Here is a 57,167-nt window from a genome sequence, read left to right on the forward strand (position 1 = left end):
CCGCACTCACAGCACGGGTTCCCCCGGCTACTCAGAGTGGAATCTCCTCGAGCAGGTCGGTAACCACCTCGGCGATGGGCGACCGCTCGGAACGGGTCAGCGTCACGTGGGCGAAGATCGGGTGCCCCTTGAGGGCCTCGATCACCGCCGTGACGCCGTCGTGCCGGCCGACGCGCAGGTTGTCGCGCTGGGCGACGTCGTGAGTGAGAACGACCCGCGACCCCTGCCCGATGCGGGACAGCACAGTCAGCAGCACGTTGCGCTCGAGCGACTGGGCCTCGTCGACGATCACGAACGCGTCGTGCAGGCTGCGCCCGCGGATGTGGGTCAGCGGGAGGACCTCGAGCATCCCGCGGGCCATGACCTCCTCCACCACATTGGCGTGCACGACCGCGCCGAGCGTGTCGAAGACGGCCTGCGCCCAGGGCGACATCTTCTCGTTCTCGGTGCCGGGCAGATAGCCCAGCTCCTGGCCGCCCACGGCGTACAGCGGACGGAAGACGATGACCTTCTTGTGGCGGTTGCGTTCCATGGTCGCCTCGAGGCCGGCGCTCAGCGCGAGCGCCGACTTGCCCGTGCCGGCCCGGCCGCCCAGCGACACGATGCCGATCGACTCGTCCAGCAGCAGGTCGAGCGCCACCCGCTGCTCGGCGGAGCGGCCCCGCAGGCCGAACGCGTCCCGGTCACCGCGCACCAGCCGGACGGTCTTGTCGGGGCTGACCCGGCCGAGCGCGGACCCGCGGGACGAGTGGATCACCAGGCCGGTGTGGCAGGGCAGGTGCGCGACCTCCTCGAGCTCCAGCTCCTCCCCGCCGTACAGCGCGTTCACCTGCTCCTCGCCGAGCGTCAGGTCGGCCATGCCCGTCCAGGTGGGGTCGCTGGCCTGCCCGTGGCGGTACTCGTCGGCGCTCAGGCCCACCGACGCGGCCTTGACCCGCAGCGGCATGTCCTTGCTGACCAGCGTGACGTCGCGCCCCTCCGCGGCGAGCCCGAGGGCCACCGACAGGATGCGGGTGTCGTTCGAGTCGTTCCGGAACCCCAGCGGCAGCACGCTCTGGTCGGCGTGGTTGAGCTCGACCCGCAGGGTGCCGCCCTCGTCGTTGCAGAGCACCGGCTGGTCGAGCCGGCCGTACTTGATCCGCAGCTCGTCGAGGATGCGCAGCGACTGCCGCGCGAACCAGCCCAGCTCGGGGTGGTGGCGTTTGCCCTCCAACTCGGAGATGACCACGAGCGGGATGACCACCTCGTGATCGGAGAACCGGCGGAACGCCGCCGGGTCGGACAGCAGGACCGAAGTGTCCAGAACGAAAACACGGCCCTCGGGGGCCGGTTCAGCGTCAGCGTGCCTGTCTCGGGACTTGCGTCCCGTTCCGGCTCGGCTCGTGGAGACTTCGGCGGCCGCGTCGGCGGAAGCGACGTCGGCGTCAGAACGGCGAGATGTCACAGGCCTGCTCCAGCGGGCGTGCAACCCGGTACGCCCGCGGTCCGCCACCTCCGGAGCCCGGTCTCGATGCACGGGGTCGGGATGCTGGGCCCCGTGGCGCACTTGTCGCAGGTCCGGGCCGGCCGGTTGGCTCGGGATGACCCCGTGCCATGACCCAAACGCTAGCGGTCAACTGCGCTACGCGGTAGTACGCAAAAACGGGTGACGAGCGACTCCCAGCTGAATTCTGTGGCATGCATCCCGACGTCCGGCGGGTAATCTGACCTCGTGGCACAGACTCCGCGTCCGACCCATCCGCTGAGCATCGACCAGGCGTGGGCGTTCACCGTCGACAACGCCTCGGCGACCACTTTCTTCTTCGACTTCGACGGCGTGCTCTCGCCCGTCACCGACGACCCCGACGCCTCCCAGCCGGCACCGGCCGTCCTCGGCGTCCTCGAGCGTCTCGCCAAGGTCGTCCAGCGGGTCGCGATCGTCTCGGCCCGCCCGGTCAGCTTCCTGCGCTCGCGGTTCTCGTCGCTGGGCGGCGTCGACCTCTACGGGCTCTACGGCCTCGAGGTCTGGCACGAGGGCGAGGTCGTCACCGAGCCGGCCGCGCTGCCCTGGGTGCCGGCCATGGCCGACCTCGCCGAGCAGGCCAAGGCCGAGCTGCCGCAGGCCGTGCTGGTGGAGTACAAGCGCCTGTCCGTGGCCCTGCACTACCGCACGGCGCCCGACCAGGCCGCCGCGGTCGAGCGCTGGGGTCACGAGCAGGCCGAGCGCCTCGGGCTGCGGGTGCAGGCGGGCCGCATGGTCGTCGAGCTCAAGCCGCCGGTCGACCAGGACAAGGGCATGGTCATCACCGAGGGCGTCCGCGACGCGGGCTGCGCGTGGTATTTCGGCGACGACATGTCCGACATCAAGGCGTTCGACGCGCTGCGCGCCCGCGAGGCGGTCGACCCGTCGTTCTTCGGCGTCGCGGTGGCGGTCGCCAACCCCGAGACCGGCGCCGAGGTGTCCAGCGCCGCCGACCTCACCCTCGACTCCCCCGACGCCGTGGCGGCCTTCCTGGCCGAGGGCCTCGAGCGCTTCTAGGCCCCGTAACGGCGCTGCCGGTTGCCGTACGACCGCAGCGCCCGCAGGAAGTCGATGCGGCGGAAATCGGGCCAGTTCGCGTCGTGGAAGTAGAACTCCGAGTGCGCCGACTGCCACAGCAGGAAGCCGGACAGCCGCTGCTCGCCGCTGGTGCGGATGACGAGGTCGGGATCGGGCTGCCCGCGGGTGTAGAGGTGCTCGGCGATGTGCTCGACGTCGAGGATCTCGGCCATCTCCTCGATCGTGCGCCCGGCCGCGGCCTGCTCGTGCAGCAGGGAACGCACCGCGTCGGCGATCTCCCGGCGCCCGCCGTAGCCGACCGCCATGTTGACCTCGACCCCGACCGTACGGTTGCGGGTCTTCTCCTGGGCCGCCTTGAGCGCGGTCGCCGTCGAGGCGGGCAGCACGTCGAGCGCGCCGACCATGCGCAGCCGCCACGGGTTGCCGTCCTCGGCCAGCTCGGTGGCGAGGTCCTCGATGATCTGGAGCAGCGGGTCGAGCTCTGCCGCCGGGCGGCGCAGGTTGTCGGTGGCCAGCAGATAGAGCGTGACGTGCTTGATGCCGGCCTGGTCGCACCAGGTGAGCAGCTCCTTGACCCGGGCCGCGCCGACGCGGTGGCCGTCGTTGGGGTCGACGAAGCCCATCTCGCGGGCCCAGCGGCGGTTGCCGTCACACATGACACCGACGTGCCGGGGCACGGGCTTGCCGGCCAGCTTGCCGGCCAGCCGCCGCTCGTACACGCGGTAGAACGGAGTAATGATCAACGACCGCAGACTCATCGCCTCAAACCCTAGTCCTCGCGGGTAGCGACTCAAGGGGTGGCCGGGTGACGGTGACCCAACCGGGAGGCGATGCGCCCGATCGTGCGAACGTCGAAAACTCCGTCACCGAGGCCGAGTTCCACCATCCGGTCGAAGACCGCGCCGTTCCGGGCAGCCGCGTCGACCGCGGCGTCGACCACGCGCGGCTGTTTGGAGAGCCAGGCCGCGAACCCCGAGTGCCGCAGGTGCCGGCCGAGCCGCCGGCGCAGCGCGGTGCGGTAGCGGCCGGCGACGTCGTGCGCCCCGGTCGCGGCGGCCGCACCCGCGAGCGCACCGGAGAGGACGGCGTAGAAGATGCCCTCGCCGGTGAACGGGTTGATCAGCGAGAGCGCGTCGCCGGCCAGCAGCACGCGTCCGGCGGCGGGCGACGGCCGGTGGGTGGACAGCGGCAGGTGGTGCCCGCGCACGCCGGTCGGCTCCCCCGTCGGCAACAGCTGCTGCAGGCGATCAAGCAGGTACGCGCGGGAGAGCGGCTCGCCGCGCAGCACCTCGCCGTACCCGACGTTGGCCGTGCCGTCGCCGAGCGGGAACTCCCAGGCGTACGCCGGCCAGCGCTGCCGCGTCGTGACGATGACCTGCTCGGTGGTGTTGGCGGTCGGCGCGTACCCCCGGATCGCGATCGCCAGGTGGCCGGGCGGGTTGGCGTCGTTGCCGAGCGCCCGCCGCACCACCGACCCGGCCCCGTCCGCGCCGATCACCACGGCCGCGCGGTACTGGTCGTCGATCGTGACGCCGTCCCGGTCCGGGCGCACCGACCGTACGGTGTGCCGCCGCAGCTCCGCTCCCGCGCCGACGGCCGCCCGCACCAGCCGTTCGTCGAAGACCCGCCGCGGCACGGTGTGCGCCGGCCTCGGCAGCGGGCGGGCCACCGCCGTACCGCCCGGGGCGACCAGCCGCAGCCGCTCGATCGCCGGATGGCCGTCGGTGACCCCGCGCACGCCGAGTCCATGCAGGACGGTCACCGCCTCGGCCGCGATGCCGTCGCCGCACGGCTTGTCGCGCGGGAAGTCGGCGCGGTCGAGCAGCAGCACCGTGGCCCCCGCACGACGCGCCGCCAGCGCCGCCGCCGACCCGGCCGGCCCGGCGCCGACGATCGCGACATCGAACAGGTGCATGCCGCGAATCTACGGTGATCAGCAGCGAGACGGCATCCCGACCGTCCGGGGCACTCAGAAGGCGATCTCGCCGTGGCGCTCGACGAACCGGCCGGATCCGTGGCCGGGGCCCTCGGTGGCGAGCGCGACGATCGCGTCGGTGCCCTCGGTGACGGTCTGCGGGCCGGAGTTGCCGTTGAAGTCCGTCGCGGTGTAGCCGGGGTCGGCGGCGTTGATGCGGATGTCCGGCAGAGCCTTGGCGTACTGGGTCGTCAGCATGGTCAGCGCCGCCTTCGACGAGGTGTACGCCGGGAAGACGGCCTTCGACTCGGGCCGCGACGGGTCGTGCGTGGCCGCCAGCGACCCCATCCCGCTGCTCACGTTGACGACCACGGGGTCGGCCGAGCGCCGCAGCAGCGGCAGGAACGCCTCGGTGGTGCGCACCACGCCGACCACGTTGACCTCGAGCACCTCGCGCATGTCGGCGACGCTCGTGGAGCCGTACGTGCCCGGGATGCCGGCGTTGTTGATCAATACGTCGATGTGGCCCTCGTGCTGCTCCACGTCGGCGACCGCGGCGGCGACCGAGGCGTCGTCGGTGACGTCGATCCGGACGAACCGGGCGCCGAGCTGCTCGGCTGCCGCGGCTCCCCGGACGGCGTCGCGGGCGCCCAGCAGCACGGTGTGACCGCTCTCGAGGAGGCGGCGGGCGGTCTCGTAGCCGAGGCCCTTGTTGGCCCCGGTGATGAAGGTGATCGTCATGCGTCCCATCGTCGGTCGGCCCGCCGCGGCCGGCCAGGGAAGACTGTTACCACCCTCGCCCGCCGCCCGCGCGCAACAATCGGACCATGACTTCGGAACTCGGAGCGACCCTGCGGGCCTGGCGCGACCGGCTCTCCCCCGCCGAGGTGGGCCTGCCCGACGGCCACGGGCGGCGGGCGGCCGGGCTGCGCCGCGAGGAGCTCGCCGGGCTGGCGGGCATCTCGGTCGACTACGTCGTACGGCTCGAGCAGGGCCGCTTCGTCACCCCGTCGGCCCAGGTCGTCGCCGCCCTCGCACGGGCGCTGCAGCTCAGTGCCGCCGAGCGGGACCACCTGTACCGGCTGGCCGGCATCGCGCCGCCGGCCGACATCTCCGACCACATCCCGCCCGGTCTGCAGCGCATGCTGGGGCGGCTCGGCGACACCGCCGCCGTCGCCGTGTTCGCGGCGGACTGGCAACTGATCCGGTGGAACCGCGGCTGGGCGGCGCTGCTCGGCGACCCGTCCGTGGTGCCGTCCGCGCTGCGCAACTTCGCCCGCGACAGCTTCCCGGCCGACGGCGCCGCCCCGCACCTGTCGCAGTGGCCGGTGACGTCGTTGTCGCGGGACACGACCGAGGCCGCCATCGTCTCGGACCTGCGCCGCGCGACCGGCCGTTTCCCCAACGACCGCCGCCTGACCGCCCTGGTCCGCGAGCTGACCCGGACCAACCGCCGGTTCGCCGAGCTCTGGTCCACCGGCGCCGTGGGCGCCCACCGCGAGGACCACAAGATCATCCAGCACCCGTCGGTCGGCCCGATCGCCGTCGACTGCGACGTGCTGAGCGACGGCGACGCCGAGCTCAAGCTCGTGGTCCTCACCGCCGCCGTCGGCAGCGAGGACGAGACCAAGCTGCGCCTGGCCCTGGTCTCCGGCGTCCCGCAGGCGACGGCCGGCTAGCCGGTTTCTGCCGCACCGGCGGCGCGGTGCAGGGCGTACCAGGTGAGCAGGGCGGCGGCCAGCAGTGGGGCGCCGTCGCGGATCAGGCCGTCGACGCCGAGCAGGAAGTAGCAGAGCGGCAGGTCCCAGGCGAGCACGAAGACGGTGAGCCAGCCCAGGTAGCGCCGGGCGCCCGCCCTGCCGCGCAGCAGGAAGAAGGTGCCGAGCAGCACCGCGTAGCTGACGCCGATGCCCAGCGCCAGCCAGAGCAGCACGGCCGGCAGCCACTCCGGACGGTCGCGCAGCTCACCGAACGAGATGAGGCACGGCACGAGCATGAGCGGGCTGTAGGTGAACGCGGCGAGACGCGCGGTCAGCAGCCAGCCGGTGACGGGGGCACGGCGGGGTGCGGCCTCCTGCAGGGCGACGCCCGAGCGGGTCAGCACCAGGCGGTTCGGGTGGCGGACGAGATGCTCGCGCACCACCGGGTGGCGATAGAGCAGCGCCACCACGGCGACGCACAGCAGCACCAGCACCGCGAAGCCCGCCACGCCCGGCAGCGGCGGCAGGCCCGAGCGCGGCACGACGAGCCGGCCCACCGCGAAGACCGTCGTGACGGCCAGGATCAGCCCCAGCGGACGGGCGGCGGCGCGGTTGCGGCGTACCTGGCGGATCAGCAGCAGCCAGCCCAGCGTGCGCAGCAGCGCCCAGCCGGTGCGCACCGCGAGACCGAAGCCGTGCTCGGGGGCGTACGAGTAATTCATCACCTCGACCACGACGGTCGCCGCGGCCGTCGCGATCAGCAGGGCGGTCAGCGCGCGCAAGGCCCGTGGCCGCCCCGCTTCGATCGTCACCTACGCGAGATACCCGATCGGCGCGCGCGTCATTCCGCGAGGCGGGCGCGCAACGCGTCCAGCTCGGCCCACAACACGGTGGGCAGCTTGTCGCCGAACTTCGTGAACCACTCGGTGACCTGCGGGATCTCCGCCAGCCACTCCTCACGGTCGACCCGCAGCACGGCCTCGAGGTCGGCGTCGGACAGCTCGAGGCCGGTACGGTCGATCGCCGCCGGGGTGGGCACGTGGCCGATCGGGGTCTCGACCGCCTCGCCGGTGCCGTCGAGCCGCTCGGCGATCCACTTGAGAACGCGGCTGTTCTCGCCGAAGCCCGGCCACAGGAACCGGCCGTCGTCGCCGCGGCGGAACCAGTTGACGTAGAAGACCCTGGGTAGCGACAGCGCGTCGCCGGGCGCGCCCTTGGCCATGTCGATCCAGTGCTGGAAGTAGTCGCCCGCGTGGTAGCCGATGAACGGCAGCATCGCCATCGGGTCGCGGCGCACGACGCCGACCTGGCCGACCGCCGCGGCGGTGGTCTCGCTCGACAGCGTGGCGCCCAGATAGACGCCGTGCACCCAGTCGCGGGCCTCGGTGACCAGCGGGATCGTGGTCTTGCGGCGGCCGCCGAACAGGATCGCGTCGATCGGCACGCCGCGCGGGTCGTGGTATTCGTCGGCGAGGATCGGGCACTGCTCGATGGGCGTGCAGAACCGGCTGTTGGGGTGGCTCGACGGAGTCGGCGAGCCGGGGGTCCAGTCCTCGCCGCGCCAGGAGGTCAGGTGGGCCGGCGGCGTGCCCATGCCCTCCCACCACACGTCGCCGTCGTCGGTCAGCGCCACGTTGGTGAAGACCGAGTTGCCGCGGGCCAGCGTGCGCATGGCGTTCGGGTTGGTGTGGAAGTCGGTGCCGGGCGCCACGCCGAACAGGCCGAACTCGGGGTTGGTGGCCCACAGCCTGCCGTCGGGGCCGAACCGCATCCACGCGATGTCGTCGCCGACCGTCTCGACCTTCCAGCCGGGCAGCGTCGGCTCGAGCATCGCGAGGTTGGTCTTGCCGCACGCCGACGGGAACGCGCCGGCGATGTAGCGGACCCGGCCCTCGGGCGAGGTCAGCTTCATGATGAGCATGTGCTCGGCGAGCCAGCCCTCGTCGCGGGCGGCCACGCTGGCGATCCGCAGCGCGTAGCACTTCTTGCCCAGCAGCGAGTTGCCGCCGTACCCGGAGCCGTACGACCAGATCTCGCGGGTCTCGGGGAAGTGCGAGATGTACTTGGTCTCGTTGCACGGCCAGGCGACGTCCTGCTGTCCGGGCTCGAGCGGCGCGCCGACCGAGTGCAGCGCGGGCACGAAGTCGGCGTCGTCGCCCATCGCCTCGAGCACCGCGGTTCCCATCCGCGTCATGATCCGCATGCTGGCCACGACGTACGGGCTGTCGGTCAGCTCCACGCCGAACATCGGTCGCTCGGCGTCGAGCGGGCCCATGCAGAACGGCACCACGTACATCGTGCGGCCGCGCATGCAGCCCCGGTAGAGCGCGGTCATCGTCGCCTTCATCCGCGCCGGATCCATCCAGTTGTTGGTGGGACCGGCGTCGGCCTCGTCGGCGGAGCAGATGAACGTGCGCTCCTCGACCCGGGCGACGTCGCCGGGGTCGGTGCGGGCCCAGAAGGAGTTGGGCTTCCTGACGGGGTCGAGGCGCACGAGCGAGCCGGACTCGACCAGCGCGTCGGTGAGCGTGGTCCACTCGTCCTGCGATCCGTCGCACCAGACGATGCGCTCGGGGGTGGTCAGGGCGGCGATCTCGTCGATCCAGGCCAGCAGGCGGCCGTGCGACGTGGGGGCGTGGGTGGGGACGGTTGCGGTCAAAGCGATCTCCTTCGGTCGGCGCTGACCAATGACCACGGGGAGCCGTGGCCGGCGCCGGGGTCTTGGGGAGTGCGCTCAGACTAAGCCGCAGACACGTTCAGTTCATCGGCCGTTGCTGTGGATAACCGCACAATCTTTGGCACTCCTGCGCATCCACGATCGATTCTTCGCCGTACGGCGCAGTTCCGCGCAAATGCCGGGGCGCGCCCGAGCCCATGCCGACTTGGGCAAAGCGGACTTAACAGCCTAAGCTTGCTGGTAACGGGCTTTCCTCTTACTCCCGCCGTAGGAGGCAGGAATGACGATCCCGGGCAGCGAGCCGGACGGCAGCCCCGAGCCACCGGACACCGACCTGCTGGCCGCCGTCCGGGCGGGCGACACCGCGGCGTACGGCACGCTCTTCCAACGGCATCGGGCGGCTGCGCGCCAGTTGGCGTACGGGCTGGCCAGCGACCCGGCCGACGTGGACGACCTGGTCGCCGAGACGTTCGCCAAGGTGTTCGCCTCGCTGCGCGCCGGCCGGGGCCCGCTGGTCGCCTTCCGCGCCTACCTGCACACGACCATGCGGCACGTCTGCTACCACCGGGCGCGGCGGGACCGGCGGCTCGAGTTCACCGACGACCTGACCCGGTACGACGAGGGCCAGCCCTACACCGACCCGGCGCTCGACCGGCTGGAGCGCGCATATGCGGCCGCCGCCTTCCGCCAGCTGCCCGAGCGCTGGCGCGACGTGCTGTGGCAGACCGCCGTGGAGGGCAACAGCCCCGCCGAGGTGGCCGGGATGCTCGGCATGACGCCGAACGCCGTCGCGGTGCTGGCCCACCGCGCCCGCGAGGGCCTGCGCAGCCTCTATCTGCAGCAGCACGTGACCACCGCCGAGCATCCGGAGTGCCGCTGGGCCGGCGACCGGCTCGGCGTCCACCTGCGCGGACGGCTCGCGTCGCGGGACCGCAGCCGGATGCGCGGCCACCTGGGGTGGTGCGCCGAGTGCCGCAAGCGGGTGGCGGAGATCGCCGAGATCAGCCGGATCCACCCTCCGTACCGGCAGCGTCACCATGCGGGGTCCAGCGGTTAAGACTCGCCAACGAAAACGGCGGCCCGTGACTACCCCCGGTACTCTCGCAAGCGTGCCCGAAACCTCGACGACGCAGCGCTCCGGCCTGCGCTCCCGGTTCCGGGCCCTGATCCGCGAGCTCGGCAAGTTCGGCACCGTCGGCGGCATCTCGTTCGCCATCGACACGGTGATCTTCAACGTGCTGCTCCAGTCGGGCTTCGAGACGCTCATCGCCAAGACCATCTCGACCGTCATCGCGACCACCGTCGCCTTCACGGGCAACCGGTTCTGGACCTGGCGCGACCGCGCCCACACCAACATGGCCCGGCAATACACGGTGTTCTTCGTGCTCAACGCCATAGGGCTGGGCATCGGGCTCACCTGCCTGGCGATCAGCCACTACGGTCTCGGACAGCTCTCCCCCGTCTTCCAGACCCAGCTCGCGGACAACATCTCGGGGCAGCTGGTCGGCACCGCGGCCGGCTCGCTGTTCCGTTTCTGGTCTTACCGCCGGTTCGTCTTCCCGGCCGCGGCCCCGCCGGGCACGCCGTCACGACAGGAGCACCGCGCGGCGAATGTGACGTCGCCCCCGTCCCCCGTCCGTGACACGGCGTAACAGCCCCCTCTCCCGTAAGGTTGCCCAATGCCCTCAGCTCGTGCGCTGACGGAACACGTACGCCGTCTCGCTCCCGAAGTTCTGGCGTTCGGCGTCATCGGCGCTGGTAACACGCTGCTCTACATGGCGATCACGTGGGTCGCGCTGCCGATCGGCGCGGTCAAGGCCAGCGTCATCGCCACCGTCGTGACGACCACGCTGGCGTACATCGCCAACCGGTACTGGACCTACCGCAACCACAGCCGCACCGCGCTGCGGCGGGAGTACACGCTGTTCTTCGGCTTCAACCTCGTCGGCATGGTCATCCAGTCCGGCGCCATCGCCATCGGCAAGTACGGCTTCGGCCTGACCGAGGAGCACGACGAGGTCGCGTTCATGGCCGTCACCCTGGCCGGCATCGTGGTGGCGACGGTGTTCCGCTTCTGGGCCTACCGCACGTTCGTCTTCCTCAAGCCGCCCGTCGACGGCCACGAGGCCGACCTGGCCGAGCTCGACGCGGTGGCCGGCCTGGCCGAGCTCAGCACCGAGGACGAGCCCGACGGCATCGCGCAGCTCGACGCCCGCCGCTGATCAGCCCGCGGCCCGCCGCCGGAAAAAGCCCTTCCGCTGTACGGGGATTGCGGGCTCGTCGCCGGCGTCGTCCTCGTCGTCCTCGGGGTGCCGCAGGCGGTCCTGCTCGATCAGCTCGTAGAGCAGCGTCTGCACCTGCTGGGCGCGCGGCACCGAGTTCAGGATCGCGGCCTGCTCGCCGATCGAGTCGACCCGCAGCGTGCCCGAGCCGAACAGCCGGTCCAGCGGCGACTGGCTGACCACGTGGTCGTTGACGCGGTTGAGCGGCAGGTCGCGCCGCTCGCGGGCGATGACACCGTCCTGCAGCAGGATCCGCTCGTCGGTCAGCACGTAGTGGGTGCACCGCCAGACCACGAGCGGCGCCACGCCGTACCGGACGCCCTGGTAGAGCATGATGGCGGCGACCACCGCGAACGCGATGTGCCCGCCGTCGTCGCCGGGCAGCATCACCCACGCCACGGCGGTCACGACCACCGCGAGCAGCACGAGAAACCCGGGCCGTACGGCCGCCTTCCAATGCGGATGCAGGTGAAGGACCAGCTTCTCCTCGCCCGCCAGCACTTCCTCCGGGAACGCCACGCGGTCAGCGTACGTGCAGCACGTCACCCGCCGAGACGCGATGCTGCTCGCCGTCCGCCGTCCGGACGACCAACCGGCCGTCGCCGTCCACGTCGGTCGCCTCGCCGGTCAGCGTCTCGCCCGCGGGCAGCAGCACCCGCACCTGCCGGCCGATCGTCGCGCACCCCCGCCGGTACGCCGCGAGCAGCCCCGACATCTCCGCGTCGCCGCCGGCCTCACGCCAGCCCGCGTACCACGACGCCAGCCCGCGCAGCAGCGCCCGCAGCAGCGGGTCACGGTCGGTGACGGCGGCCCCGGCCACGCGCAGCGACGTGGCGGGCAGCCCGGTCGTCTCCGGAAGCTCCTCGGCGCGGGTGCTCACGTTGAGGCCGATCCCGATCACCACCGCGTCGCCGATCGCCTCGGCCAGGATGCCGGCGCACTTGCCGCCGTCCACCAGCAGGTCGTTGGGCCACTTCAGGGACGCGTCGACCTCGGCCACCCGCTCGACGGCCTCCCGCAGCGCCACGCCAGCCAGCAGCGGCAGCCACGCGAACGCGCCCGTCTGCAGCGTCGGCCAGTTCCGCTCCGCGTCGGCGCGGCCCGGCCGCAGCAGGACACTGAGCGTGAGACCGGCGCGGGCCGGCGAGGTCCACTGACGGTCCCGGCGCCCCCGCCCGGCGGTCTGCTGCTCGGCGACGACCACCAGCCCCTCCGGGTCACCCTTGACCGCCGCGGCTGCCACGTCGGCGTTGGTGGAGGCCGTCTCGGCGCGGACGTCGATGCGCGACCACAGCGCGCCGGGCGTCACCAGCGCCCGTTCGAGCGAGCGCGGCGACAGCGGCGGGCGGTCGAGGTCGGTGAACGGCGAGGCCATCTGCCGAGCCTAGCCGCTAGCGGGGCGGCGGCTCCGCGGCGTGACGGCTGACATAGACGGTGGTGCTGCGGTCCGCCGGCTCCGCCGACGGGCGGGGCCGCGGCCGGGGCCGCCGCCTCGGGGCGGCCGGCGGTTCCTCGGTCACGCCCGCGAAGACCTGCGTGCCGTCCGCCCGCCGCCGCCCCGGGACGATCTCGTTCTCCGTGCGCCACTCACGAGCCTGGGGCCGGTCGCGGCGCCTGCGGTCCTCCCGGAAGCGCCGGTCCTCCCGGGCCCGCTTGTCGTCCCGGGCGCGCCACTCGTCGAGCGCCCGCTTGTCGTCGCGGACCTTCCACTCGTCGCGGACCCGGTGATCGTTGACGAGCCTCTCGCCGCGCGTCCCCTCGCCGTGGGCGACCTCGTTGTCGGCGTTCCTGCCCGGGGGCCTCTCGCCGTAGGCCCTTTCGTCGCGGAGACTCTCGTCCCGGGCGTTCTGGTCGCAGGCTTTCTCGTCCCGGGTCCTCCAGTCGTCGAGCGGCCTCTCGCCGCGCGCTTTTCCTTCGCGGGCTCGCTTCTCGTCGCGGGCCGTCCAGTCGTTCCGCGCCCTGTCCGCCCCGAGCCGCCAGTCCTCGCGCGCCCTCTGCTCGCGGCCCTGCCTCTCGCCGCGCGCTGTCCCCTCGCGCGCTGTCCCCTCGCGCGCTGTCCCCTCGCGCGCTGTCCCCTCGCGCGCTGTCGCTTCGCGTGCTCGCTTTTCGTCGCGAGCCGCCCAGTCGCCACGCATCCCCTGCTCACGAGCCCGCTTCTCATCGCGCGCCGGCCAATCACCACGCGCGCCGCCCTCGCGGACCCGCTTGTCGTCACGCGCCGGCCAGTCGACCGAGGCGCTGTCCTCCCGCGCCTGCTTGTCGTCGCGCGCCGTCCAGTCGTTGCGGGGGCTCTGCTCGCGCCCTGGCTTTTCGCCGGAATCCGACCAGTCGTCGCGCCGCCTGGCGCCGCGGGCCCGCTTCTCGTCGCGGGCCGGCCAGCTGCCGGTCGGGTGGGCGCGGTTGGCGCGTTGGGCCCGCAGGTCGGCGGCCGACATGACGACCTCGGTGGGCTCGTGCTCGACCGGCGCCAGGTCGACGCCGGTGCCCGGCTCGTAGTCCCCGGCGGCCGGGAGCCGTTCGACCGGAGCGGGCCAGCCGTATCCCTTGGCCGACGGCTCGGGGTCGGGCTCCAGATCGACCGGGATCGGCATCCAGTACTCGCCCGCCGGCGGCTCCACGGGCACGTGCCGGTATTCGGGCCGCACCCAGCCGGCGATCCGGTGACCGTGGCGGTCGGCCGGATAGGACGGCTCGATGCTGTCCTGGGCCTGCCCTTCGACGTCGTCGCCGCCGAGCGAAGGCTCGAACGCCGCTGCGAAGTCCCGCTCGACGGCCGGCTCCGAGCCCGGCGCGAGTTCCGACGCGAGGTCCAGCTCGAGTGCAGGCTCGAGCTCCGGCGCGAAGTCTCGCTCCACCCCAGGCTCGAGCTCCGGCGCGAAGTCACGCTCCACCCCAGGCTCGAGCTCCGGCGCGAAGTCCGGCTCGAGTTGGGGCGCAAAGTCCGGCGCCGGCTCGGATCCCGGCGCGGGCTCCGGCTCGAACGCAGCCGCGAAGTCGCTGTTGAAGGGCGGCGCGGCCTCTCCCTCCGGCGCCGCCGCCGACCGCCTCCTATATGCCTGCCCGGCGTCCTCCTCATAGGCAAGCGCGGGCTCGGACTCGAACGCCGACCTCGGCTTGAACGCGGCCCCGGCTTCGAACGCCGACCTTGGCTTCCGGCCCATAGCCGGTGCAGGCTCGGAATCGAAGTCGAGCGCCGGTGCGGGCTCGAACGCCGAGTCGCGACCGCCGCCCGGCGAGGGCTCAAACTCGGGGTCGTGGTCGCCGCCCAGCGGGGGCTCGAACTCCGGGTCGTGGGCGAACGCCGGCTCGGGCTCCGGCTCAAGGTCGCCCGGCTCCGCCCCGTACGGGAAAGGATCCAGCGGGCGGTCGTCCTGCTCGGCCAGGCCCAGGAAATCCAGGGCGCTCGGCGCCTCCTCCTCGGCCGGCGGCTCCGTGCCGGTCGGCGCGACGCCACCGGGATCGACAGAGGCGCCCGCCCGGCTCCGTCGACGGGTCCTCCGCCCACGGCGCGCGGACTGGACGGGCGAAGTCTGGACGGCGACGGGCTGGACGATGACGGACTGGACGGCGGCCACCTGGACGACACGGGTGCGGCGCCCCGCCCGCCGGCTGCCGCGGTCGAACAGCACCGAACGGAAACAGATCAGCGTGGCGAGCCCCCCGGCGATGAGGGCGATGCCGGCCGCGGTCATCCAGTTGGTCACGCCACGGGTAACGAATGGGGCATTGCGTGCGAAACGCGCACGCCCCGCCGTGACCCCTGGTAGGGCACTACGATCATTACCGACGAGTACAGCCCGCGGAGAGCGTGAGGGAACGAGCGTGACCACCTTCGAGGCCGACATCCACACCACGGCCGGCAAGCTCGCCGACCTCGCCCGGCGCACCGACGAGGCCGTGCACGCCGGCTCGGCCCGCGCGGTCGAGAAACAGCACGCCCGCGGCAAGAAAACGGCTCGCGAGCGCATCGAGATGCTGCTCGACGAGGGCTCGTTCGTGGAGCTCGACGAGCTGGCGCGGCACCGATCCACCAACTTCGGTCTGGAGAAGAACCGCCCGTACGGCGACGGGGTGGTCACCGGCTACGGCACCATCGACGGCCGTCAGGTCTGCGTGTTCTCGCAAGATTTCACCGTGTTCGGCGGTTCGCTCGGTGAGGTGTTCGGCGAGAAGATCGTCAAGGTGCTCGACCTCGCCATGAAGATCGGCTGCCCGATCATCGGGATCAACGACTCCGGCGGCGCCCGCATCCAGGAGGGCGTGGTGGCGCTCGGCCTCTACGCCGACATCTTCTTCCGCAACGTGCGGGCCAGCGGCGTCATCCCGCAGATCTCGCTGATCATGGGTCCGTGCGCGGGCGGCGCCGTCTACTCCCCCGCGATCACCGACTTCACCGTGATGGTCGACCAGACGTCGCACATGTTCATCACCGGCCCCGACGTGATCAAGACGGTGACCGGCGAAGAGGTGGGCTTCGAGGAGCTGGGCGGCGCCCGCACGCACAACTCGCGCAGCGGAAACGCGCATTACCTCGCCTCCGATGAGGACGACGCGATCGACTACGTGCGCGCGCTGCTGTCCTACCTGCCGTCCAACAACCTGGACGACCCGGCCGTGTTCGAGATGCCTGCCGACCTGTCGCCGTCGGACGACGATCTCGCGCTCGACACGCTTATCCCGGACTCGGCCAACCAGCCGTACGACATCAAGGCAGTCGTCGAGACGGTGGTGGACGACTTCCTCGAGGTGCAGCCGCTCTACGCGCAGAACATCGTGGTCGGTTTCGGGCGGGTCGAGGGACGCCCGGTCGGGGTGGTCGCCAACCAGCCGATGCACCTGGCGGGCACGCTCGACATCGCGGCGTCGGAGAAGGCGGCACGCTTCGTGCGCACGTGCGACGCGTTCAACATCCCCGTTGTGACGTTCGTCGACGTGCCCGGGTTCCTGCCCGGCACCTCGCAGGAGTGGGACGGCATCATCCGGCGCGGGGCCAAACTGATCTACGCGTACGCCGAGGCGACCGTCCCGAAGGTCACGGTGATCACGCGGAAGGCGTACGGCGGGGCGTACGACGTGATGGGCTCCAAGCACCTCGGCGCCGACCTCAACTTCGCCTGGCCCACCGCGCAGATCGCCGTGATGGGCGCGCAGGGTGCGGTCAACATCCTGTACCGCGGTGAGCTGGCCACGGCCGAGGACCCGGCCGCGCGGCGCTCCGAGCTGATCCAGGAGTACGAGGACACGCTCGCCAACCCGTACGTCGCGGCCGAGCGGGGCTACGTGGACGCGGTGATCATGCCGTCGCAGACGCGCGCGCAGGTCACCCGGGCGCTGCGCACGCTGCGGACGAAGCGCGAGACCCTGCCGCCCAAGAAGCACGGCAACATTCCGCTCTAGAGCGGGTTGCGCAGCAGCAGGACGCCGCCGTAGACGAGCGCGGCCATCGAACCGGCCCAGAACAGGGCCACGAAGAACGCACTCGAGAGACCGGTCGCCTTCGACAGGTGGCCGGTGTCGGCCTCCCCGCCCGCCTTCCAGTTCGAATACAGCTCGGGAATCTGCCGGGTGCCGCCCATCAGCAGGAACCAGACCCAGATGTACGTGAAGACGAGCTGCACGTTCTCGTCGGCCCGCATCGCCACCGTCCACACCAGCAACCCGGTCAACGGCACCGCGATGAACCCGAAGAAGTTGCGGACCATGACCAGCAGCATCGCCATCAGCACGAGCGTCATCAGCAGGATCGACCGCGGGCTGATGTCGTGCACCAGCATCCAGGCGCCGGCGAGGCCGAAGATCGACGGGCCGAGGTAGCCCGCCAGGCCCGCGGCGAGGGTCTGGAAGAAACCCCACTTCTCCTGCCGGAACGACGTCCCGCCCGCCCCGCCGGGCTTCACGGTGATCCGCTTGACGAACAAACCGGTCAACGACCCGAACATCGCGTGGCCGCCCTCGTGGGCGATCGTGATGGCGTGGGTCGTGTACCGCCACAAAGGAACGGCGGCCACAAACGCGACCACCGCCGTCGTCCAAGCCAATCCCGGGTCGGCCATGCCCGGAAGCTAATGCCGAGGGCGCACCCGTTCCATCGACCGTTGGGACGATGGATTCCGCGTCATACCGTTTCCGGAAGCCACTGGCCGGCCAGCAGGAACGCCCCGACGGCGAGCGCCGCCAGGTTGACGATCAGGAAGAGGCCGACATAGAACACGGCCGGCACGTGGGTGATGTGGGCGAGCTGGTCGGCGTCCGAGCCCGGCATCCGGCCGCGACGGCGCAGACTCTGCAGCTCGAAGACCGGGCGTACGCCGCCGAACAGCAGGAACCAGACCCCGGCGTACGCGAAAGCCGCCTGCACCTCGGGCCCGGCGAACCACGACACGGCGAAGACGATCGCGCCGGTGACCACGAGCGACACCACGCCGAACAGGTTCCGGACGTTGATGAGCATGAGCAGCAGCAGCACGACCGCCAGCCAGAGCAGCAGTGTGATGCGGTTGCCGCCGAGCAGCCAGGCGCCGAGCACGCCGACCAGCGACGGCGCGATGTAGCCGCCGAGCAGCGTGAGGATCATGCCGAGCCCGGTGGGGCGGCCAGACGAGAGTGTCAGCCCCGACGTGTCGAACTCCAGCCGGATGCCTCGCAGGCGCCGGCCGGTGAGCAGGGCGAACAGCGCGTGCCCGCCCTCGTGCGCGATCGTGACCGCGTTGCGGGCGACCCGCCAGACCGGGCGGTACGCCACCGCGAGCAGTCCTGCCAGGGCCGTGAGCAGCACGAGCAGGCCGGGCGGGTCCGGTTGGGCGCCGAGCAGCTCGCCCCAGAGGTCAGTCACACCGTCGATCGACACAGCGCGGAACTGTATCCGATCACGCTATGGGACCTCTGTCTCAGCGCTCGGACGAGTGTCAGGCGCGGCGGCGGACGACGGCCTCGGCGGGCGCTTCGGCTCGCTTGGTGAGCTGGCGGGCCGCGTACACGCCGCCGGCGAAGACGGCCAGCAGGGCAACGATGGCAACCATGGCGAGCACGCCCGTGGCGGCGGCGAGGATGGCCAGGTCAGCAACGGCCACGAGCATCCACAGCGCCAGCGTGGGCTTCCTGCCGTGTCGTCGGCAGCTCATGTCGCACCTCCGTATGTGGTGCCACATGAATTACCCATTCATGCCGCTCGTCACTCGCGCAGGTTACTTCTTGGGCTGAAACCCCTGGTAGATGGCCTGCAAATCGCTCTGGGAGGCCTTCCAGTCGTCCGGGGAGACGTACCAGGAGAGCGCGTACGCCTGGTTGCCGTTGACGATGATGTTGCGCTTGACGGCGTGCTGGTCGTTGCCCGTACTGGTGGTGTAGTAGAACTCCCAGTCGGCCGCGTCCTGGAAATAGTTCTTGACGCGCTCGAGCCGCACCTTGCGGTAGTTGTCGTAGTAGCCGTTCGACCGTTCCCGCTCCTGCTGCTGCCAGTCGGCGAGCGCGTCGGACTCGGGGTCGTCGGTCTGGTCGATCCGCAGCAGCCGGTTGTTCCAGCGGAACTCGAGCTCCCGCTTGTCCCGGCTGATCTGGGCGCCGTTCGGGATCGGCACCTTGAAGCCGCTGCCGTCCGCATGCATCTTCCAGCCCGCGGGCAGCGTGAACGCCGGGCTCGACGGCGGCGCCGACGACGGTGCGGCACTCGTCGGCGGGGTGCTCGTCGGCGCCTGGCTCGCCGTGGTCCCCGTGGGAGCGGCTGCGACCGGCGCCGAAGCGGTCGGCACGGCCGAAGGATCCGAGCCGGCCTGCGGGTCGTCGTCCCCCACGGCGTTCACGATCGCGACGATCAGCAGCACCACGATCAGCAGGAGCACACCTCCGCCGACCGCTGCCTGGCCGTACGTGAGCCGCGTGCCGAACACCGTGATGCCCGGAGTCTGCCCCACCGGCATCGGCACCCAGGCCGGGCGGCTGGGCCGGTTGAACGCCGGCAGCGGCGTGAGCTGGTCGAGGTCGTCGTCGGCCCGCTCCGGGGTCCGCGCCGCCGGGACGAAAACCGTAGCGTCCCCGCTCTTGCTCCCGGCACCACTCTTGGCAGCCGCCGGCTGGGATTCGGCGCTCTGCCGAGCGGGCGCTGACCCGGCGGTGGTCTTTGCTTCTCCGGTTCCCGCCGACCCGGTCGTAGGCTCGGCGTTCTCACCGGCGGATGCCTGCTCGGCCGTCGCACCGACGCGCTGCTCAGCGGTCGCCGACCCGGCCGTCGCCGCGTCGTTCACCCCGGGCGCCTCGGCGTCCTTCGTCTCCGCGGTCTTGGCAGCGGACGCCGCACCGGCCGCCTTCGTCCCTGTGTTCGCCTCGTCGGACGCCGTGCCGGCCGTTGCGTCGGCAGCCGTCGTCCCGGCGTTCACCCCGGCAGATGCCGGGCCTGCCGTCGAGCCGGCGGCGCCTGCGGCGGATGCCGTGCCAGCCGTCGACCCGCCGGCCCGTGCGGTGGATGCCGTGCCGGCCGTCGGCCCGGAGGCCCCTGCGGTGGATGCCGTTCCTGCGGTCGACCCGGCAGCCCTCGTTCCAGCAGCCTCCGCGCCGGACGCTGTACCGGCCGTCGAGTCGGCGGCGACGCTCGAGGCCTTTGCGTCGGCGGTCTCCGCGGCGGAAGCAGACCCGGACGTCGCGTCGGCGGCCTTGCCCCTGGCGGTCGACTCACCGGTGGACCCGGGCGTCGTCTTGGCGGCCTTGCCCGCGGCAGTAGTCGCACCGGTCTCGGTCGCGTCTCCTACAGCCTTCGCGGCCGCCGTCTTGGCGCCGCTATCCGAGGGAGCGGCCCGGTTGTCGTCCTTGACCCCGTCGGCCGTCCGCGCTTTCGCATCGTCGGTCGAGGTCGGCGCAGACTTGCCGGTGTCGTCAACCGCGGCGTCGCTTGAGCTTCCCGCCGTCGCCGCGATCGATCCACTAGCCGTCGTCGCCGCAGGATCAGCAGCCGTCGTCGCCGACCCGGCGGCCGTTGTCGCGGCCGCGCCGTCAACTGCCGACCCGGCGGCCGTTGTCGTTGCCGTCCTGTCGACTGTTGACCCGGCTGCCGTTGTCGTTGCCGTCCTGTCGGCTGTTGACCCGGCTGCCGTTGTCGCGGCCGCGCTGTCGACTCCCGACCCGGCCGCCGTTGTCGCGGCCGCGCTGTCGGCCGACGATCCGGACGCCTTGTCGGTCGGCTGCTCCGTCCGGGCGGGCGACTCCGCGGCGGCGGCCTTCTTCGCCGGGGTGGCGGTCCGTCCCTTGCGGTTCTTGCCGCGCCCCTTGGTGGGCGTGCTAGAAGCCGAGCTGACGACCTGAGTCGCGTCCGGGATCGGGGTGCCACTCCCCTGGGCGGGCGCAGCCGTCTCGCCGGCCTCGGCGCCGCTCGCCGGCTCGGCAATCTTGGTGGTCGCGTCGACCGGTCCGGAAGCCTTGTCCACCGGCCCCGAGATCCTGGTCGTCTTGTCCACAGGCACGGCAAGCTTGCTCGTCTTGTCGACGGCCGCGGGAAGCATGGTGGTCTTGTCGGCGGCGGCGGGAAGCGTGGTGGTCTTGTCGACGGGCGCGGGAGACCTGGTAGTCCGGTCGACAGGCACCGCGATTTCGGCCGCCTTGGAGGAAGCCGGCTTCGTGGCAGCACTCGCGGCGTCTTCGGTGTCCGCCGCCGACGTCGTGCCGGGCGAAGCCGTCCTGTCCGAGGTCGTCCCGGCCGACGTTCCAAGCTGCGTCGGCCCAGCCGGGGCCGCTCCGCCCGTGGTCCCGCCGGGCTTCGTCCCCGCTGAAGTACCGGGCGCCGCTGGGCGAGCCGACGTATCAGTCGGTGCTGCCTCGGTCGCGGTGGCGCCGGCTGCGGCTCCCGCCGCCGTCGTCGCGGCCGAGGTCGTTCCGGCCGAGGTCTTGGCGGGCGTCGGAGGAGGCGTCGTCCCGGCCGGCGACGGGGTCGCCGTGGCTGGGGTTGACGTGCCGCTCGACGGAGTCGGCTTGGGTGAGGGCGCCTTGGCCGGCGGCATGATCAGGGTGGTGGGGTCGGCCGGGGCGGGCTTCTGGTCCTTGGGGCGGCCGTCGTTGCCGACGCGCGGGAGCAGGGTGGTCGCGTCGGAGAGGGACTTCTCGTGCTCGGGGGCGGCGCTCTTGCGGCGGTTCGCGGCGACGTCGGCCGCGGTGAAACCGGCTTGCGCGCCCCGGGACGTACGGGAAAGGCCGCCGCCGGACTGCTGACCGGGCCTCGGCGTGTCGGGCGTCGAAGGCTGCCCGGGTGTCGTCGGCCCGCCGGGACGCGTACCGAAAACTCTTGTCCTGTCGTCGTGCACGGCGGGGCCGTCGACGCGCGTGGAGTCGAGCTTGGGACCGTCGACGCGGGTCGGGGTCTCGGGAGCCGGGCGGCCGACCGGGGCCTTGCCGGGCGCGAAGATCGGCCGGCCCTCGCCTGCCGCGGGGCGACCGGGAAGAACAGGTGGGCTCGACGGACCGGTCGGCCGGGCGACGGGCGGACGCGGACCGGGCACCACCGGGGTCGCGGACGTGCCGCTGGCGAGCGCCGTACGGTCGCGGCCCACACCGGGGCGGCGCATTGTCGGGCTCATCGGGAACGTCAGCTTGGAACGGCGTCCGGCGGCGCGCAGCAGCAGGCGCTCCGCCTCCTCGGCGTTGATGCGGTGCGTGGGGTCCTTGCGGAGCAGGCCGTTGAGCACGGGCTTGAGCGGACCGGCGTTGCGCGCGGGCGGAGGGTTCTCGGTGGCGAGGGCGGCCAGCGTGGCGATCGCCGACGGGCGGGCGAACGGTGAAGCGCCCTCGACGGCGGCGTAGAGCGTGGCGCCCAGCGACCACAGGTCGGCGGCCGGACCGGCGGAGCCGTCGCGGGCCCGCTCGGGTGCGATGTAGGCAGGGGAGCCGAGGACCAGGCCCGTACGCGTGACGTTGGGGTCTCCGGGAACCGTGGCCAGCCCGAAGTCGGTGAGCACGACGCGGCCCTCGGCGCCGATCAGCACGTTGCCGGGCTTGACGTCACGGTGCACGACGCCGGCACGGTGAGCGGCCCGCAGCGCGTTGAGCACCCCCAGGCCGATCTCGGCGGCGCGGACCGGGCTGAACGGGCCGTCGGCGGCCAGCGTGTCCTGCAGCGAGCGCGAGGGCACGTACTCCATGACGATCCACGGGTCGGCGTCGGTGCGCAGCACGTCGAAGACGCGGACCACGTTGATGTTGTTGAGCCGGGCGATCGCGCGCGCCTCACGCAGCGACCGCTCCCGCATCTCCTGCCGCTCGGCCGGGGTCAGACCCGGCGGCGGAACGAGCTCCTTGATGGCGACGTCACGGTGCAGGACGACGTCGTTCGCCCGCCAGACACGACCCATCCCGCCCTGACCGAGCGGCGCGACAAGCCGGTAACGGTCAGCGACTACGAGCGGGGGAGAGGAAGACATCACGGAGAAAATACCCGGTCATGTCGAGCGACAGCGAATCGATCAGCCGAGTGTGGGATGCGTGTCACCGACTTCACGGCGCGTCGTCGTACGCTCGGTCGATGAATGAGGAACCGCTGGTCAGCGTCGTGCGAGGCAAACCCACCGACACGGAGCTGGCCGCGCTGCTCACGGTGCTGGTTGCGGCATCCAGACAGGTTGATACCGGTCCCGTACGGCCCCCCGCCTCGGCGTGGGCCCGCGCCGCTCGCCCGTCCAGCTCGTGGCGGGCGTCCGCCCTCCCCCGATAGATCATCCGTCGTCACTGTCCACAGGGTCCCCGATGCTGGCAGTGACGGACTACTCTCACAGACGCTTCGCGTAGTTGGACCTTTCGCGTAGTTCGACCTGAGGAGGCGCAGTTGATCCCCGAAGAGGACCTCGGTCCCGCGTGGCTGCGCGACTACGGCACCACCGACTTCGGCGCCATCGAGGCCGACATCCGGGCGATGGAGCAGTTCGCCGCCAAGCTGGCCGCCAACGTCAAGGACAGCTACGCCCCGCACCTGGCGAACGTCACGACGTCGATGTCGACCCGCCTGCCCGATCCGCCGGGTCAGTTCGTCGAGCTGACGTCCTTCCTGACCGCCCACAACGAGGCGCAGGACGTCACCCACCAGAACGTCTACAACTACGCGAACGGCACACAGAGCTTCGCCACCGCGGCCGCCGACATCAGCAAGCAGTACAGCGGCTCCGACGCCTTCGCGCACGCCAAGGTCAGCGACGTGAACAAGGCCTTCGACCGGGTCGGCATCCCCGACGCCATCGCCCCCACCACCCCCGAGGGAGACGTCTGATGCTGATCGCGGCAGGCGGTGGCGGCGCCGGCGGCACCGACTGGGGCCTGATGACCGTCGAGCAGATGCAGGCGCTGATCCAGAATCCCGACACCGAGAAGCACTACGAGCTGCTCACGGGTTGGAAGAGGTCGGCCGATCTGCTCCTCGAGCACCGCTGGCAGGTCCAGAACTACCGCGACAACCTCGCCGCCGCGTGGCCGCCCGAGAAGAATGCGGCGTCCGCTGCCTACCTGGCCCGCCTCGACGAGCTGATCGCAAACCTCACCGAGACCTACGAAGCCGCCATCTCCAACCACGACGCCTTCGCGGCGGCGACGCTCTCTTTGAGCCTCGCCCAGAAGGACATGGAGAAGATCACGCAGGAGTACGCGGCGAACAAGCAGTTGCTGCTGGACTACTCCGCGGCGCAGCAGGCTACGAGCGGACAGCCGCAGCCGAGCCCGAGCCCGAGCGGCGAACAGCCCCCGGTCGCCCCGGGCCGCCAGGAGGAACTGCACCAAAAGGCAGTAACCCTGCTAAGCGGCGTCAGCGCCGACCTTGCGCAGGCTCAGGTCCGAATTCAAAAGCCAACTCTGTACCGCCACGTACTTACTGATGATGTGAGCCAGGCCAACGACGGCCAGCAATATACGGCGCCGCCGATACCACCTGTCACACCAAGCTTTGAAGGCAACGGGGCAGGCGGCCTAAGGACGCCGCGCCCTTCCGCGACGTTTCCCACTAACTCACCACCCCCCGCCGGGACGACGCCACCCGTCACCGCTGCGCCCCAGCCTGGTCTTGTCTTGGGCGGCATTTCACCCACTCCGTCGCCTCCCCTCGCACCGCCCGGCGGGCCTCTCCAACCTCCTACAACTCCGCCGACCGGCACTCCGAGTTTGATTACTAATCCCGGCGTTGTCCCACCGAATGTCGGCATCTTGCCGCCCGGAGGAGGGCCTACTGCTATTCCAAGTCGCGGTACCGGTGCCCCGAGGGAGGCACCGATCCGGGCTGGCACTCAAGCACCCGGCAGCCTGCACGTCATGCCGCCCGGAGGACTGATCGGCGCCACCCCTGCAGCGGGATTAGGTCAACCAGGTTCAACACGGTCAGCCCCCAGTCGAGTTAATCCGATCGGCGGCGTCATTGGACACAACATGCCGTCGGGTAACGCAGGCACGCGCAGCATCGCCGGCGCTCAGCAGACTGGTAGTTCCACAGCACCGTACGGACAACCTGGCAGTCGTCGTTCGGACCGTGACTCAGAAGCGAACAGCACTAGGTGGGATCCAGATAATCCGTGGCAGACCGCTGAGGGCGTTTCTCCTGTAGTCATGCCTGCGCGCGAGCAACGCGTCGACCCAGGGCCAGCGATCGGACTCTAGATGAGCCGCCTTCCTAGGGCCTTCGCTTTGACGATAAGCCTTACCTATATCGCTATCTTCGCTGCCGAACCAGCGCAGGCTGATTCATTCCGAGACGACCAATGGTACTTGAAGACCCTGAAGGTCACGGCTTCTCAAGACATCAGTACGGGATCCGGTATAACGGTCGCGGTGGTCGACTCTGGCACTTACCCTCATCCCGACCTACTGCGCAACTTGGCGAAGGGCAGCAGCTTCGTCACTGGGGAGAATGGCAACGGCCAGAACGATCGCTTCGGCCATGGCACCGAAATGGCAGCGCTAATTGCTGCTCACGGCCGCGGCACTCGGGGCGTACTTGGCATCGCCCCCTCGTCGAAGATTTTGCCTTTGAAGATTTCCAATTCGAAGGCAGCACCAGCGTCTGAGATGGCGGAAGCGATTCAGTACGCTACTGAACGGAACGCTGCCGTAATTAATGTATCGGCAGCTATCGGCCCTTCTTTTGAGGTCCAAGACGCTGTCAGCTCAGCGCTCGACTCCGACGCCGTCGTCGTTGCTTCCGTAGGCAATACCGCGAGTTCCGCTGTCGTTGGATACCCCGCCGCCATAGATGGCGTCCTCGCGGTTGGCGCTGTCGGCCGAGACGGCAATTACACCCGCTCGTCATTGAGAACCAGCAAGGTGGCGATCTGCGCACCAGGTGTCGATATCACGACTGCGGAGCCACGGCAAAAGTATGTCGACATCGGGGGCACCTCCCCAGCTACAGCCATCGTCTCCGGGGCCGTTGCCTTAGTCCGGGCCAAATTTCCTGAATTATCTGCTAAAAACATCATTCATCGATTGACCGCGACCGCGGATGATATTGGGCCTCCTGGGCGGGACGATGAGTGTGGGTTTGGGCGGCTCAACATTGTCAAAGCGCTCACAGCCAATGTCCCTCCACTGGAAGGCCAAGAATCAGAAGCGCCTAGCCCCAGTGCCACGGGCACCGCAACGGCTGTTGGTCCGCAGTTTGCGACTCCTACCAGCGGGGCCGCAAAGAGCGACGAGCGGGCTGGAGGCGGCAGCGTACTGCTCTTCGGGGGGCTTGCGGGAGTCCTCGCGGCCGGTGGGGTGCTGGCTGTGATGGTGCTGCGCCGACGGCGTAGGGGCTGAGCCGGCCGCACGTTTGTGGGGAAACGCCGGATTGTGTGCGCCATCGAAGGCAGTACGGCTTGTAGCCTCGGGAGCGTGGAGAAGGACATCGCGTACCGCCTGATTCTTGCCTCGGCCAGCCCGGCACGGCGGGCCCTGCTCAGCGCCGCCGGGATTGAGGCCGAAGTGATGGTCAGCGGCGTGGATGAGTCGACCGTGGAGTCCGACGACGCGGCGGAGTTGTGCCTGGCGCTGGCCCGCATGAAGGCGCGCACGATCGCGGCGCAGCTCAACGCGGACCCGAGTGTGGTGGTGCTGGGTTGTGACTCGGTGCTGGCGTTCGAGGGCGAGGTGTTCGGCAAGCCGGCCAACGCGGACGAGGCCACCAAGCGCTGGATGCGCATGCGCGGGCGCCAAGGGGTGCTGCACACGGGGCACCACGTGACGAGCCTGGTCACGGGGCAGCAGGCGGAGGCGGTGGGCCGCACGACGGTGCACTTCGCGGACGTCAGCGACGAGGAGATCGCCGCGTACGTGGCCAGCGGCGAGCCGTTGCAGGTGGCGGGGTCGTTCACGCTGGACGGGCGCGGGGCCGCCTTCGTGGAGCGGATCGAAGGCGACCCCGGCAACGTGATCGGGCTGTCGCTGCCGTTGCTGCGCGGCCTGCTCGCCGAGATGGGAGTCCCGTACATCTCCCTCTGGAACAAGTAGCTCAGCGGACGCTGCGGGCGAACTCGCGGGCGGCCCAGCCGACCGCGACCACGGCCAGCACGGCCATGATGAGCAGCCCCTGCCACACATCGGGCGCGCCCAGGTCACCGCGGAAGAGCGCCCGCGTGCCGTTGACGGCCCACGAGAACGGGTTCCAGTCGGCGACGCCCTGCAGCCAGCCGGGGGCGTACGTCAAAGGAAGCAGGATGCCGCTGAGCAGCAGCACGGGCTGGGCGACCGTGTTCATCAGCGGCGCCAGGGCGTCCTCGCTCTTGACGACCAGCGCGACGCCGTAGCTGACGGCCGAGGTCATAAGCGAGATCAGCGCGAGCATGAGGTAGGCCAGCAGCAGGTTGCCCAGGAAGACGCGCAGGTCGAACACCAGCGCGAGCAGCGTGATGATGACGGCCTGGGCGATCAGCGAGACCACGTCGCGCAGCGATCGGCCCAGCAGCAGCGCCAGGCGGCTGACCGGGGTGACCCGGGAGCGTTCGATCACGCCGGCGCGGAGCTCGGCGATCAGGCCGAAGCCCTGGAACAGGCCGCCGAAGATGGCGAGCAGCACCAGCAGGCCGGGCACGAAGATCTCGTACGCCTCGGCGTTGGTCCGCACCTGCAGCGCGGGCTTGAGCAGAGGCGCGAACAGCAGCAGGTACATCACCGGCTGAAAGACGCCGACGAAGATCCACACGGGGTTGCGCAGCAGCAACTGCATCTGCCGGTTGAAGATCAGCGAGGTGTCGCGCAGCAGTTTCATGGCTCAGTTCTCCCGCAGCGATCGGCCGGTCTTGGTGAGGAACACGTCGTCGAGGCTGGGGCGGTGCAGCTCGACGGTGCCGAGCGGGACGCCGGCCGTGTCGAGCGCGCGCAGGATCTGCGGGATGGCGACCGCGCCGTCCTCCACGTAGAGGCGCACGTTGTCCTCGTACGTCTCGAGCTTGTAGGTGCTCAGGGCCTCGGCGGCGGGTCGGACCGCGTCGACGGGCAGGCCCACCCGGACCACGTCGCCGGAGATCTCGCGCTTGAGCGCGGCCGGTGTGCCGGACGCGACGATCTCGCCGTGGTCCATGATGGAGATGCGGTCGCAGAGCGCGTCGGCCTCGTCGAGGTAATGGGTCGTGATGAAGACGGTCATGCCCTCCGCGCGCAGCCGTCTGATCTCGTCCCACATGTGCGCCCGGCTCTGCGGGTCGAGGCCGGTGGTCGGCTCGTCGAGGAAGACGACCCGCGGCTCGTGGATGATGCCGAGCGCGATGTCGACCCGCCGCCGCTGACCTCCCGAGTACGTCTTGCACTTGCGGTCCGCATATTCGCTGAGCTGAAACCCTTCCAGTACGCGTTCCGCCCGCGCATGGGCGTCGGACTTCGAGGCGCCGTAGAGCCGCGCCTGCAGCACCAGCTCCTCGCGTGCGGTCGAGTCGTCCCAGGTGCTGCCGCCCTGAGCGACGTAGCCGATGCGGCGGCGCACCTCGCCCGGATCGGCGCGCAGGTCGGCGCCGGCGATGATGGCCGTGCCGTCGTCCGGCTCGATCAGCGTGGCCAGCATGCGCAGCGTGGTGGTCTTGCCGGCCCCGTTCGGGCCGAGGAAGCCGAAGATCTCGCCCTCGGCGACCTCCAGGTCGACGCCGCGCACGGCTTCGACGGTCTTTTTGTCACGCCCCTGGCGTGAGGTGAACGACTTGCGCAGCCCGCGAGTCTCTATCATGGACGCAGCCTACGGTCGTCAAGTTTGATCAGTCAAACTTGACTAATGCTCGAGCGCCGAGCGGGCCTCGTTGAGGGTCTGCCAGCCGTCGCCCATCGTCTCGATGCGCGCCGCGGTCCGCTCGCACCAGGCGATCTCCGCCTCGGCCATGACGATGCTGCGCTCCCACATCCAGGCCACGTACGCCGGCTTGTCGTCGGCCCAGTCGGCCTGGGTCGCGGCCTCCAGTTGATGGACGCCGGCCTGCAACTGAGCCGCCCGGTTCCGCAGCGCGGCGACGGATTCGTCGCGGGACAGCCCCGGCAGGAAGGAGAACGCGGCCATGAACGGGTCGACCGGCTGGGTCACGTTCCACCACCCGTTGCGCAGCAACGACTGGAACTCCGCCTTCCCCTTGTCGGTGATCTTGTACGTCGTCCGTGCGGGGCGGCCACTGACCTGCTCCGTGGCGACCTCGAGCAGGAGGCCCTCGTCGGTCAGTTTCCGCAGCGCGTGGTAGATCGACCCGGGTTGCACGTTGGCCCACTTGTCGGCGTTCCAGCTCAGCAGTTCCCGGCGTACGTCGTAGCCGTGCACCGGCTCCAGCCACTGCACCAGCCCGAGGATCATCATGCGCGTCGCAGACACTCCGTCAGCGTAAAACTGTCGGCCGCTGGCGCTAGGCTCAGGCGGTGCGCAAGGTATTGATCGCCAACCGTGGCGAGATCGCCGTCCGGGTCATCCGGGCCTGCCAGGATGCCGGGCTGTCCAGCGTCGCCGTGTATGCCGACAGCGACCGCGACGCGCCGCACGCGCGGCTCGCCGACGAGGCGTACGCGCTCGGGGGTGAGACCGCCGCCGAGACCTACCTGCGCATCGACAAGCTGATCGAGGTCGCCGGGCGCAGCGGCGCCGACGCCGTCCATCCCGGCTACGGCTTCCTCTCGGAGAACGCCGATTTCGCCCAGGCGGTGCTCGACGCGGGGCTGATCTGGATCGGCCCCACCCCGCAGGCGATCCGCGACCTGGGCGACAAGGTCACCGCGCGGCACATCGCCCAGCGGGCGGGCGCCCCGCTGGTGCCGGGCACGGCCGAGCCGGTCGCCGACGCGGCCGAGATCCTCGCGTTCGCCGAGGAGCACGGGCTCCCCGTGGCGATCAAGGCGGCGTTCGGCGGTGGCGGCCGCGGTCTCAAGGTCGCGCGTACAGCCGAGGAGATCCCGGCCCTGTTCGAGAGCGCGACCCGCGAGGCGGTGGCGGCGTTCGGCCGGGGCGAGTGCTTCGTCGAGCGCTACCTCGACCGCCCGCGGCACGTCGAGGCGCAGGTGCTCGCCGACACGCACGGCAACGTCATCGTGGTCGGCACGCGCGACTGCTCCCTGCAGCGGCGCCATCAGAAACTGGTCGAGGAGGCGCCGGCCCCGTTCCTGAGCGACGAGCAGCGCGCGTCCATCCACGACAGCGCCAAGGCGATCTGCCGCGAGGCGGGCTACCACGGCGCCGGCACGGTCGAATACCTCGTCGGCCAGGACGGCACCATCTCGTTCCTCGAGGTGAACACCCGTCTGCAGGTGGAGCACCCGGTGAGCGAGGAGACGGCGGGCCTCGACCTGGTCCGCGAGCAGTTCCGCATCGCCGACGGCGAGCCGCTCGAGCTCACGGCCGATCCGGAGCCGCGTGGGCATGCCATCGAGTTCCGCATCAACGGCGAGGACCCCGGGCGCGGCTTCCTGCCGGCCCCGGGCACGGTGGAGACGCTCGCGTGGCCGCTCGGGCCGGGCGTGCGGGTCGACGCCGGGGTCGAGGCGGGCAGCGTGATCGGCGGCAACTTCGACTCCCTGCTCGCCAAGATCATCGTTTCCGGGCGTACGCGTGAGGAGGCGCTGGAGCGGTCCCGCCGGGTGCTCGACGAGACCGTCATCACGGGGATCGCCACGGTGCTGCCCTTCCACCGGGCCGTGGTGCGCGATCCGGCGTTCACCGAGTCGCCGTTCACGGTCCACACGCGATGGATCGAGACGGAGTGGGCCGCGGACGTGCCGCCCTTCGCGGGCGCAGCGGCGGGCGAGCAGGGCGGCGACGAGCGCGAGACGGTCGTGGTCGAGGTCGGCGGCAAGCGTCTCGAGGTACGGCTTCCGGCCAAGCTGCTGCGCGGCGGGCCGGCCACCGCCGCGGCGCCCGGACGGCCGGCGAGCCGCCGCGGTGGCAGCGCGGCGAAGGCGCAGGCCGGGGGCGCCGGGCTGACCGCGCCGATGCAGGGAACGATCGTCAAGGTGGCCGTGGCGGACGGCGACTCGGTCTCGGAGGGCGACGTGATCGTGGTCGTCGAGGCCATGAAGATGGAGCAGCCGCTGCAGGCCCACAAGGCGGGCACCGTGTCGGGCCTGTCGGTGCAGGTCGGCGAGGCGGTCACCGCGGGCACGGTGATCTGCAGCATCGACTGACCGCCTTCGTCACCCCACCGCCACGGCGAGGGCGGCGGCGACGAAGAGCACCTGCAGGGGGAGCCGGACGGCCAACGGGGTCACGGGGCGGCCGCCCAGCTGCAGACGGCGGCGGGCCGCCGAGTAGTTGGCGGGGAACATCAGCAGCATGAGCAGGGCCAGGCAGGCCGCTGCCGGCCGGGCCGTGGCCGGGAGCAGCAGCCCGGCGGCGCCCGCCAGCTCGAGGACCCCGGTGACGGTCACCAGCAGGGCCGGGTTCGGCAGGGCCGGGGGCACCATGGCGACCAGGCCCTGTCTGCGGGCCCGGGCGAAATGAGCCAGGCCGGTCACCAGGAACATGAGGGCCAGGCCGACGCGGAGGGCTGGCCACCAGCCGTCCAGGGCGTCCACGCCCACCAGGCCGACCGAGCGGGCCAGCAGTGACCCGGTGAGCAGAGCGACGAGCGGCGCCATCTTCCGATCCCATCTTGTCAGTGACTAGAATCTTTACATCGCAAAGATGGCGCGCATGACGGCATCTTGTCAATGGCAAGTTAGGATCGGGCGCATGGCCGGGCAGACGTACCACCACGGAGATCTGCGGCGGGCGCTGCTCTCGGCGGCCGCGGCAGCGATCGAGGAGAACGGCGTCGGGGCGCTGAGCATGCGCGACCTGGCCCGGCGGGCGGGGGTGTCGCATGCGGCGCCGACCCATCACTTCGGGGACAAGGCGGGGCTGCTCACGGCGTTCGCGGCTCAGGGGTTCGACGAGCTGGCCGGTGAGCTGGCGGCGTCACGGGCGGCCGGCTTCCTCGAGCAGGGGGTCACGTACGTGCGGTTCGCGGTGACCCGGCGGGCGTACTTCGAGGTGATGTACCGGCCGGAGCTCTACCACCCGGACGACCCGGCGCTGGTGGCGGCCCGGGCCAGGGCGGCGGACGTGCTCTACACGGGCGCCCGCGACGCGCCGGCCGAGGCAGACCGGAGGCGCGGCGAGCCGGGCGGGACGAACCGGGAGCGTGAGGGGCAGGGCACGGCGAACCGGGAGCGTGAGGAGCAGGGCACGGCGGACCGGGAGCGTAAGGGGCTGGGCGGGATGGACGGGGAGCCTGACGAGGGCGTCAGGATCACGGGGCAGGCGGCCTGGTCGATGGCGCACGGGTTCGCGACGCTGTGGCTCAGCGGGGCCTTCCCGGCGGCCGGCCAGGACCCCATCGCGCTGGCCAGGGAGCTTTTCGGGCGGCTCGACCCCGCGGCCCGGTCAGGTGGTGGGTAGCCAGAACCGCAGCTTCTCGTCGCGGCGGTCGGTGGGCACGCCGCCGTTGCGCTCGATCGTGCGGCGGGACGCCTCGTTGTCGTCGTCGCAAGTGATCAGCACCCGAGACAGGCCCACGGCCGCGGCGATCGGGCGTGCGGCGGCGAGCATGGCGGTGGCGTGGCCCTTGCGACGGGCCGACGGCCGTACGTCGTAGCCGATGTGACCGTTGCGCTCGCCGGCACGACCGGGGGCGAGCCGGTGGCGGATGTTCAGGCGTCCCAGGTATTCGTCGCCGTCGAGCCACCACAGCACGGTCGTCGGCACGAAGCCGGGCGGGCGGGGCGTCTCCTCGAGGCGCTGCGCGAGCAGATAGGCGACGAAACGCTCGAACCCGGCGGAAGTGGCCCACCTCGAGCCGTGCGCGCGGAGGTCGTTGCCGATGTTGCTGAAGTCGTCGGGCCCGCCGCGACCCTCGGCCACGTACTCGTCCATGGCGGCGAGGAAGGACTTGTGAGCGTCGACTGTGGGCGGTACGAGCGCGGGCACCCGCACAGCCTAGGGGTGGGCCGCCCGTACGGGACCTACGGACGGCCCACCTGCCGGCTCACCGAGAACGGGGGACCCGGCGTTCCGGCAACCTCACGGTACGCCCGCGGCGTCGCGTCGGAAACTTTACGGACGAATCGGACGTATCACACCCCGCGGAGACGATGGCACGACGGGGTGACGGGACGGCGGCTGAGCAGGGGCGGGACGGCGGTGAAGTGACGACGGCGACTGACGGCATGGCGACAGCGAGCCGAAAATGACGAGCGCCACGGAGATCGAGACAATACCGTGTTCGGCATCACGGACGACCGCGTCTGATCAGGAGCATGCTGAACACAGCACATTCTCAGGTACACGCCAGCACACTGTCGTGGGCCCCTAAACGCCGCGAGGTGGCATGACCGATGACCGAACTGTTGACCATGATGGCAACACCGGCATGGGCGTACCTCGCTCTTTTCGGTTTTCTCGCCGTCGACGCGATGATTCCGGTGGTCCCGATCCAGGCGATCATGATCACATCCGGGGCACTGACTGTCTACGGAAATCTTGATCTTGCCCTGGTGATCCTCGTGGGCGCCCTCGGCATGTTCACCGGCGACTCGATCGCCTTCGTGCTCGGCCGCTCCAGCGGTGACCTCGGCTCGGGCCGGCTCGCCGCCCTGCGCGCGAAATACGGCCCCAAGCACGACGAGGAAGCCAAGGAGATCTCGCGGACCAAGCAGGCCGCCGCGCGCTTCACCCGCGGCCTGCGCCGGCCCGGCCCGCTCGTGCTGCTGCTCTGCCGCTTCGTGCCGGGCGGGCGCATGGCGGCCGGCTTCCACGCCGGCCGCCGCGGCTACCCGGTCAAGCTGTTCGTGCTCTACGACGGCCTGGCCGCGCTCGCCTGGGGCACGTACGGCGGCCTGGTCGGCCACATCGGCGGCACGGCGATCACCCAGTCCGCGTGGCGGCTGTTCGCGATCGCCGCCACCGCCGCCGTCGTCTTCGGCACCGCCGGCTGGATCCTCGCCCTCTTCGGCGGCCGCAAGGAGGCCGAGGAGCTCACCGGCGGCAGGACCGCCGCGGCGTTCAGCGGCGGCAAGAGCCCCGCGGCATTCAGCGGCGGCGACAAGGGCGGCTACGAGAGCGAGGCGCGCAGCGGCGGCACGGATGCCGAGGAGCTCGGCGCCCTCGAGGCCGTCACCCCCGAGGTCGCCCTGGCCGCGGCGGCCGGCGCGGCCGACGCGAAGGCCGAGGTCACTGCAGTTCGTGCAGCATCAGCTGACGCGCCGCTTCCGCGATCGACCCCGACAACGACGGGTAGATAGTGATCGTGTGGGCCAGCTGGTCCACGGTCAGGTTGTTCTCGATCGCCATCGTGATCGGCAGGATCAGCTCGCTCGCCTTGGGCGCCACCACGACGCCGCCCACGATCTGACCGGTCGCGGGGCGGCAGAACAGCTTCACGAAGCCGTCGTGCAGGTCGGTCATCTTGGCCCGCGCGTTGCCGGTCAGCGGCAGCATCACCTGACGGGCCGGCGTGCGGCCGGAGTCCACCTCGTTCTGCGAGACGCCGACGGTGGCCAGCTCCGGGTCGGTGAAGACGTTCGCCGAGACGGTGCGCAGCCGCAGCGGCGCGACCGCCTCCCCCATCGCGTGCCAGATGGCGATGCGCCCCTGCATGGCGGCGACGCTGGCCAGCGGCAGCACCCCGGTGCAGTCGCCGGCGGCGTAGATGCCGGGCACGTTGGTGCGGGAGACCCGGTCGACGGTCACGTAGCCGCCGTCGCCGACCTGAACGCCGTACTCCTCGAGACCGAGCGAAGCCGTGTTCGGCACCGCGCCGACCGCGATCAGCGCGTGCGAGCCCTCGACGACCCGGTCGTCGGAGAGCGTCACCCGTACGCCCGATCCGGTGTTCTCGACGCTCTTGCCGCGCGCCTGGCTGAGGATCGTCATGCCCCGCTCGCGGAACACCCGCTCGATCGCCATGGCGGCGTCCGCGTCCTCGTGCGGCATGACCCGCTCACGGCTGGACACGAGCGTGACCTGCACCCCCATGGCCAGGTAGGCGCTGGCGAACTCGGCGCCGGTCACGCCGGACCCGATGACGATCAGGTGGCTGGGCAGCTCGGGCAGGTCGTAGAGCTGGCGCCAGTCGAGGATGCGCTCGCCGTCGGGGCGGGCGGTGGCCAGCACGCGCGGGGTGGCGCCGGTGGCCAGCAGCACGGTGTGCGCGTCCACCGCGTACGTGTCCCCGTCGTGCGGCGTGATGAGCACCTGGTGGGTGTGGCCGAGCGTGTCCTCGCCGAGCCGGGCCCGGCCGTGCACCACGTCGACGCCCGACTTGATCAGCTTGGCGTGGATGTCGGCGGACTGGGCGAGCGCGAGCTTCTTGACCCGCTCGTTGACCGCCTTGGCGTCGACCGTGACGCCCTCCAGCCCCGAGGAGCGGATGCCGAACCGGTCGTTGTGCCGGTAGCCGGTCATGACTTCGGAGCTGGCGATGAACGTCTTGGAGGGCACGCAGTCGGTCAGCACGCAGGCGCCGCCCGGTCCCTCGGCCTCGACGAGGGTGACGTCCGCGTCGAGTTGCGCGGCGACCAGCGCCGCCTCGTAGCCGCCCGGTCCCCCACCGATGATCACGATCCGACTCACGACGCTCCAACCTTCCCGCATGGCAGTTGTGCCGACACGCACTCTTGTATTCTCCACCACCGCCCGATCCGGCTATCGTCATCGCCGTGCGTCATTACGCCGCGTATGGCTCAAACCTGGATCCGGCCCGCATGCGGGCCTACTGTCCGCACTCGCCCATGGTCGGGGTGGGGTGGATAGAAGGCTGGCGCCTGACCTTTGCCGGTGAGGGGCAGTTGGGCTGGGAGGGCGCGGTCACCACGATCGTCGAGTCGCCGGGCGACCGCGTCTTCGTCTCGCTCTACGACGTGCACCCGTGGGACGCGGCGCAGCTCGACGAGGTCGAGGGTGTGACGGCGGGCACTTATCAGAAGCTCACCGTGCGTGTCTCCACCCTCGAGGGCGAGTTCAGCGCGTGGGTCTACGTGTTCGACGGGTACGAGGGCGGCCTGCCCACGGCGTGGTACCTGAGCGAGATCGCCAACGCCGCGGAGAAGGCGGGCGCCCCCGACGACTACGTCGAGGAGCTGCGCCGCCGCCCCACCGGCACGTCGACACCCGAGGGCTAGATCCACTTCTTATAGATGTTGGCCTCGTAGAGCGGCTTCATCCCGACGGCGAGATACAGCCGCGCGGCCCTCGTGGGGTTCGCCATGTCCACGCCGAGCCCGGCCTTCGTGCGCCCCTTGGCGGCGTACGCGGCGAAGGCCCGGCGCAGCAGCGCCTCCCCGAGACCCCGTCTGCGGTACGCCCCCAGGACCGCGAGCCGCTTGACCCAGCCCTCGCCGGTGTCCTCGTCGGCGTCGTACGAGGACTCGAGGGCGCCCGCGACCACGCCGTCGACCTCGGCGACGAACCACTCGTCGACACCGTCGGCGTGCTTGCGCCAGTTCTCGTACGAGGCACTGCGGTGGTCGGAGTCGCGGAAGGCCTGCTCGACGACGCCGTGGAACGCGCGCATGTCGTCCTCGTCGTCCGGCCGCACCGCGCGGATGGTCACGCCCGCGGGCGGCTCGGGCGGCGTGGACGAGACCCCGTCGAGCGGCATCTGCATGCGGGCGTGCTGCTTGAGGAAGGCGAACCCGTGCTCGGCCAGCAGCTCGATGTACGCGGTCTCGCTCGGCACCGCGCCGGCGCGGACCTCGTACGTGTCGTGCCCGAACTCGACCTTGCGCTCGGCCACCCGGGCCAGCATCAGCTCGAGCAGCGGGCGCATGGCCGGCAGCCCGTCGCCGGGCCAGACGTACACCTCGATGAAGTCACGGTTCTCCCCGGCCGGGTTGCCGGGGTAGGCCCATCCGACGATGCGGCCGCCGGCGTCGAGCGCCACCCAGCAGTCGCGGGCCATGTCGGTGTTGGCTTCGGTGAGCGCCTCGCGCACCTCGTCGGCGTTGAAGTCGGGATAGCCGAGAGCGGCGATGTCGCTGGCGTGCGCGAGCTCGAGGATCGCCGGCACGTCGTCGAGGGTCGGCCGGCGCAGGGTCCAGCCGTCGGGAAGATCGGTCACCCGCGCATGGGATCACGGCTGGGCCGTCGCGGGCGACCCCTTTACCCGGCGAGGCGGTGGCGCAGCGACTGGAGCAGGCCGATGAGCTCGACCCGTTCGCCGAGGTCGAGGGCCGCGTACGCCTGACCCGCCATCGCGTCGGCCACGGACTCGGCCCACATGAGCCGCCGGACGATCGGGCCCGCCGGCGGATAGGGCGGCTGCCAGCCGAACGCCACCGCGCCGGTCTCCCCCTCGGGGCCCGCGATGATGGCCTGCAACGGGCTCAGCCCGCTGGCCCGCACCGCCACCAGCTGTACGCCCAGACGGTGCTCGTGCAGCAGGTGCAGCAGCACCGCGGCCTGCGCACCCGGCGACTGGTCCGGCACCGGCATCGCCCGCCACGCGGCGAACAGCGGCAGCCCCGCGTAGTCGATCGCGGCCACCACCCGCCGGGTCAGCTCGTGCAGCCGGGCCAGCCGGGGGAAGCCGCCGAGCTGCTCGGCGCCCCACGTGCACAGCTCGTGGAGGTGCCAGGTGGCCACCTCCATCGGCGCGGAGGCCTTGGCCGTGGCCTCCCAGCCCTCGATCACGGCTTCGGGCGCGATGAGGCCGATCGAGGCGGCGACGGTCTCGGGGCGGACGTCGCCGAGCGCGCCCGCGCGGGCCGAGACGTGGTAGGCCCAGCCGGACAGGCCCAGCAGGCGGGCACGGCGCAGCGTCTGGGGCGACTCGGCAAAGGCGCCCACGATCGTCGCGAGTCCCGTCTTGGCGTTGGCGGCAGCCTGTTCGGGTGTCACCCGCCCGATTCTGCTCTCCTTGACCGGATTCGGAAAACTACCTTCCCGTTCCGCACCGGGCGACCGTGCTGAAGAAGATCAATCCGGCTCGTCGGCCTCGAGGTCCTCGAGGGCCGCCTGCACGTCGCCGACCTGGCGGCGGGCCGCCGCGGTCTCCCGTTCCGCGAGGCGGCGCGCCTGCTTGCGGCGGGCCACGTCGGCCTGTGCCTCGGTCCGGCGGCGCTCCAGCTCGGCCAGTTCGGCGTCCAGATCCTCCACCAGGTGACCCGCGTCACGTTCCGCCTTCTCCGCGCGTTCCAGCTGCTCGTCGGCGCGGCGCTCGGCGGCCTGCGCGGCGCTCAGCTCGCGGCGCAGCTCGCGCCGGCGCTGCTCGAACTCCCGCCGCCGGCGCTCGGCCGCCGCGCGCTCGCGGGCCGACTGCTGCGGGAACTCGACGACCTCCCCGCCCTCGTCGTCCTCGAGCTCGTCGTCGTCCTCGCCGTCCGGGGCGGCCTCGTCGGTGACCAGCCGCAGCCGGGGCCGCGGCACCTCGCCGAAGCCGGCGTACGTGGCGCTGCGGATCAGCCGCCCGGTGCGCACCTGGGCGGCGATCTCGGGCTCGGCCAGCGCGGCGGTCAGCGTCGCCTCGACCTCACCCAGCGGCAGCTTGATCGACGGCTCCTCGGCGCGGGCCAGCTTGCCCGCGGCCGCGACCAGCGCCGAGACGACCTGGCGGCGCTGGTTGGTCAGCTCGCGCAGCGCCGTGCCGTCGAGGCCGCGCTGGGCCTCGCGCAGCGACGTGGAGAGCTCGACCAGCTCCTCGATCAGCTCGGGCCGGCGCAGCGCGAGCAGGTTGACCACCCATGCGGCCACGGTCGGCTTCTTGAGCGCGGCGAGCCGCTTGGCGGTGGCGCGGTCGCCGGCCTTGCGCGCGTCGGCGATCGCGGCCGTGCGGGCCGCGACGAAGCCGTCCGGCGGGGACTCGTACAGCCGCTGGATGAGGTCGTCGGTGGCGCTGGGCACGTCAGGCGATGGTAGTGCCCGGCGCGACGTGCGCGTACGCGGTGCCGCCGAGGCGTTCGAGATGTCCGTCGGAGATGCCGGCGCCGGTCGCCGTCAGCAGCGCGTCGTGCAACGCGTACGCCCGCCCCGGCTTGACCGCCCGGACGAAGTCGATCGATTCGGAGAGCTTCATCCACGGAGCATTCAACGGCGCGAACAGCGTGTCCACCGTCGTGTCCTCCGGCACGGTGAACGAGTCCCCGGGGTGGTACAGGTTCGTGTGCTCGTCGGCGATCAGGAAGCCCACGTTCGCGATGCGCGGGATGTCCGGGTGGATCACCGCGTGCTGTCCGCCGTACACCCGCACCCGGTAGCCCGCGGCCTCGAACTCGCCACCCGGCTCGACCGCGGTCGCCGCCTGCGCGAACCGGGGGTGCTGGGCCAGCACGTCGGCGTGGGCGAACAGCCGCAGGCCGGGCCGCTTCGCCACCGCCTCGGCCAGAGCCTCGGGGTCGAGGTGGTCGATGTGCTCGTGGGTCACCAGCACCGCGTCGGCGCCGTCGAGCGCGGACCGCTCGCTGAACGCGCCCGGATCGACGACGAGCACGCCGGCGCCCTCGACCCGCAGACAGGAATGCGTGTACTTCGTGATCTGCACGGGACCCCTCCGCCGCTGATTCGTGACCGCTCACCTCGCAGTCTGCCGGAACCGGCGAACGTCCGCCGCACGTCCCAGGGGGCATGCGCGCGACTATGAACCGAACCACATATCTGCTGGGCACCGCACTCGTCGCCGGCGTCCTGCTGGCGGGGTGCAGCGCCGACTCGTCGGACGACTCGCAGGCGACCTCCGCAGCGGCCCCCGCCGCCGATCAATTGCAGGCCCAGGCCGCTGAGGGCAAGGACACCCCGGCCCAGGCGCCGGACCTCAAGGTGGACCAGCGCTCGATCATCTACCGCGGCACGGTCACCGTACGGGTGGAGAACGTGGACGCCGCCGCCGGGCAGGCCACCGGCCTCGCGAAGACCGCGGGCGGCTTCGTGAGCGGCGACAACCGCAGCAGCGGCAACGGCGACGCCACCGCCACGATGGAGCTGCGCGTCCCGGCCGACAAGTTCGCCTCGGTCGTCGACCAGCTGTCCGAGCTGGGCACCGAGGAACAGCGTCAGATCAGCACCGAGGACGTCACCGACCAGACCGTCGACCTGGACGCCCGGATCACCGTGCAGCAGGCCCGCGTCGACAGCGGCCGCAAGCTGCTGGCCCAGGCGAAGTCCCTCAACGACCTGGTGATGCTCGAACGCGAGGTGGCGACCCGCGAGGCCGACCTGGCGTCGCTGCAGGCCAAGAAGCGCCACCTGGCCGACCTCACCGCGCTGTCGACGATCACGGTCACCCTGCTCGACCCGCAGGCCGAGGCGGCCGGCGGCGACGACCCGGCCGGTTTCCTGGGTGGGCTGGGCGCCGGCTGGGACGCGCTGCTCGCCTCGCTGCGGGTGCTGCTGACCGTGCTGGGCGCGCTGCTGCCCTGGCTGATCGCCTTGGGCCTGCCGGCGTGGGGGATCTTCTATGCCGTACGGCGGCTCACCCGCCGCCGCCGTCCGGCGCAGCAGCCCTAGAAGGCGCCCGTCGACAGGGCGGCCAGCGCGGTGTGGACCATGACCCGCACGCCGTAGCCGATGCAGTTCTCGTCCACATCGAAGTCGCCCTGGTGCAGGTCGTGTTTCTCGTCCGAGCCCGGCGTGCCGGTGCCCAGCCGGATCATCGCGCCGGGCACGTGGTCGAGATAGAACGAGAAGTCCTCGCCGCCCATGCTGAGCTCGGCCTCGACGACCCGCTCGGGGCCGAGCGCCGCGCCCGCCGCGCCCGCGATGATCGCGGCGGCCATCCGGTCGTTGGTGACCGGCGGGACCCCGCGATGATAGCCGACCTCGACGTGCGCCCCGGTCGGCGCGACCACGTCCTTGATGAGCTGGGTGACCAGCTCGGGCGCCTGCCGCCAGGCCTCGCGGTTGAGAATGCGCACGGTGCCGCGGGCGAGGCCCTCGCCGGGAATCGCGTTGAACGCCTCACCGGCCTGCACCGCGCCCCACACCATCGACAGGCCGGCGCGCGGGTCGACGCGGCGGCCCAGCAGCGCGGGCACGTCGACGACGACCTTGCTCAGCGCGTAGACCAGGTCGGCGGTCAGGTGCGGCCGGGCGGTGTGCCCGCCGGGGCCGGTCAGCTTGACGTCGACCGTGTCGGCCGCCGCGGTGAACGGGCCGGAGCGCACCCCGACCAGGCCCGCGGGCAGCTGCGGGTAGCAGTGCAGGGCGAAGATGGCGACGACGTCCTTGAGGGCGCCCGCGGCGATCAGCTTGGGGGCGCCGGAGGGCACCGTCTCCTCGGCGCACTGGAAGATCAGCCGCACCCGGCCGGGCAGCTCGCCCTGCTCGGCGAGCTGCTGCAGGGCCAGGCCCAGACCGAGCAGCACGGTGGTGTGCACGTCGTGGCCGCAGGCGTGCGCGACGTTCGGCACCGTGGAGCGGTAGGGCACGTCCTTGAGGTCCTGCAGCGGCAGCGCGTCGAGGTCGGCGCGGAACGCGATCACCCGGTCGCCCTCGCCGATGTCGCAGATGACCGCGTTGCCGTCGGGCAGCACGCGCGGCGAGAGGCCCGCGACGGTCAGCTCGCGGGCGACCAGGGCGGCCGTCTCGAACTCGCGGTAGGACGGCTCGGGGTGGGCGTGAATGTGGCGCCGAATCGCTACGAGCTCCTCGCCGTGGGCGGCGAGCCAGCGGTCGAGCTGGCCGGGCAGGGGCTCGGCGCCGGGCAACGGCCCGGGCCACTCCTTCCGGTCCCCTTCGGGCTCCGTCAGAGTAGTAGTCACGTCGGCTTCCGTATCTTGGAGTTTGTCGGCTTTACCAGGACGCGCGACAGCTTAGACCGTTTTTCGTAACGCCGCGTACGCCATTGGTGTGTGCTGTGGATAACGCACTGTCACGAAATCAGAAGCGCTCGACCGGATGGTAAACGCCCCACACCCCGCGCAAGGTGTGGCAGACCTCGCCCACGGTGGCACGAAGACGCAACGCCTCTTTCATCAACGGTAGGACGTTGTCGCTGCCACCGGCGGCCTTCGCCAAATCCGCCAGCGCCGATTCGACCGCCGCGCCGTCGCGCTCGGACCGCAGCCGCGCCAGCCGGGCCACCTGGGCGGCCTCGATCGCGGGGTCGACGCGCAGCGGCTCGTAGCGCTCCTCCGACTCGGCCGCGAACCGGTTGACCCCGACCACGACCCGCTCGCCGTTGTCGATCTCGTTGGCGATCCGGTAGGCCGAGGTCTCGATCTCCTGCTTCTGGAAGCCCTGCTCGATCGCCTCGACGGCCGACCCGTGGGCGAAGACCCGCTCGATGAGCTCGGTGGCCTGCCGCTCGATCTCGTCGGTCATCGCCTCGATCGCGTACGACCCGGCGAACGGGTCCACGGTGCCGGTCAGCCCCGACTCGTACGCGAGGACCTGCTGGGTACGCAGGGCCAGGCGCGCCGATTTCTCGGTGGGCAGCGCGAGCGCCTCGTCGTACGCGTTGGTGTGCAGCGACTGCGTGCCACCGGCCACCGCGCCGAGCGCCTGGATCGCGACCCGCACCAGGTTGACCTCGGGCTGCTGGGCGGTGAGCTGCACGCCGGCGGTCTGTGTGTGGAAGCGCAGCATCAGCGACTTGGGATCGCGGGCGCCGAACTCGTCGCGCATGATCCGCGCCCACATGCGACGGGCCGCGCGGAACTTCGCGATCTCCTCGAGCAGCGTCGTGCGCGCCACGAAGAAGAACGACAGCCGGGGCGCGAAGTCGTCGACGGCCAGCCCCGCCGCGAGCGCCGCCCGTACGTACTCCATGCCGTTGGCCAGCGTGAACGCGATCTCCTGCGCGGGTGACGCCCCGGCCTCCGCCATGTGGTAGCCCGAGATCGAGATGGTGTTCCACTTGGGGATCTCGGCGCGGCAGTAGGCGAACGTGTCGGCGACCAGCCGCAGCGACGGCTTCGGCGGGAAGATGTACGTCCCCCGGGCGATGTACTCCTTGAGGATGTCGTTCTGGATCGTGCCCTGCAGCGCCGAGCCGGGCACGCCCTGCTCCTCGGCGACCAGCTGGTAGAGCAGCAGCAGCACCGAGCCGGGCGCGTTGATCGTCATCGAGGTGGAGACGCGGTCGAGCGGGATGCCGTCGAACAGCTGACGCATGTCGTCGATCGAGTCGATCGCCACGCCCACCTTGCCGACCTCGCCGTGCGCGATCGGGTCGTCGGAGTCGTAGCCCATCTGGGTCGGCAGGTCGAACGCCACCGACAGGCCCATCGTGCCCGCCGCCAGCAGCTGGTGATAGCGCGCATTGGACTCGGCCGCCGTGCCGAAACCGGCGTATTGCCGCATCGTCCAGGGACGTTTCGTATACATCGTCGGATAGACACCGCGGGTGTACGGGAATGCGCCCGGCTCACCGATCGCGGCGTCCGGAGCGACGTCGTCCGGGCCGTACACCGGCTTGATCTCGAAACCCGACTCCGCGTTCACAGGGCGATCCTAAACCCTCGTTCAATCCGCGAGCGTGAGGACTTTGGCACTCAGCGTCCGAATCCGTCGACACAATGCGATTCGGCGGTCACCTACGGTCGAGTTCGCCGGAACACGAGGCCCGCGACTTTCAAATCGGGGTGGGGAGACGGCAAGATAGCGGGGTTCCTCCCGACGGCCCCTACACCCTTCGGTGGCATCCTCAGTGACTCAGATTCCGACGTGGAGCGGCGGCAACGACGCTCCGGCCAGCGGACGCGCAGCCCCGGGCACGCTCATCGGCGGGCGCTACACGTTGCGTGCCGCGGTGGGCCACGGCGGTATGGGCACGGTCTGGCGTGCCGCCGACACGCTGCTGCGCCGCGACGTGGCGATCAAAGAGGTCATCCTCCCACCCGGGCTCGCGCCCAGCGACCGGGACGCGATGTACGAGCGCACGATGCGCGAGGCGCGCGCCGCCGCCGCGCTGCAGCACCCGGCCGTGGTGCAGGTCTACGACGTCGTGCACGAGAACGGTCGGCCGTGGATCGTGATGGAGCTGCTCGACGCGCGCAGCCTCGCCGACATGGTGATCGAGGACGGGCCGGTCCCGCCGCGCGTGGTGGCCAAGATCGGCATCGCGCTGCTCGGCGCGCTCGAGGTCGCGCACGCGCACGGCGTGCTGCACCGCGACGTCAAGCCGGCCAACGTGCTGATCTGCGGTGACGGCCGCTGCGTGCTGACCGACTTCGGCGTCGCGCGCATGCCCACCGACGTGCAGCTCACCACGCCCGGCATGGTGCTGGGCTCGCCGCACTTCATCTCGCCCGAGCGGGCCATGGGCAACGAGTTCGGCCCGCCGAGCGACCTGTTCTCGCTGGGCGTCACGCTCTACACCGCGGTCGAGGGCCGTCCCCCGTTCGACAAGGGCGACCCGATCGAGACCATGCACGCCGTCGTCGAGGACCCGCCGACCCCCGCCGTACGGGCCGGGTCGCTCACCCCGGTGCTGATGGGCCTGCTCGAGAAGGACCCGGCCCGCCGGATGGACGTGCAGACCGCGCGCACCATGCTGCGGCAGCAGCTCGCCGGCCCGCTGGCCAGCAAGAGCCCGCCGCACATGATGACCGACCCCTACTCGGTGGTCCCCGCGCAGCGCCCGCCCGCGGCGCCGGTCGAGACCCAGCCGATCCCGCCCGCGCCGACGGGCCAGATCGGCGGCCGGGCCATGCTCGCGCCCGGCGACTCGCTCACCGACCACCTCGCCAAGCTGCAGCAGGGCGGCGCGCCCGCCGCCGCGCCCGCCGCCGCGCCGAAGAGCCGGCGCGCGGCCGACCCCGCCCCGACCGGCCAGATGCCCGCGCCCGGCGGCGACCCGACCAGCCTGCTCCCGCCGCGCCCGGCGTGGAACGGCGCCCCGGCGTCCGGCGCGGCCTCCGGGCCCAGGGCCGCGCTCGCCAAGGCCGTCGCCGGCGCCAAGCGGGCCACCGGCAAGGCGGTCACCACCGTGCAGGGCTGGCCGCGCAAGCAGCAGCTCATCGCCGGCGGCGGCGCGCTCGCCGTGGTGGTCCTGCTGATCGTGGTCTTCTCGCTGGTGGGCTCGAACGGCGACGACACCGGAGCACCGGTCGCGGCGCCGACGGCAGACGCGGCCAAGCCTGCCGCCTTCGCCACCCAGCAGTACAACGGCCGCGGCGTCACCGTGCTGGTGCCCAAGGCGTGGAGCCGCAAGTCCGGCGGCAACTGGGTCGACTACGTGGACCCCAACGACGCCAAGCGCAAGGTGCGGATCCTGGTCGAGGACGCCTCCTCGCGGGCCACCCCGCAGTCGTTCCTGGGCGTCGCCGAGAACGGGCTCAAGACCCGCTCGACCAACTGCCCCAAACCGTACGCGCAGGTGGACCTCACCGACACGAAGATCGCCGGCCGGGACGGCGCGGTGCTCGAGTACACGTGCGGCACCGGCGACCAGGGGCGCCACGGGCTCTGGGGAGCGGTCATCGCGGGCGGCAAGGCGTACTCGTTCTACCTGACCACCAACGAGTCGCAGTTCGCCGGCAGCAAGCCCATCTTCGACCAGATGATCAAGTCGTACGCCCTCCAGGCCTCCTGACCTTTCCCGGCGTGCTATCAATCCCTGATGGCGCCTGACTACCGTTTGCTTGCCGAGTCCTGGCTCGCGGACGACCCCGACCCGGCCTCCCGTGCCGAGCTGAGCCGGTTGATCGCCGGCCTGCCCGGCACCGAGGACGAGCTGCGCGACCGGTTCGCCGGCCCGCTGACCTTCGGCACCGCCGGGCTGCGCGGGCGGCTGCGCGCCGGACCCAACGGCATGAACCTCGCGGTCGTCACCCGCGCCGCGGCCGGCCTGGTCGCCTGGCTGGCCGAGCAGGGCGGCAAGGGCCCGCTGGTCATCGGGTACGACGCCCGGCACGGCTCCCGGGAGTTCGCCGAGCAGACCGCCCGGGTCGCGACCGGCGCGGGCCGCGAGGCGCTGATCATGCCGGGGCTCCAGCCGACCCCCGTGCTGGCGTACGCGGTGCGCGCGCTCGACGCCGTCGCGGGCGTGATGGTCACCGCCAGCCACAACCCGCCGCAGGACAACGGCTACAAGGTCTATCTGGGCCGCGAGCTGGGCGGGCCGGGCGGCGACGGCGCGCAGATCGTGCCGCCGGCCGACGCGGGCATCGAGGCGGCGATCCGGGCCGTCGGTCCGATCGCCGACGTTGCGCTGGGCTCGCCGGGCACGCCCGTCGACAGCAAGGTCATCGAGGCGTACGCCCGGAGCGCCGCGGCGGTGCTCGCCGAGGGTGGCCCGCGCGACCTGGCCGTGGCGTACACGCCGATGCACGGGGTGGGCGGGGCGACGCTGCTCGCCGCGTTCGACGCCGCCGGGTTCCCGGCTCCGGCCGTGGTGACCGAGCAGGCCGCGCCCGACCCCGAGTTCCCGACGGTCGCGTTCCCCAACCCGGAGGAGCCGGGGGCGATGGACCTGCTGCTCGCGCTCGCCTCCGCCACGAACGCGGACCTGGCGATCGCGAACGACCCGGACGCCGACCGGTGCGCGGTGGCGATCCCGGCGGCCGACGGCGGGTGGCGGGCGCTGCGCGGCGACGAGCTGGGGGCGCTGCTCGGCGATCACCTGATCAGGCGGGGCGTCCGGGGGACGTACGCGACCACGATCGTGTCGTCGCAGCTGCTGGGCCGGCTGTGCGCGGCCCGCGGGGTGCCCCACGCCGAGACGCTGACCGGGTTCAAGTGGATCGTGCGGGCCGCGGAGGAGCTGGCGTACGGCTACGAGGAGGCGCTCGGCTACTGCGTGGCGCCGGGGATGGTGCGCGACAAGGACGGCATCACCGCCGCGCTGACCGTGGCGGAGCTCGCGGCGGCGCTCAAGGCCGAGGGCAGGACGCTCGCCGACCGGCTCGACGAGCTGGCGGCCGAGTTCGGGGTGCACGCCACCGACCAGCTCTCGGTGCGGGTCGACGACCTGGCCGAGATCGGCGCGGCGATGACCCGGGCCCGGCAGGCGCCGCCGGCCACGCTGCTCGGCCTGCCGGCGGGCGTGACCGACGACGAGGCCAACAACGTGCTGACGTTCCGCACCGCGACGGCGCGCGCGGTGATCCGGCCCTCGGGCACCGAGCCGAAGCTCAAGGCGTACCTCGAGGTGGTCGAGCCCGTCGCCGACGGTGACCTGGCCGCCGCCCGCACGCGCGCGGGCGACGGCCTGACCGGGCTGCGCCGCGAGATCGCCGCGGCGCTCGGCGTCTAGGCCGGCTTGGGCGTGCCGAGGGCGGCCTGGATGGCCTTGCTCAGCGTGGCGACGACCAGCGCCACGCTGGGCCGGACGATCGAGTCCTCCAGGTTCGCGCCCGCCACGAACCCGGCTCCCGACGCGATCTGCTCCAGCCGCTCGTGCGCCTTGGCGACCTCCTCGGCCGGCAGCCGCAGCGCGGGCTCCATTCGGCAGGAGACCAGCAGCGTCGCCAGCGCGGCCGTCCGCTCGTCGCAGAGGCCGCCGCTGGTCAGCGCGTCGGCGAGCCGGCGGCGGATGTCGGCCTCGAAGGCGGGGTCGGTGGTCGGGTAGCGGTGCACGTGGATGACGCCCATCTGGGTCTCGTCCACGTCCGTGACGATGCCGCGGGCCACCAGGTCCTCCAGGACCCGGGTGCGCAGGCGGTGCCGCAGGCGCTGCAGCCACTGGGCCGGCGTGTGCGGCTCGTCGTCGGCGGCCTTGGCCAGCACGGCGTCGGCGATGGCGTCACCGATCGGGGCGGGGTCGATGACCTTGAGGTACCCGTCGACGTACGCGATGCGCCCCGCCAGCGCGAGGTCGACCAGCACGGCCGCGGCCATGCCGAGGTCCAGCCCGATGCGGGAACCGGTCGCCTTGCCGGTCTGGTCGTCGTACGCGAGGAGGAGCAGTTCCTCGGCGAGAGGCATGGAGGTCATGGATCGAAACGATAGTGTCCCCAGTCACGCAAGCAGATGCCCAGGTCGGTTATATCCCGGTTGTAGCCGTTGGCCTAAAGTCGCTGCCGTGCAGGCGATCATCGCGACCCTCGGTTACGTGCTGTCCCCGGACCGCCGGGAGGTGCTGATGGTCCGCCGCGACACCCGGCCGGACGACCTGCACTACGGCAAGTACAACGGGCTCGGCGGCAAGCTGGAGCCGGACGAGGACGTGGTGAGCGGCCTGCGGCGCGAGATCCGCGAGGAGGCCGGCCTCGAGTGCACGGCCGTCGACCTGGCCGGCACGGTCTCGTGGCCCGGTTTCGGCCGCGGCGGAGCGAACTGGTTCGGCTTCCTGTTCCGCATCCCGGCCTGGACCGGCACCCCGCCGGCCGGCAACGACGAGGGCAGCCTGCACTGGGTGCCGGTGGCCGACGTGCTGGCCGGCCGGGTCCCCATGTGGGAGTCCGACCGCCACTTCCTGCCGCTGGTCTTCGCCGACTCCCCCACCGCCTTCCACGGCGTCATGCCCTTCGCCGACGGCAAGGCGCTGAGCTGGTCCTACACCCTCTAGAACCTGCGCATGCCGCCGAACTGGCGGTCGCCGGCGTCGCCGAGGCCGGGGACGATGTACTTCTTCTCGTTCAGGCCCTCGTCGATCGACGCGGTGACCAGGCGCAGCGGGAGCTCGGACCGCTCGAGGCGGCGGATGCCCTCGGGCGCGGCCAGCACGCAGCAGACGATGACGTCGGTGCAGCCGCGGTCGACCAGCAGCTTGCAGCAGTGCAGCAGCGAGCCGCCGGTGGCCAGCATCGGGTCGAGCACCAGCACCGGGCGGCCGGAGAGGTCGCCGGGCAGCGACTCCATGTAGGCCCGGGGCTCGTACGTGTGCTCGTCGCGCGCCAGGCCGACGAAGCCCATCGACGACTCCGGCAGCAGCGCCAGCGCCGAGTCGGCCATGCCGAGCCCGGCGCGCAACACCGGCACGATCAGCGGCGGGTTGGCCAGCCGGATGCCCTCGGTGGGCGCCACGGGCGTGGTGATCGGGTAGCGCTCGGTGGCGAACGAGCGGGCCGCCTCGTAGACCACCATCGTGGTCAGCTCGTGCAGCGACGCCCGGAACACACCGGAGTCGGTGTCCGCGTTCCGCATGGCGGTCAGCCTGGTCTGAGCGAGCGGGTGATCTACGACGAGTACGTCCACGCCGACAACCTACCGGTCATTCAAGATCAACTGTCGGGGGCCCGCGTAGAATCGTTCTCATGACTGCGACAGCGACGTCAAGGCTGTCCGGCCTGCCCGGTTCCCCCGCCGACCTCCGGACCTTCCTGCACGGACTGCCCGGCGTCGACAAGGTGGGCATCGAGGCCAGGGCGGCGGCGCTGGGCACCCGATCGGTGAAGACGACCGCCAAGGCCCAGGCGATCGATCTGGCCATCCGCATGGTCGACCTCACCACGCTCGAGGGCGCCGACACCCCCGGCAAGGTGCGTGCGCTGTCGGCCAAGGCGCTGCGGCCCGATCCGTCCGACCCCACCTGCCCGCCGGTCGCGGCGGTCTGCGTCTATCCGGCGATGGTGCCGGCCGCGGCCGGGGTGCTCGCCGGTTCCGGCGTCCACCTGGCCAGCGTGGCCACCGCCTTCCCCTCCGGGCAGGCGCCGCTCGAGGTCAAGCTCGCCGACACCCGCGAGGCGGTGGCCGGCGGCGCCGACGAGATCGACATGGTGATCAGCCGCGGCGCGTTCCTGGCCGGCGACTACGGCCGGGTCTTCGACGAGATCGTCGCGGTCAAGGAGGCGGCCGGCCCCGCGCACCTCAAGGTCATCCTCGAGACCGGCGAGCTGGCGACCTACGACAACGTCCGCCGCGCGTCGTGGCTGGCGATGCTGGCCGGCGCCGACTTCATCAAGACGTCCACCGGCAAGGTCGGGGTCAACGCCACGCCGCCGGTCACGCTGCTCATGCTCGAGGCAGTGCGTGACTTCCGCGAGCGGTACGGGCGCCAGGTCGGGGTCAAGCCGGCCGGCGGCATCCGCACGACGAAGGACGCCATCAAATACCTCGTGATGATCAACGAGACCTGCGGCGACGACTGGCTGAGCCCCGACTGGTTCCGGTTCGGCGCGTCGTCGCTGCTCAACGACCTGCTCATGCAGCGCACCAAGCTGACCACCGGTCATTACGCCGGTCCTGACTACTTCACGCTGGACTGAGGCCGATGTCGCTCTTCGAGTACGCCCCCGCCCCCGAGTCCCGCTCGGTCGTCGACATCGCGCCGTCGTACGGCCTGTTCATCGACGGCGAGTTCGGCGAGGCGAAAGACACGTTCAAGACGATCAACCCGGCGACCGAGGAGGTGCTCTCCGAGGTCGCGCTCGCCGGCCCCGAGGACGTCGACCGCGCCGTCGCCGCCGCCCGCCGGGCCTTCGAGAGCTGGTCGGCCCTGCCCGGCTCGGAACGCGCGAAGTACCTGTTCCGCATCGCGCGGATCATCCAGGAGCGCTCGCGCGAGCTGGCCGTGCTGGAGTCGCTGGACAACGGCAAGCCGATCAAGGAGTCGCGCGACGTCGACCTGCCGCTGGTCGCCGCGCACTTCTTCTACTACGCCGGCTGGGCCGACAAGCTGAAATACGCGGGCCTCGGGCCGGACCCGCGCCCGCTGGGCGTGGCCGGCCAGGTCATCCCGTGGAACTTCCCGATGCTCATGCTGGCCTGGAAGATCGCGCCGGCGCTCGCCACCGGCAACACCGTGGTGCTCAAGCCCGCCGAGACGACGCCGCTGTCCGCGCTGTTCTTCGCCGACGTGTGCCGCCAGGCCGAGCTGCCGCCGGGCGTGGTCAACATCGTCACCGGCGCCGGCGACACCGGCCGCTACCTGGTCGAGCACCCCGACGTGAACAAGGTGGCCTTCACCGGCTCCACCGAGGTGGGCCGTCAGATCGCCCGCTCGGTGGCGGGCACGGGCAAGAAGCTCACGCTCGAGCTCGGCGGCAAGGCGGCCAACATCGTCTTCGACGACGCGCCTATCGACCAGGCCGTCGAGGGCATCGTCAACGGCATCTTCTTCAACCAGGGCCACGTCTGTTGCGCGGGCTCCCGGCTGCTGGTGCAGGAGTCGATCGCTTCGGAGCTTCTCGACTCGCTCAAGCGGCGGATGACCACGCTGCGGGTCGGGGATCCGCTCGACAAGAACACCGACATCGGCGCGATCAACTCCCGCGCACAGCTCGACCGGATTACCGAATTGTCGGAAATCGGCGCCGGCGAGGGCGCGGAACGCTGGTCGCCGCCGTGCGAGCTGCCCGACCGCGGCTTCTGGTTCGCCCCGACCATCTTCACGGGCGTGACCCAGGCCCACCGGATCGCCCGCGAGGAGATCTTCGGGCCGGTCCTGTCGGTGCTGACCTTCCGCACCCCGGCCGAGGCGGTCGAAAAGGCCAACAACACGCCGTACGGGTTGTCGGCCGGCATCTGGAGCGAGAAGGGCTCGCGGATCCTGGCCGTGGCCGACCAGCTGCGCGCCGGCGTGGTGTGGGCCAACACGTTCAACAAGTTCGACCCCACGTCGCCGTTCGGCGGCTACAAGGAGTCCGGATACGGCCGCGAGGGCGGCCGGCACGGCCTGGAGGCCTACCTTGCCTAGCAACCGGCTTGCCGTGCGCAAGACCTACAAGCTGTACGTCGGCGGGAAGTTCCCGCGCAGCGAGTCAGGACGGACCTATCTGGTGGACGGCGACAACGTGGCTCTCGCCTCGCGCAAGGACGCGCGCGACGCCGTGGTCGCCGCCCGCGCGGCCCAGCCGAAGTGGTCGGCGGCCACCGCGTACAACCGTGGCCAGGTCCTCTACCGCGTGGCCGAGATGCTCGAGGCGCGCCGGGCCGAGTTCGTCTCGCTGGGCGTGCCCACGGCCGAGGTGGACGCCGCGATCGACCGCTGGGTCTGGTACGCGGGCTGGTCCGACAAGATCGCCCAGGTGGCCGGCGGCGCCAACCCGGTGGCCGGCCCCTACTTCAACCTCTCGGCGCCCGAGCCCACCGGCGTGGTCGGCGTGGTCGCCCCGGCGTCGCTGCTCGGCCTCACCAGCGTGATCGCCCCCGCGATCGTCACCGGCAACACGGTCGTCGTGGTCGCCGCGCTCCCGCAGGCCGCGATCACCCTGGCCGAGGTCTTCGCCACCTCGGACGTGCCGGGCGGCGTGGTCAACGTGCTCACCGGCAACGCCGCCGAGATCGCGCCGTGGCTCGCCTCGCACGACGACGTGAATGCGCTCGACCTGTCCGGGGTCGACGACGACGACCTCGCCACCGAACTCGAACGGGCGGCAGCCGGCACCCTCAAGCGGGTCGTTCGGCCGGTGTCGGGCGTTGACTACACGGACGACCCGGGCACCGGGCCGATGACCGCATTGCTGGAGATCAAAACTGTCTGGCACCCGAAGGGTTTCTGACCGTTTCCTACCGGACATTGTGGAAGTGCGGGGGACGGTCAGCCCGCGTCCAGGCTCGCCCACTAGGGTGTGTCGGCAGAATCACCCGTCCCATAGACCAGAACATCCCCGGAGGTCGCAGTGACCAGCCAGTCCGACGAGCCCGAGGCGTCCGCCCCCGTGGCCGCGCAGTCCGAGGCCGGACTCTCCGGGCGTGCGCTCTGGGAGCACGTGCGCGTCGAGCCGGTCGAGATCGCGCTGCCCGGTGGCGTGGCGCTGACCCTGCGGGCCTACCGCAAGGCGTCCGAGCTGACCCCCACCGAGGTCGCGGTCGACGAGGACGACCCGTTCGAGGCCCGTCGCGCCGCACGCCGGGCCGACGAGGACGAGGACGGCGAGGGCGTCATCGTCGACGAGGAGTTCCAGGCGCTGCTGGCCCAGGGCGAGGCCGACGGCGACCGCGACCGCGACAAGGACGGAACGGCCGTCGAGGAGCCCGATCCGGCCGACTTCGAGGACGAGCCGGACGAGGCTGCCGCCCAGGCGGACGACGAGGAGGTGCCCGCTTTCCTCAGCCACAAGGGCCGCCTGATCGCCTTCAAGACGCCCGAGTCGCTGGTCTCCTTCATTCGTTCGGGTGCTCCCCACGATCTCGCACAACTCGACACCTGGGGCACCCTCGCCGAGCAGGTACAGTCGACCGACATCGACCCGCTGCCGGAGGATCGCTACGAGCTCGACCTCGTGGTGGAGAACCTGCGCGGCGGGCACGACACGTGGGATCTTCCGCTGCTCATCGCCGCCGGCGAGGTGGCCCGCGACCTCGGTCACGCGCTCCGGCTCAAGCCGGTGATCCTGGCCCTGTCGCCCGGCTCACCGCTCGACGACCTCGACGAGTCCTTGCGAGCCGCGGAAACCGGTGGCATGGGCGGCTTCTTCGGTCGGCGCCGACTGAAGAAAATCGGGGCACAACAGGCAAGTCTCGGCTGGCGCTCGGTAATCGGCAAGATCTCCGCAGCTGTGGACTGGCGCGACTGACCCCTCACCAGGGACCATCAACCCTTGGCCAAGTGAACTCCGGGGAGGAGAAGACGCCGTGGCGCTCGTGCGCGTGTACTGCGGTCTGGCGTCGGCCGATGATTCGGTGCGTGCGGCCTCGGCCGCACAGCTGACCATCGCCGTGGTGGACGACGCAGGACGACTGCTCGGCGTCCACGAGATCAGCGACGACCCCGGCGGCTACGCCGAGCTCGGCGCGCTGCTCGTGGAACGGACCAGTGGGTTCACCGATGCCGAGGTCGCCGCCGACAGCGACGACCACCTGGTCACCTCCCTGCTCACCGCCGCCGGCCGGCCGCTCGTGGTGGCCGACGACGACACCACCGACGACTTCGCCGAGCGGTTCGCCGACGACGACTCCGTCGAGGAGATGCAGGCCCCGCCCGCCGCGCGCCGGGCCGTCGGCCTGGCCCGTGCGCTGCAGGCCGGGGCGCTCACCGCCACGACCCTGCCGGTGCCGCGCGACCTGGTCAGCTTCAAGCCGGTGCTCGCCGCGCACGTCGCGCTGCTCACCGGTCGGCACGCGGCCGCCACGGCGCTGCGCGAGGTGCTGCGCGAGCTCTACCCCGCGGCCCTGCGCGCCTACCCCGACCCGGCACACCCGCTCGCCCTCGCGGTCCTGGACGCGCTGCCCGAGCCCGGCCGGCTCACCGCCCACGGCGAGGCGCAGGAGTCCGCCGAGCAGGTCGCCGCCGAGCTCACCCGGGCCGGCGCGGGCACCGAGGACGAGATCATCGCCGCGGTCACCGCGCTGCAGGTCGCCATCAGCGAGTCGCCGCGCCGTGGCGGGGTCAACAAGTCGCTGGCCCCCGCGGCGGGCGAGACCGTACGCCAGGCAGTCGCCGCCGTGCGTGCCGGCGACACCGCCTGCGCGTCGCTCATCGGCACCTTGGCCTCCCGCAGCGCCCCGGCCACCCGCCGCACGCGGCGCGCCGCCGAGCCCGCCCCGCTGCAGGCCGTGCCCGGCGAGGGCAGCCGGTTCGGCCGGCGCAGCCGCCCCGAGCCCGCCTCCACCGGCACCGGCCCGGTCATGCCGCGGCCGCTCACCACACCGCCGGTCGCGCCCGACCCGGTCATGCCGCCGCCGCTGGCGCCGCGCCCGGTCACGCCGCCGCCCGCCGCGCCCGCGGCCCTGTTCCCCAACCGCGCTCCCGCGCCGGGCAACCGGCCCGTCTCGGTGCCGCCGCCCCCGCCGGGCATGACGCCGATCACGCCGGGCTCCCGCCCGGGCGCGCGCACCCCGGTGCCGCCGACCGGCACGACGTACCCCGCCGCCTCGGTGTCGCCGGCCGGGTCGTCGCCGTCCTCGGGCGGCCCGATCGGCACCTCCCCCGCCGACAGCGGCCAGCCGTTCCGCGCCACGCTCACCAACGCGGCGATCAACAACGCCCGCGCCGAGCGGCAGCGCACGGTCATCCCGCCCCGCCCGTCGACCCGCCCCGCGGCGAACAGCACGAGCGACGCCACCGACTACTCGCTGCCGATGCCCACGCAGCGCCCCGGTCAGGAGCCCGTGGCCGAGCCCGGCTCGCGCGCCAACTGGCCGCTGATCAACAGCGGCGGCGCCGACGACGCGATCACCACGCCGGCCGCCTCGGCGAGCGCCCCGCCCTCCGACGGCCGGATCCGCCCGCCGTGGCAGGACATGCCCAAGGAGCCGCCGGCGCTGCGCCTGGTCGAGAACCAGCTCGGCACCGGCCTCGACACCACCGTCGCCGGCCTGCCCGCGGTCACCGACCCGCCGCCGCTGCGCCTCGTCGAGGGCCGCAACGGCAGCCGCCGCACCTCGGGGTCCAGCTCGGCGCCCTCCTCGAGCACGACGCTGACCGCGCTCGACCGCAGCACCACCCCGCCGGTCCCCGCCGACAGCAACGACGGCGACCTGCTCATCTTCGCCGCGGCCCGCTCGGCGTGGTTCACCGGCCACGGCGACGCGCCCGACAAGCTCGACTGGACCAACCCCAACGACACGGGCTGGCGCGCCGCCGAAAAGGCCGCCACCCCCGAGGTCGCCGCCGAGACCGCGGCCGGCCTGCCCAAGCGGGTGCCCCAGGCCAACCTGGTGCCCGGCTCCCCGCTGCGCGACGAGCGCCCGCTGCGCATCGTCCGCGACGCCGCCAGCATCGCCGCCCACACCACCGGCTACTTCCGCGGCTGGCGCCGCGGCCAGGAGATCGGCGGCTTCGCCATGGGCGGCCGCCCGGGCCGCGAGGCAGCCGGCGGCTGGGACTTCACCCGCGACCGCGAGGGCGCCGACGACATCCGCAACAACCCCGCCGGCTACGGCTCCCGCTAGCCCCCGACACCCTCGGCCCGGCCCACCGCCCGCGCGGTCGGCCGGGCCGAGCGCTTTCCCGGCCCCTTACGCGGTTCGTTCGGCCCGGGCCACCCAGTCGCCGCACCCGAGCGCGTTCCCGCCTCCCCCACGGTCGACTCCCGCGGCGCCACCCAGTCCGCGCAGCCCATCGCGCTCCCAGCCTTCCCGTTACGCCGTTCGTGCGGCCGGCACCGAACCACCCAGTAGGCGCAACCGAACGCGGTCCCGGCCGCCCCCTTACGCCGTTCGTTCGCCCCGATACCGAGCCGTCCGGTCGGCGCACCTGAGCGCGTTACCGGCTTCCCCACACGCCGTTCGTGCAGCCCGGCACCGAACCACCCAGTCGGCACAGCCCAGCGCGTTCTTGGCCACCCCTACGCCGTTCGTTCGGCCCAGTACCGAGCCACCCACGCGCGGCACCCGAGCGCGTTCCCGGCTTCCCATTACGCCGTTCGTTCGGCCCGACACCAGATCACCCAGTCGGCGCAGCCGAAGGCGTTCCCGGCCTCCTTGCACGAATCCTCGCTCCGGTACCGAGCCGCCCGGTCGGCGGACCTAAGCGCGTTCCCGGCCTCCTCCTTACGCCGTTCGTTCGGCCCGGCACCGGATCACCCAGTCGGCGCAGCCGAAGGCGTTTCTGGCCTCCTTGCACGGCTCCCCGCCCCGGTACCGAGCCGTCCGGTCGGCGCATCTAAGCGCGTTCCCGGCCTCCCCCTTACGCCGTTCGTTCGGCCCGGCACCGGATCACCCCGTCGGCGTAGCCGAATGCGTCCCCGCCTCCTTGCACGGCTCCCCGCCCCGGTACCGAGCCGCCCGGGCACGTTTCCGGCCTCGTCCTTACGCCGTTCGCTCGGCCCGGCACCAAGCCACCCAGTCGGCGCAGCCGAGCGCGTTCCCAGCCGCCCCCTTCCGCGGTTGATTCGGCCCGGCACCGAGCCGCCCAGGCGGCGCAGCCGGAAGCACTTCCGGGCTCACCCAGTCGGCTCGGCCCAGCACTCCGCGATGTCCGCCGACCTCTACCACCCCTGCCACCTGCGGTCCAGCGGTCGATCGCGGCGGGCGGGACGAACGCCGGGTCGAGGTCGGCCACGTCCAGCCGTCACCCGGCCGGCAGTCCCGGCATTTTCTGGCGCGCGCTGCCACCCACCCAGCCAGATAGGCACTCCCCGTTCGGAGCCCGCGCCACCACCCCACCAGCCGAGCCACATGGGCACCCCCTGCCTCCGGCCCGCGCCACCACCCATCCAGCCGAGCCAGGTGGACGCCGACGGCCTGCGCTGCCGCCCGGCCGCCAGAGCCGGACATCTCGGCGTTCCTAAGCCGCGCCACACCCTCGTCCGCTACGCGCGGCCAACGCCACTCACCGCGTGAGCCGGCCGGAGCCTCTCTACAGCTCGGCCGCCCATCAGGTCGGCCGGCCGACCCCCGGACTGGCCCCACCGCGGTGATCGCGGCTAGCCCGGGGGTGGAGGCGTTGCGGGGAACAGGTCGGCCCGCCGACCCCCCGGACTCGCCCCACCGCGGTGATCGCAGCTTGCCCATGCGAAGAGGCGTTGCGGGGAACAGGTCGGCCCACCGACCCCCCGAACTCGCCCCACCGCGGTGATCGCCGCTCGCCCATCGGAGGAGGCGTTTCGGGGAACAGGTCGGCCCGCCGACGCCCCAGACTCGCCCCACCGCGGTAATCGCAGCTTGCCCACGGGAGGGGGCGTTTCGGGGAATCGGTCCGCTCGGGGAGGGCGCAACGCAGCATGGACGGATGAGCATTCCGTTTCTGGTGGCCGGCCTCATCGTGCGGGACGAGGCGGCCGAGTTGCCGGGCTGCCTGGCGTCGCTGCAGGGCGTGGTGGACGAGATCCGCGTGTACGACACCGGCTCGGCGGACGGGACGCCGCAGATCGCCGTCGAGCTGGGCGCGAAGGTGACCCTCGGCCGGTGGACGGACGACTTCGCCGCGGCGCGTAACGCGGCCCTGGACGGGTGGAGCGCCTCCTGGGTGCTGACGGTGGACGCGGACCAGCGCTA

The 57,167-nt window shown here is 71.8% G+C and carries 51 protein-coding genes and 1 pseudogene (1 of these 52 only partly in view); 25 read left to right on the forward strand and 27 right to left on the reverse strand.

The genetic code is table 11. The features are described from left to right. Nucleotides 1-31: 31 nt before the first annotated feature. A complete protein-coding gene (locus ACSNN8_RS08860; RefSeq protein WP_436648155.1) occupies nt 32-1,444 on the reverse strand; it encodes a PhoH family protein in 1,413 nt (470 codons plus the stop codon). A 267-nt stretch (nt 1,445-1,711) separates the two neighbouring features. Here ACSNN8_RS08860 and otsB point away from each other — a divergent pair, with 267 nt between their 5' ends. Then, nucleotides 1,712-2,518, forward strand: a complete 807-nt coding sequence (gene otsB / locus ACSNN8_RS08865; RefSeq protein WP_436648156.1) for a trehalose-phosphatase — start codon at nt 1,712-1,714, stop codon at nt 2,516-2,518. Here the strand turns inward: otsB and ACSNN8_RS08870 are convergent. Genes ACSNN8_RS08870 through ACSNN8_RS08880 form a run of 3 tightly spaced genes read right to left on the reverse strand, consistent with a single transcriptional unit; the run spans nt 2,515 to nt 5,195 of the window. Next, nucleotides 2,515-3,297: an isoprenyl transferase gene (locus ACSNN8_RS08870; protein ID WP_436648157.1), complete on the reverse strand. Its 783-nt coding sequence runs from the start codon at nt 3,295-3,297 to the stop codon at nt 2,515-2,517. The two genes, otsB and ACSNN8_RS08870, sit on opposite strands and share 4 nt — an antisense overlap. 32 nt (nt 3,298-3,329) lie before the next feature. Further along, complete coding sequence (locus ACSNN8_RS08875; protein ID WP_436648158.1) at nt 3,330-4,454, reverse strand: NAD(P)/FAD-dependent oxidoreductase; 1,125 nt, start codon at nt 4,452-4,454, stop codon at nt 3,330-3,332. A gap of 54 nt (nt 4,455-4,508) precedes the next feature. Further along, nucleotides 4,509-5,195 (reverse strand): SDR family NAD(P)-dependent oxidoreductase, encoded by a 687-nt coding sequence (locus tag ACSNN8_RS08880; protein WP_436648159.1) that lies wholly within the window; start codon nt 5,193-5,195, stop codon nt 4,509-4,511. 86 nt (nt 5,196-5,281) lie between these two features. Between ACSNN8_RS08880 and ACSNN8_RS08885 the strand changes: the two genes are divergently transcribed. Continuing rightward, the gene (locus ACSNN8_RS08885) at nt 5,282-6,133 is read left to right on the forward strand and encodes a helix-turn-helix transcriptional regulator (protein WP_436648160.1); all 852 of its coding nucleotides are present in this window, start codon (nt 5,282-5,284) and stop codon (nt 6,131-6,133) included. On the opposite strand, the gene ACSNN8_RS08890 is transcribed toward ACSNN8_RS08885, so the two are convergent. Together ACSNN8_RS08890 and ACSNN8_RS08895 are read right to left on the reverse strand one after the other, a co-directional pair. After that, nucleotides 6,130-6,966, reverse strand: coding sequence for a hypothetical protein (locus ACSNN8_RS08890; RefSeq protein WP_436648161.1), 837 nt, complete (start codon nt 6,964-6,966; stop codon nt 6,130-6,132). The genes ACSNN8_RS08885 and ACSNN8_RS08890 overlap by 4 nt on opposite strands. Nucleotides 6,967-6,995: 29 nt before the next feature. Further along, nucleotides 6,996-8,813, reverse strand: a complete 1,818-nt coding sequence (locus ACSNN8_RS08895; protein ID WP_436648162.1) for a phosphoenolpyruvate carboxykinase (GTP) — start codon at nt 8,811-8,813, stop codon at nt 6,996-6,998. 298 nt (nt 8,814-9,111) lie between these two features. Between ACSNN8_RS08895 and ACSNN8_RS08900 the strand changes: the two genes are divergently transcribed. Genes ACSNN8_RS08900 through ACSNN8_RS08910 form a run of 3 tightly spaced genes read left to right on the forward strand, consistent with a single transcriptional unit; the run spans nt 9,112 to nt 11,053 of the window. Beyond that, the gene (locus ACSNN8_RS08900) at nt 9,112-9,888 is read left to right on the forward strand and encodes a sigma-70 family RNA polymerase sigma factor (RefSeq protein WP_436648163.1); all 777 of its coding nucleotides are present in this window, start codon (nt 9,112-9,114) and stop codon (nt 9,886-9,888) included. Between the two features lie 52 nt (nt 9,889-9,940). Continuing rightward, the gene (locus ACSNN8_RS08905; protein WP_436648164.1) at nt 9,941-10,483 is read left to right on the forward strand and encodes a GtrA family protein; all 543 of its coding nucleotides are present in this window, start codon (nt 9,941-9,943) and stop codon (nt 10,481-10,483) included. Between the two features lie 27 nt (nt 10,484-10,510). Further along, nucleotides 10,511-11,053, forward strand: coding sequence for a GtrA family protein (locus tag ACSNN8_RS08910; RefSeq protein WP_436648165.1), 543 nt, complete (start codon nt 10,511-10,513; stop codon nt 11,051-11,053). On the opposite strand, the gene ACSNN8_RS08915 is transcribed toward ACSNN8_RS08910, so the two are convergent. The 3 genes from ACSNN8_RS08915 to ACSNN8_RS08925 are packed head-to-tail and all read right to left on the reverse strand — an operon-like array spanning nt 11,054 to nt 14,976. Further along, nucleotides 11,054-11,632, reverse strand: coding sequence for a PH domain-containing protein (locus ACSNN8_RS08915; protein WP_436648166.1), 579 nt, complete (start codon nt 11,630-11,632; stop codon nt 11,054-11,056). Between the two features lie 4 nt (nt 11,633-11,636). Further along, entirely contained in the window at nt 11,637-12,488 is an 852-nt protein-coding gene (locus ACSNN8_RS08920; protein WP_436648167.1) for a biotin--[acetyl-CoA-carboxylase] ligase, read from the reverse strand. A gap of 16 nt (nt 12,489-12,504) precedes the next feature. After that, nucleotides 12,505-14,976, reverse strand: a complete 2,472-nt coding sequence (locus ACSNN8_RS08925) for a hypothetical protein (RefSeq protein WP_436648168.1) — start codon at nt 14,974-14,976, stop codon at nt 12,505-12,507. Here ACSNN8_RS08925 and ACSNN8_RS08930 point away from each other — a divergent pair. Next, on the forward strand, nt 14,936-16,510 hold the full coding sequence (locus tag ACSNN8_RS08930) for an acyl-CoA carboxylase subunit beta (protein ID WP_436648169.1): 1,575 nt from the start codon (nt 14,936-14,938) through the stop codon (nt 16,508-16,510). The two genes, ACSNN8_RS08925 and ACSNN8_RS08930, sit on opposite strands and share 41 nt — an antisense overlap. On the opposite strand, the gene ACSNN8_RS08935 is transcribed toward ACSNN8_RS08930, so the two are convergent. The 4 genes and pseudogenes from ACSNN8_RS08935 to ACSNN8_RS08950 all read right to left on the reverse strand — a co-directional run. Continuing rightward, nucleotides 16,507-17,166, reverse strand: coding sequence for a M50 family metallopeptidase (locus ACSNN8_RS08935; protein WP_436648170.1), 660 nt, complete (start codon nt 17,164-17,166; stop codon nt 16,507-16,509). The genes ACSNN8_RS08930 and ACSNN8_RS08935 overlap by 4 nt on opposite strands. A gap of 62 nt (nt 17,167-17,228) precedes the next feature. Beyond that, complete coding sequence (locus ACSNN8_RS08940; protein ID WP_436648171.1) at nt 17,229-17,960, reverse strand: M50 family metallopeptidase; 732 nt, start codon at nt 17,958-17,960, stop codon at nt 17,229-17,231. A 58-nt stretch (nt 17,961-18,018) separates the two neighbouring features. Next, nucleotides 18,019-18,234: a hypothetical protein gene (locus tag ACSNN8_RS08945; protein ID WP_436648172.1), complete on the reverse strand. Its 216-nt coding sequence runs from the start codon at nt 18,232-18,234 to the stop codon at nt 18,019-18,021. Nucleotides 18,235-21,566: 3,332 nt separating this feature from the next. Next, nucleotides 21,567-22,440, reverse strand: a pseudogene (locus ACSNN8_RS08950) (serine/threonine-protein kinase); the annotation flags it as partial. A gap of 170 nt (nt 22,441-22,610) precedes the next feature. On the opposite strand from ACSNN8_RS08950, the gene ACSNN8_RS08955 reads away from it, so the two are divergent. The 5 genes from ACSNN8_RS08955 (at nt 22,611) to ACSNN8_RS08975 (ending at nt 26,548) form a co-directional block, all read left to right on the forward strand. Further along, nucleotides 22,611-22,799, forward strand: coding sequence for an acyl-CoA carboxylase subunit epsilon (locus ACSNN8_RS08955; protein ID WP_436648173.1), 189 nt, complete (start codon nt 22,611-22,613; stop codon nt 22,797-22,799). A 111-nt stretch (nt 22,800-22,910) separates the two neighbouring features. Beyond that, a complete protein-coding gene (locus tag ACSNN8_RS08960; protein WP_436648174.1) occupies nt 22,911-23,348 on the forward strand; it encodes a hypothetical protein in 438 nt (145 codons plus the stop codon). Then, complete coding sequence (locus ACSNN8_RS08965) at nt 23,348-24,718, forward strand: hypothetical protein (protein WP_436648175.1); 1,371 nt, start codon at nt 23,348-23,350, stop codon at nt 24,716-24,718. Before ACSNN8_RS08960 ends, ACSNN8_RS08965 begins: the two co-directional genes overlap by 1 nt. A gap of 108 nt (nt 24,719-24,826) precedes the next feature. Beyond that, entirely contained in the window at nt 24,827-25,858 is a 1,032-nt protein-coding gene (locus tag ACSNN8_RS08970; protein ID WP_436648176.1) for a S8 family serine peptidase, read from the forward strand. Between the two features lie 75 nt (nt 25,859-25,933). Next, nucleotides 25,934-26,548 (forward strand): Maf family protein, encoded by a 615-nt coding sequence (locus tag ACSNN8_RS08975; protein WP_436648177.1) that lies wholly within the window; start codon nt 25,934-25,936, stop codon nt 26,546-26,548. Nucleotide 26,549: 1 nt separating this feature from the next. Here the strand turns inward: ACSNN8_RS08975 and ACSNN8_RS08980 are convergent, their stop codons facing one another. From ACSNN8_RS08980 to ACSNN8_RS08990, 3 genes are read right to left on the reverse strand one after another with little or no spacing between them, the layout of a single operon-like run. Next, complete coding sequence (locus ACSNN8_RS08980; protein ID WP_436648178.1) at nt 26,550-27,305, reverse strand: ABC transporter permease; 756 nt, start codon at nt 27,303-27,305, stop codon at nt 26,550-26,552. 3 nt (nt 27,306-27,308) lie between these two features. Further along, on the reverse strand, nt 27,309-28,253 hold the full coding sequence (locus ACSNN8_RS08985) for an ATP-binding cassette domain-containing protein (RefSeq protein WP_436648179.1): 945 nt from the start codon (nt 28,251-28,253) through the stop codon (nt 27,309-27,311). 42 nt (nt 28,254-28,295) lie between these two features. Further along, complete coding sequence (locus ACSNN8_RS08990) at nt 28,296-28,880, reverse strand: PadR family transcriptional regulator (protein WP_436648180.1); 585 nt, start codon at nt 28,878-28,880, stop codon at nt 28,296-28,298. Nucleotides 28,881-28,924: 44 nt separating this feature from the next. Between ACSNN8_RS08990 and ACSNN8_RS08995 the strand changes: the two genes are divergently transcribed. After that, complete coding sequence (locus ACSNN8_RS08995; RefSeq protein WP_436648181.1) at nt 28,925-30,676, forward strand: acetyl/propionyl/methylcrotonyl-CoA carboxylase subunit alpha; 1,752 nt, start codon at nt 28,925-28,927, stop codon at nt 30,674-30,676. A 9-nt stretch (nt 30,677-30,685) separates the two neighbouring features. Here the strand turns inward: ACSNN8_RS08995 and ACSNN8_RS09000 are convergent, their stop codons facing one another. Continuing rightward, nucleotides 30,686-31,129, reverse strand: a complete 444-nt coding sequence (locus ACSNN8_RS09000) for a DoxX family protein (protein WP_436648182.1) — start codon at nt 31,127-31,129, stop codon at nt 30,686-30,688. Nucleotides 31,130-31,223: 94 nt separating this feature from the next. Here ACSNN8_RS09000 and ACSNN8_RS09005 point away from each other — a divergent pair, with 94 nt between their 5' ends. Then, nucleotides 31,224-31,931: a TetR/AcrR family transcriptional regulator gene (locus ACSNN8_RS09005; RefSeq protein WP_436648183.1), complete on the forward strand. Its 708-nt coding sequence runs from the start codon at nt 31,224-31,226 to the stop codon at nt 31,929-31,931. Here ACSNN8_RS09005 and ACSNN8_RS09010 read toward each other — a convergent pair. After that, nucleotides 31,917-32,459, reverse strand: a complete 543-nt coding sequence (locus tag ACSNN8_RS09010) for a GNAT family N-acetyltransferase (RefSeq protein WP_436648184.1) — start codon at nt 32,457-32,459, stop codon at nt 31,917-31,919. The genes ACSNN8_RS09005 and ACSNN8_RS09010 overlap by 15 nt on opposite strands. Nucleotides 32,460-32,866: 407 nt before the next feature. Here ACSNN8_RS09010 and ACSNN8_RS09015 point away from each other — a divergent pair, with 407 nt between their 5' ends. Continuing rightward, nucleotides 32,867-33,772 carry a DedA family protein gene (locus ACSNN8_RS09015; protein WP_436648185.1) on the forward strand — a complete coding sequence of 302 codons (906 nt, stop codon included), beginning with the start codon at nt 32,867-32,869 and terminating at the stop codon, nt 33,770-33,772. On the opposite strand, the gene ACSNN8_RS09020 is transcribed toward ACSNN8_RS09015, so the two are convergent. Continuing rightward, nucleotides 33,702-35,102 carry an NAD(P)H-quinone dehydrogenase gene (locus ACSNN8_RS09020; RefSeq protein ID WP_436648186.1) on the reverse strand — a complete coding sequence of 467 codons (1,401 nt, stop codon included), beginning with the start codon at nt 35,100-35,102 and terminating at the stop codon, nt 33,702-33,704. The two genes, ACSNN8_RS09015 and ACSNN8_RS09020, sit on opposite strands and share 71 nt — an antisense overlap. An 86-nt stretch (nt 35,103-35,188) precedes the next feature. On the opposite strand from ACSNN8_RS09020, the gene ACSNN8_RS09025 reads away from it, so the two are divergent. Continuing rightward, a complete protein-coding gene (locus tag ACSNN8_RS09025; protein WP_436648187.1) occupies nt 35,189-35,650 on the forward strand; it encodes a gamma-glutamylcyclotransferase in 462 nt (153 codons plus the stop codon). On the opposite strand, the gene ACSNN8_RS09030 is transcribed toward ACSNN8_RS09025, so the two are convergent. The 4 genes from ACSNN8_RS09030 to ACSNN8_RS09045 all read right to left on the reverse strand — a co-directional run bounded on the left by ACSNN8_RS09030 (nt 35,647) and on the right by ACSNN8_RS09045 (nt 39,006). Next, nucleotides 35,647-36,588, reverse strand: a complete 942-nt coding sequence (locus ACSNN8_RS09030) for a GNAT family N-acetyltransferase (RefSeq protein ID WP_436648188.1) — start codon at nt 36,586-36,588, stop codon at nt 35,647-35,649. The two genes, ACSNN8_RS09025 and ACSNN8_RS09030, sit on opposite strands and share 4 nt — an antisense overlap. Nucleotides 36,589-36,629: 41 nt before the next feature. Beyond that, nucleotides 36,630-37,367, reverse strand: a complete 738-nt coding sequence (locus ACSNN8_RS09035; protein WP_436648189.1) for an SCO6745 family protein — start codon at nt 37,365-37,367, stop codon at nt 36,630-36,632. Nucleotides 37,368-37,445: 78 nt separating this feature from the next. Then, a complete protein-coding gene (locus tag ACSNN8_RS09040; protein WP_436648190.1) occupies nt 37,446-38,369 on the reverse strand; it encodes a hypothetical protein in 924 nt (307 codons plus the stop codon). A gap of 1 nt (nt 38,370) precedes the next feature. After that, complete coding sequence (locus ACSNN8_RS09045; RefSeq protein ID WP_436648191.1) at nt 38,371-39,006, reverse strand: MBL fold metallo-hydrolase; 636 nt, start codon at nt 39,004-39,006, stop codon at nt 38,371-38,373. Between the two features lie 95 nt (nt 39,007-39,101). On the opposite strand from ACSNN8_RS09045, the gene ACSNN8_RS09050 reads away from it, so the two are divergent. Beyond that, a complete protein-coding gene (locus ACSNN8_RS09050) occupies nt 39,102-39,968 on the forward strand; it encodes a DUF4349 domain-containing protein (RefSeq protein ID WP_436648192.1) in 867 nt (288 codons plus the stop codon). Here ACSNN8_RS09050 and ACSNN8_RS09055 read toward each other — a convergent pair. Together ACSNN8_RS09055 and ACSNN8_RS09060 are read right to left on the reverse strand one after the other, a co-directional pair. Then, entirely contained in the window at nt 39,965-41,221 is a 1,257-nt protein-coding gene (locus tag ACSNN8_RS09055; protein WP_436648193.1) for an amidohydrolase, read from the reverse strand. The genes ACSNN8_RS09050 and ACSNN8_RS09055 overlap by 4 nt on opposite strands. Before the next feature lie 118 nt (nt 41,222-41,339). Next, nucleotides 41,340-42,905: an acyl-CoA mutase large subunit family protein gene (locus ACSNN8_RS09060; RefSeq protein ID WP_436648194.1), complete on the reverse strand. Its 1,566-nt coding sequence runs from the start codon at nt 42,903-42,905 to the stop codon at nt 41,340-41,342. A gap of 205 nt (nt 42,906-43,110) precedes the next feature. On the opposite strand from ACSNN8_RS09060, the gene ACSNN8_RS09065 reads away from it, so the two are divergent. Further along, nucleotides 43,111-44,997 (forward strand): protein kinase domain-containing protein, encoded by a 1,887-nt coding sequence (locus tag ACSNN8_RS09065; protein ID WP_436648195.1) that lies wholly within the window; start codon nt 43,111-43,113, stop codon nt 44,995-44,997. 27 nt (nt 44,998-45,024) lie between these two features. Then, entirely contained in the window at nt 45,025-46,659 is a 1,635-nt protein-coding gene (locus tag ACSNN8_RS09070; protein WP_436648196.1) for a phospho-sugar mutase, read from the forward strand. Here the strand turns inward: ACSNN8_RS09070 and ACSNN8_RS09075 are convergent. Further along, nucleotides 46,656-47,339, reverse strand: a complete 684-nt coding sequence (locus tag ACSNN8_RS09075) for a GOLPH3/VPS74 family protein (RefSeq protein ID WP_436648197.1) — start codon at nt 47,337-47,339, stop codon at nt 46,656-46,658. The two genes, ACSNN8_RS09070 and ACSNN8_RS09075, sit on opposite strands and share 4 nt — an antisense overlap. Before the next feature lie 88 nt (nt 47,340-47,427). Here ACSNN8_RS09075 and ACSNN8_RS09080 point away from each other — a divergent pair, with 88 nt between their 5' ends. Continuing rightward, nucleotides 47,428-47,913, forward strand: a complete 486-nt coding sequence (locus tag ACSNN8_RS09080; RefSeq protein WP_436648198.1) for an NUDIX hydrolase — start codon at nt 47,428-47,430, stop codon at nt 47,911-47,913. Here ACSNN8_RS09080 and upp read toward each other — a convergent pair. Next, a complete protein-coding gene (gene upp, locus ACSNN8_RS09085; RefSeq protein ID WP_436648199.1) occupies nt 47,910-48,542 on the reverse strand; it encodes a uracil phosphoribosyltransferase in 633 nt (210 codons plus the stop codon). The two genes, ACSNN8_RS09080 and upp, sit on opposite strands and share 4 nt — an antisense overlap. A 59-nt stretch (nt 48,543-48,601) precedes the next feature. Between upp and deoC the strand changes: the two genes are divergently transcribed. From deoC to ACSNN8_RS09115, 6 genes are all read left to right on the forward strand, one after another. Continuing rightward, a complete protein-coding gene (gene deoC, locus ACSNN8_RS09090) occupies nt 48,602-49,552 on the forward strand; it encodes a deoxyribose-phosphate aldolase (RefSeq protein WP_436648200.1) in 951 nt (316 codons plus the stop codon). Between the two features lie 5 nt (nt 49,553-49,557). Next, a complete protein-coding gene (locus ACSNN8_RS09095) occupies nt 49,558-50,982 on the forward strand; it encodes an aldehyde dehydrogenase family protein (RefSeq protein WP_436648201.1) in 1,425 nt (474 codons plus the stop codon). Next, complete coding sequence (locus tag ACSNN8_RS09100) at nt 50,975-51,787, forward strand: aldehyde dehydrogenase family protein (RefSeq protein ID WP_436648202.1); 813 nt, start codon at nt 50,975-50,977, stop codon at nt 51,785-51,787. The genes ACSNN8_RS09095 and ACSNN8_RS09100 overlap by 8 nt, the downstream gene beginning before the upstream one ends. 120 nt (nt 51,788-51,907) lie before the next feature. Next, entirely contained in the window at nt 51,908-52,804 is an 897-nt protein-coding gene (locus ACSNN8_RS09105; RefSeq protein ID WP_436648203.1) for a DNA primase, read from the forward strand. Nucleotides 52,805-52,862: 58 nt separating this feature from the next. After that, on the forward strand, nt 52,863-55,121 hold the full coding sequence (locus tag ACSNN8_RS09110) for a transposase (RefSeq protein ID WP_436648204.1): 2,259 nt from the start codon (nt 52,863-52,865) through the stop codon (nt 55,119-55,121). 1,780 nt (nt 55,122-56,901) lie between these two features. Continuing rightward, nucleotides 56,902-57,167, forward strand: the beginning of a protein-coding gene (locus tag ACSNN8_RS09115; protein WP_436648205.1) for a glycosyltransferase. 736 nt of this gene lie beyond the right edge of the window; only the first 266 of its 1,002 coding nucleotides appear in the window; its start codon is at nt 56,902-56,904; the stop codon falls past the right edge of the window.

The sequence above is a fragment of the Actinoplanes sp. URMC 104 genome, from assembly GCF_051386375.1.
Taxonomy (GTDB): Bacteria; Actinomycetota; Actinomycetes; order Mycobacteriales; family Micromonosporaceae; genus Actinoplanes.

What these genes read in the sequence shown, in the direction of transcription:
- ACSNN8_RS08870 (WP_436648157.1), bottom strand. Translation starts at nt 3,297, where the DNA reads ATGAGTCTGCGGTCGTTGATCATTACTCCGTTCTACCGCGTGTACGAG.
- ACSNN8_RS08875 (WP_436648158.1), bottom strand. Translation starts at nt 4,454, where the DNA reads ATGCACCTGTTCGATGTCGCGATCGTCGGCGCCGGGCCGGCCGGGTCG.
- ACSNN8_RS08880 (WP_436648159.1), bottom strand. Translation starts at nt 5,195, where the DNA reads ATGACGATCACCTTCATCACCGGGGCCAACAAGGGCCTCGGCTACGAG.
- ACSNN8_RS08885 (WP_436648160.1), top strand. Translation starts at nt 5,282, where the DNA reads ATGACTTCGGAACTCGGAGCGACCCTGCGGGCCTGGCGCGACCGGCTC.
- ACSNN8_RS08900 (WP_436648163.1), top strand. Translation starts at nt 9,112, where the DNA reads ATGACGATCCCGGGCAGCGAGCCGGACGGCAGCCCCGAGCCACCGGAC.
- ACSNN8_RS08910 (WP_436648165.1), top strand. Translation starts at nt 10,511, where the DNA reads ATGCCCTCAGCTCGTGCGCTGACGGAACACGTACGCCGTCTCGCTCCC.
- ACSNN8_RS08920 (WP_436648167.1), bottom strand. Translation starts at nt 12,488, where the DNA reads ATGGCCTCGCCGTTCACCGACCTCGACCGCCCGCCGCTGTCGCCGCGC.
- ACSNN8_RS08935 (WP_436648170.1), bottom strand. Translation starts at nt 17,166, where the DNA reads ATGGCCGACCCGGGATTGGCTTGGACGACGGCGGTGGTCGCGTTTGTG.
- ACSNN8_RS08945 (WP_436648172.1), bottom strand. Translation starts at nt 18,234, where the DNA reads ATGAGCTGCCGACGACACGGCAGGAAGCCCACGCTGGCGCTGTGGATG.
- ACSNN8_RS08955 (WP_436648173.1), top strand. Translation starts at nt 22,611, where the DNA reads ATGAATGAGGAACCGCTGGTCAGCGTCGTGCGAGGCAAACCCACCGAC.
- ACSNN8_RS08965 (WP_436648175.1), top strand. Translation starts at nt 23,348, where the DNA reads ATGCTGATCGCGGCAGGCGGTGGCGGCGCCGGCGGCACCGACTGGGGC.
- ACSNN8_RS08980 (WP_436648178.1), bottom strand. Translation starts at nt 27,305, where the DNA reads ATGAAACTGCTGCGCGACACCTCGCTGATCTTCAACCGGCAGATGCAG.
- ACSNN8_RS08985 (WP_436648179.1), bottom strand. Translation starts at nt 28,253, where the DNA reads ATGATAGAGACTCGCGGGCTGCGCAAGTCGTTCACCTCACGCCAGGGG.
- ACSNN8_RS09000 (WP_436648182.1), bottom strand. Translation starts at nt 31,129, where the DNA reads ATGGCGCCGCTCGTCGCTCTGCTCACCGGGTCACTGCTGGCCCGCTCG.
- ACSNN8_RS09005 (WP_436648183.1), top strand. Translation starts at nt 31,224, where the DNA reads ATGGCCGGGCAGACGTACCACCACGGAGATCTGCGGCGGGCGCTGCTC.
- ACSNN8_RS09015 (WP_436648185.1), top strand. Translation starts at nt 32,867, where the DNA reads ATGACCGAACTGTTGACCATGATGGCAACACCGGCATGGGCGTACCTC.
- ACSNN8_RS09050 (WP_436648192.1), top strand. Translation starts at nt 39,102, where the DNA reads ATGAACCGAACCACATATCTGCTGGGCACCGCACTCGTCGCCGGCGTC.
- ACSNN8_RS09070 (WP_436648196.1), top strand. Translation starts at nt 45,025, where the DNA reads ATGGCGCCTGACTACCGTTTGCTTGCCGAGTCCTGGCTCGCGGACGAC.
- ACSNN8_RS09075 (WP_436648197.1), bottom strand. Translation starts at nt 47,339, where the DNA reads ATGACCTCCATGCCTCTCGCCGAGGAACTGCTCCTCCTCGCGTACGAC.
- deoC (WP_436648200.1), top strand. Translation starts at nt 48,602, where the DNA reads ATGACTGCGACAGCGACGTCAAGGCTGTCCGGCCTGCCCGGTTCCCCC.
- ACSNN8_RS09095 (WP_436648201.1), top strand. Translation starts at nt 49,558, where the DNA reads ATGTCGCTCTTCGAGTACGCCCCCGCCCCCGAGTCCCGCTCGGTCGTC.